Below are 57,671 nucleotides of genomic sequence, written 5' to 3' on the forward strand. Positions count from 1 at the left end.
AGATACCTGCACAGGAACAGGAAATACGGTGGGATTCTCGACGGCGCATTCGAGCACTGCGTATCCCTCGCCGCTTTGCGTAACTGTAAACGGCTGATCGTAAACCATGCCGTGCAGACCTTCTGGACCTGAGGTGGGGCGGGTATCGTATTGCGTTTCTCCTTCACGCCAGAGGGCATCACGAATACGATTGCACCACGGCGCTAGAACGGCATTGCGATAGCCGTCTAGCTCCGCAATTTCCTGTTCGCCTCGGTATCCGTCAATCACGGAATACCCGACGCCCGGATCCCAGCTCAAAATCGCTGCGCCGATTGGGGTCAGCTCAAGGCTCTGCTGGCTTCCAGCAATCTGAATACTCATAGGTTTGACCTTCATCATTGAAAGCGGAGTAATGGTTATGTCTAACGTTAACATACCCATCAGATTTGCGGGAGGGGTAAAACTTAGGTATTTTATTTCACCTTAACTTTTCCTTGATACAGCAAGGAAAAATGCCATATTTTAGAACTGAATCACCCGTACTTAACAAGAAGTAGCAGTCTTTCTGGACCCGCTCCCGAACGTTACCGCCACGCGCACGCGCCGTGCCGAGTTTACTGCTCACTCATGCTCGGTTATCAGTCGTCACTCACTGCCAACGATTCTCAGTTCACCGCTAGGAGGCATCGCCGCTGCTCACACCTGCTTGCTGCTCTTTTTTGCCGCCCTTGCCACTCCTGCCCTTCTCCTGTTTTCCCTATTTGCACGAACACCTACTCGTGCCCTATTCCCACCTATTACTCGCCTTACTCACCGCCACCAACAGGTCACTCATACTCATCACTTCCTGGCATCCAGGTCACTCCGGGGACGTTCCAGCGCTCTTTCGCCATAATCTTGCGTACTGCTTTAGCGTCGGCGCCGTGTAACCGATCGACGTAGATTCGCCCTTTGAGGTGGTCGTATTCATGTTGCAAAATTCGAGCAAACCAGCCTTCCGCTTCCAGCTCATACCACTGACCCGTCTCGTCCTGCGCAACTAACAGGGCATAGGGCGAACGGCGTAGCGCAAAAGAATACCCAGGGAATGACAAGCACCCCTCTTCATCGTCCTCATCTGGATCGCAGGTATCGATTGGCTCAATGAGCAAAGTGGGATTAATGGCCACCCCTCGCTCCGGCCCATCATGCTCATCGTAGACCCACACAAACATCGCCTTATTGAGCCCGATTTGTGGGGCAGCTAGACCAACACCAGGGGCAGCAATCGTCGTTTCATACATATCCTCAACAAGTTGAGCTAACTCGTCATCAAAGACAGTGACAGGCTCAGCATCGCGATGAAGAACCGGAGAACCATAAACGTGAATGGGGTGAATCATAACTGCTACTGTACCGCCCACATCACCAAAGAAGAACCTATAAGCACTAGGGCTGACGACGGTACATACTAGGACCGACAACGGTACACACTAGAAACAACAACAGTATGAGCGCGACGAGAGCTGCCCATAGCGCTGGTGCGCAGATAGATCCAACTGCTAGCAGTTCGTCTTATCGCAGCTATCGCGGCCAGGTTTCCCCTGCCCTCACGTCCTTCTCCTTACCCCCCCCACGCACACTCCTCCTTACCATCACCGTTCTACTATTGCCTCACAACCGCCTATGCGCCGGCATTAAATACCCGACTTCGCCCCTCGGCATATATTGCAAGCTTCGACAGTATCCCTGGTCAGCAACTCACGCCCAACCATCGGCTCGGCCTCAATCATCGGCTATTTGCAATCACCAGCTATCTACAAGCACCGGCATCCAATTCCAGCTACTGGGGCTTCTAACTCTAATTACCAGGGATTCCAATTCCGGCTACTGATCTATTCTCCCCCCCCTGCACCTGCCTCCGCCGATACTGCACGGTTCGCCGTCAGTACACACCAATAAAACGCCTGATAACACCCAACTTCGTGCCTAAGAAAACTCATAACATCCAGGTAGATTAGAACGATTCTGTTTTACTTGAAACAGATTTCGCATACAGACCGAGCAAAACTCACTTGAAAGCGGAATCACACTATGTCTGGCTTCCGCTGAGATACCCCACCCCTTAGGATCAACATTGTCATTTTTGGGCACCCCAGATGCCATCTCGGCCATCGCGCACGCAACGGGCGCCCACTACTAACTTATGCACCCAGAAAGGGCTATCCATGCTGAAAGGCTTTCGCGATTTTATCGCCCGTGGAAACGTTATTGACTTAGCCGTTGGCGTTATCATCGCTGGCGCATTTTCTAAAATTGTCGCCGCACTGAACGACAAGGTCCTTATGCCGCTGATCGGCGGCCTATTCGGCAAGCCAGATTTCGATCGCGTGTGGACGATCCACATGAACGGTGGCCAGACGGAAATCCTCCCCGGCGCAATCATGACAGCCGCGGTCAACTTCCTGATCGTCGCTGCCGCCCTCTACTTCTTCGTGGTCTACCCGATCAACAAGATGGCAGAGGCAAAGAAGCGCGGCGAAGACGAGGCCGCCCCCGTCAAGACCGACGAAACCATCCTGCTCGAAGAAATCCGCGATCTCCTCAAGGCTCGCGAGAGCTAGAAACTCGCCGGAGCACTAGCGCCATTCCTTGCAGAATTAGCGCTATTATTTGCTGAAACGCGATCGGGGCTGTGCGATAATTTTCGCCGCACAGCCCCGATTTTTTATTATTTCCGCAGGTCAGAGGCATATTTTAAGAAAAAATCTTATTTTAGTGGCCGTATCGGCACAATTGCGCACGCACCCAGCCATAACAACTTCGCTTCACCGTCTCGAAAACCCGTCCCCACTGTTTTAGGCTGGCATCAATCCGTCTGGCATATTTCATCCGCCGCCACTGCTGTCGGCTCCGGCATGAAACGTACCGACGGCTGACAATCCAACGACGAACAACGAAGTACGGAGGATCTTTTGTCACAGCAGACACATGCCGCAACTCGGCGAACACGCCGCCGTTGGCTCGCATGCCTCGGCATCTTCGCCCTAACCACCACTGCAGTGGGAACGGGCGTAACATCACGCGCGTATGGCGCTGTCGGCGCTGACGACTACACCGCCCCCGGCACCATCCAAACCGCATTAGGTTGCGCAAAAGACTGGGACCCCGCCTGCGAAGCCTCAGTCCTCAAGGCACAGCCCACCGGCATCTACTCACTACCTATCACCCTGCCGGAAGGGGACTACGAATTTAAGATCGCTCAAGGCGGATCGTGGGACAAAAACTGGGGATCTAACGGGCAAGCAAACGGATCAAATATTGCCGTCCATTCCGATGGCTCTCCAGCCCATATCTACTTTGACCCTGCCACCGGCCTAGCCGGTCTTGTTCCCGACAACCAAACCGTCGTTGTCGCCGGATCCATGCAGAAAGCCCTAGGTTGCTCAGGTGACTGGGCACCTGATTGCCGCATGCCTATCCTCTTCCCGCAAACCGACGGCACATACCTGTGGCGCACCGACCGCATTCCCGCTGGTGCTTACGAAGCAAAAGTAGCTATCGGCGGCAGTTGGGACGTCAACTACGGGCAAGGCGGAGCTGCCGGAGGAGCAAATTATGAATTCCAAATTGCCGACGGGAAACCCGTGACTTTCGTATATGACCCCAAGACCCACGTGCTCTCCATTGCCTCTTCGGCCACATCCGTCGCCGGATTCGGGCAACTGCGCGCCTACTGGGTCAATGAGCGCACTATCGCCCTACCAGCAGATCTCGTCCCCTCCAAGGACGGCGACCCGGCAGTGGCATACTCCCTGGTCAACTCCCCATACGCCAATGCCACACTCGTTGATGGTGGCATCACCGGAGATACACAAAGCCTGGATCTGACCTCGGCAGGCCCACTTGACGCCGCAACGGTAGCGCAATATCCGCATTTGACTGGCTACACCGCCTACACGCTGCCCGATAAAGTGACCACCGACGATGTGAAAAAGCTACTGATCGGCCAGAACATGATCGCTGGGCAGCGAGCCGGGCAGGTTGTGGCATTCACGGGTATCCAGCTCGCGCCAGTACTCGACGCTCTTTATGCTGGCCAGGCCCGCAACGCCGAACTTGGCGCAACGCTAAAGCCCAACGGTTCAGCCACTTTCCGACTCTGGGCACCCACCGCACAGACAGTCGGCATCCAGATGGATCTTGGCCACGGCAACATCATTATCCCGGCTTCCAAAGATGCCCAGAGCGGTATCTGGACGGTAGAGAGCCCGGAAAACGAGAATATGCTCGGTAAGACATACCTGTGGAACGTCTCGGTTTACTCCCCAGTGGAAAACAAGATGTTGAACTCCTATGTAACCGATCCATATTCCAAGGCTCTGACGGTAGATTCCAAAGAATCCATCGTCACCGATCTCAGCGCTGCGCGCCTCATCCCGCAACAGTGGGCCACGACGCCAGCCCCGCAGATTCGCAACGATTCTGCCCGCAATATCTACGAGCTACATATTCGCGACTTCTCTATCGCCGATCAAAGCGTGGCAGAGAAAGATCGTGGCACATACATGGCTTTCACTTACGCAGATTCTGCCGGAATGAAGCACCTGCGCGATCTGTCGGCTGCCGGGATGAACACCATTCATCTGCTGCCCAGCTTCGACATCGCCACCATTCCTGAACTGCGCGCCAACCAGGCCGTTCCAACAATTCCTGCAGCTGGTCCAGATTCACCTGACCAGCAGGAAGCGGTCAGCAAGGTTGCCGATACGGACGGATTCAACTGGGGATACGACCCGTACCACTACCAGACACCAGAAGGCTCCTACACCACCGACGAAAACCAAAACGGTGACGGACGCACGTACGAGTTCCGTGCTATGGTCGGCGGGCTCCATGCTGCTGGCTATCAAGTGGTCCTCGATCAGGTATATAACCACTCCTCAGCCTCCGGCGATGACGAGAAATCCGTCCTAGATAAGATCGTGCCGGACTACTACCACCGCCTGTCGAACACCGGCAAGGTAGAAAACTCCACGTGCTGTGCCAACCTCGCTACTGAGAACGTCATGATGGAAAAGCTCATGGTCGATTCCCTGGTAACCTGGGCACGCGATTACCACGTTGATGGCTTCCGTTTCGACCTTATGGGACACCATTCAGTAAAGAATATGCAGGCGGCTCGGGCGGCCTTGGATGCCTTGACCTTGGATAAAGACGGCGTGGATGGCAAGTCCATCTACATGTACGGCGAAGGCTGGAATTTCGGCGAAGTTGCGGATAACGCTCGCTTCATCCAGGCAAAGCAAGGGCAGCTAGATGGCACAGGCATCGGATCATTCAATGACCGTTTGCGCGATGCTGTTCACGGTGGCGGCCCCTTCGATTCCGATGTGCGCGAATTCCAAGGCTTCGGCAACGGGCTGTTCAGTGATCCAAACGGGATCGGCAAGCTCAGCCCAGATGAGCAAAAGGCCCGTCTGGCCCATTCCACCGATCTCATTCGTCTCGGAATGGCTGGAAATCTGAAGGATTACTCCTTCACCACTGCCGACGGCACGACGAAACGCGGTGAAGAGATTGATTACAACGGCCAGCACGCTGGCTTTGCGAGCGAACCGGCCGAGAACGTCAATTACGTCGATGCGCATGACAACGAGACGCTTTTCGATCTGAACGTCATGAAGCTACCGACGAGCACCTCAATGAACGATCGAGTGCGGATGAACATTATCTCTCTCGCTCCGGTCACTTGGGGGCAGTCGCCAGTGTTCTGGCATGCCGGCACGGATATTTTGCGTTCGAAGTCCTTAGATCGCGATTCGTACAACTCCGGTGACTACTTCAACGCTATTGACTGGACGATGCAGGATAACGGCTTCGGCCACGGCTTACCCGTTAAATCAAAGAACGGTGAAAAGTGGTCGTGGATGGCTCCGTTACTGCGCAACGCCGACCTTAAGCCGACGCACGCGGATATGGAGAAATCGACCCTGATGGCCCAAGAGCTACTCAAGGTACGTTCCTCCTCGCCGCTGTTCTCACTGGGATCTGCTGCGTTGATTCGCGAGCGCGTGACCTTCCCCGGATCAGGGCCGCAGGCCGTCCCCGGATTGCTCCTGATGCATATCGAGGATAAGCCGGGCACAGTTGCAACCGATATTGATTCTGCTCACGATGGCGCATTAATCGCGATTAATGCCACGCCACAGACGCAGACGCAAACTATCGCGCAACTTGCTGGGCGCACCTACACCGTTAATGACATTCAGGCGAACGGTGTGGACGCCTCGGTTATTGGCAAGGTTTCATGGGATGCGGCCACCGGCACGATAAGCGTACCGGGACGCACCGCTGTTGTGTTGTTTGCTAACCCCAGCCCGACGCCGCAGCCTCAGCCGCAACCGACTCCGCAACCACAGCCAGCTCCTACACCGAGCCAGCCGATCATTGCAGAGGGCGACGCCCCCAGCGCACTACCGAATACCGGCGCTGCCGTGGGTATGCCCATCCTGATCGCTGCTGGTCTGACAGCCGCTGGCGTCATCATGGTTGCCCTGCGCCAACGTCGCCGGTAATCCCCATGCTGGCGATATAAACGGTGCTTGATCCGGCATAATCGCTTACGCCGGATCAAGCACGTGGGCCGCCCCGAGAGATTCTCGGGGCGGCCCACTTTTTACCGTCGTATTTTTAGCGCTCCTGCCGTTCTTCTACAAGCTCGTTCTTCGCGCCTACGGCTAGAAGGCTCCATGCCCTTCACGGGAAAGGAAGATCCTATCCGAGGTGCCGTTGCGAGTACAGGTGACGCCTTCACGTGCTACCGAGCAGGTCACACCAGCATGGGTAAAGGTTGACCCATATTGTGATTGGTCAAGCTGAACAACTGATCCACCACTGACGTTATCCGTACCTCCCGTTCCCGGCTGGAGAACATAACTGGCTGACTGCCCATTTTGATCGGCATAGATGGTGCACTGCACCCCGATATGCGGATCATTTTGCGGGAACGTACAGGAGATATTTCCTGTCGGGGTATAAAAACCGCCAGCTAATGCCCCTGGTTGACTCGTCGAACTCGGGCTGGGCGTCGGCGTCGCCGGCTTGAAATCAGCGCTGATCTTTTCTCCGAGCTCAGCAAGATTCTTACTAGAGCTTTGAGCTTGCAGCATAGCGCTGAGATACTCCGCGCTCGCCGATCCACAACGCGCCCCTAGCTCATGCACTTCTTTCGTGATCGTCTGAGCATAGGGCGAAGCGAGGAACTCACTTTCCGGAATATCGCCAGCCTGTTTCGCATATTTCATCGTCGTTTGGGTAATTTTCTGCATATCGACGCAGGAAATCGAATGCATCTGCTGAGCGTAGTCAGCCTCCGTCAGCGTCGTTTTATCCCCATTATCAGCATCTTCTTTTGTTTTGCCATCACTTGATTGTGATGCAGACGGGCTAGGAGACGCTGGCTTCGTTTCCTTAGGTTCGGTTTTCTCCACTGATGAGGTGGCCTTAGGCTGGGACGCATTCGGATCCTCAGCATCTTTACCCTTGCCTCCGAAAATTAGCCACGCAGCTAACAGCAGACCCAGAATAATGACGATCCCGCTCAGAATCCACCACACCAGGCCCTTGCGAGAGTTATCTTTTTTCTGCTCGTTATATGCCGGAGATGGGTTAACCGTTTGCGGCACATACGCCGCCTGCTGATATGCAGGAACGCTAGCTTCTTCCGCCAACACTGCATTAGCTGGCGCATGGTTCTGTGCCGAGGATTGAGACGCCGAGTACTCATGAGCAGCAACCGGCGAGCCAGCAACCGGATAGCTGATCGGCGCAGATTCTGAATATCCGGGAGAATACCTCGGGATGTATTCCGTGGATCGGTTCGAGGCATCCGGCGTGCTCTCAGCGCCCGCCGGTTCCTCAGCTCGCATAGCGCCTGCCATATATGAGGTCTGCGGGTAATCCTGCCATTCGGTAGCGCTGGGTGCGCCTGCCTCAGCGGTATCTTCTGCCGTGTTTTCTGCAGTATCTAAAGCGTCAATATGTGCCGTATCTGTCGCAGTATCAACGCTCGTTGCCTGCACCGTATCTGCCTCGGCAGCAGCTATCTGGCTCGCCTGCGCTCCGGCAGCCTCCGCTTCCAGCATTTCCACGTCGGCGCTATCCGTTTCAGCCGTTTGTGCGTCGTATTCCAAGTATGAATCTGGCTGCGGCGCCCCCGTTTGTGCTGCCCCAGCGTCGCTTATATGCGCTTCATCGGGTGAAAACTCCTGGTGTGAAGCCTCCCCAGCATAGTGCGCCGTCAACATATCGGCTGACATATCAGCTGAGGGCACCCCTAGCGGCGGCACATCTGCCGAACCCACCGACATATCTGAGGTATCTGAAGCCATACCCGCTAATGCAGCACTCGTCGCCATCTCGGCTGGCATATCTGGAACATCAGCCACGACGGCATTCACCATCGTATGTGCCATCTCGTCAGCTCCACTAGGCTTTTCATCTTCCCACGCCACCGCGTCAACCGAATCTACAGCCTCGTTCGCCGATTGGAGATTTTCCAGCGACCGATCATCTGTGGAGTATTCACCAGCAGCAGGCATAACTGACGTCTCCGTCATGCCATCCGTATCTGCCGTTTCGCCTGCTACCTCAGCCGAATCTACAACCGTATTCTCAGATTCCCAGTAGCTACCTGCAGCGTCAACTGCTGTTTCTCTCATACCCTCATCGGCATTCAGATACGAAGCACCCTCGCTCCCTCGTTGCGCCAAGGCCGCATCTACGGTTGGATCACCCAGCTGACCCAACCACTCCAACAAGGCCGGATACGTCGATGGGTTCAATGCAATTGCCGGACGTAACTGCGGATACTGAGCTGCAATATAGTGCAATGTTTCTAATGGCGTCTGTGGATCTGCCGCTAACGCAGCAAAATCTTGAGATTCACCCACTTTTCTACCTCCACATCATTCATTCTCTACAGTGAAGATACCGCAATTGCCGATATAGTTGCGTATTTATCTAGCGATTCTCATAATTACGAGGGCATGACGAGTGAGCATCTCGGGCTAGAATATAGGCCGTTTCACCTGCGACTATCGCGTTTCATCGCTACGGTGTCTCATCCTCGTTACAGTTCGCCTCTAGGTTTACCGCCATTACGGCTTGCATCTATCACAACGTATCTCTATGGCAACTCGCATCTATTGCTACACAATCAACGGATAACATTTCGCCTCCACGGGGAGGCCAGGTGCCGTCATCACCTCACCTATAACATTTTCATCACACCAGACCGGCAGCTACCAAGCATTCGCAACAAATCGTGCTCAAGCAGTAATCCTGCCGAGCCTTTTCGTCACCCTTAATGATCGACGTATTGCTTTCTCTCTCCTCTTTTTTTCCCCCCCCCGATTCATCGGACTTCCTGCGTCAGTTCATATAAACCCACATACACTAGTGCCAGGACGTAAACTCCTATACTGGATACTGTGAAGCGTTTCCGACTTTCGCTGCGCGCACGGCAAACTCACTCCTAGACGGCGCGTTCTCTCATCAGCAGACGACGAGCACAATCAGATACGAGGTGACAGCACATGAATACACAAGACGGTCCGTTCCGAAGCAAAGAATCTGAGCCTTTTTCCACATGGAGCACCCCACAGACATCACAGACTCCACAGTTCGTCCTCAAACCAAATTTCACTCCCTATCTGACAATCCTCGTCCTGGCCGCGCTAGTCATCGGCGTACCGACCGTAGGGATTATCAAAGGCACCTGGAAAAATGTATTCCACGACTTCCTACCCATCACCATCACAATTCTTTTACTGCTGCTGGGCCTGGCGGCATTAATAGCAACGGTCATAGAGGTCCGGAATGAACGAGTATTTTTCTATGCAGACGAGTTCGTCTACGTCAGTGGCTGGCGGAAGAAAGAGGAACGAGTTCGCTACGACGAGATTGAACAATTGAGCTACGACAGCGGCTGGAGCCGAGGCGAAGTACATATAACAGTTCACACCGCTGATGGTCGCCAAGTGAAAATATCGAATCGCATTTTTAACCACCATCGCTTCGGTCGCGAGGTCAAAAAGCACATCGCTGCCGTCTTTAACGCACACCACAACCCGCAGGGTCCTCTAACTGGTACCGATCACTCCTAATCGTCACTATCTTCCAGTTATGCCAGCTCTTCGGACTCCCTCTCGTCATTCCCTTAGGCTAATTCCTTAGTATCTTTTCGAGATGGATTCGATCTTCCCCTTACTACGAACAGAAAGGTCTCGTGCAAAACTATCGCACGAAAGGGAGATATTAGAGCAGTATCGCTCGCTCTGCTCGTGCGCTAAAGGCAAATCTACATATCAAGGCACCCACAAAAAAGCGACCTCACCACGCGCAAAAGATCAACTCACCGCACGCAAGAGATCAAGTCGGATAGTTCTTCTATCCGACTACCGGCAATTTTTCGCAAAATATCGCCGGTCTTACTCCGCACTATTGCTGTGACGCCACAAGCTCAGCGCAATAACAGACCACATCCCTCTACGAACAGACCAGATCTCTCTGCGTTTAACCTCGTAGGCCGCTAATCCTGGCACGATGCAACGTATTCCCATATCGGCATCATGCACAGGATTAGCGATGATTCTTAGCGCACGCCACCACTCAGAATCCCCACAACATCGCACAACTAGACGTTGAATCGGAACTCAACGACGTCTCCGTCACGCATAACGTAATCCTTGCCCTCCATACGGACCTTGCCTGCCGCTTTTGCCGCCGCCTCTGAACCGTATTCCATGAGGTCATCGTAAGAAATCACTTGCGCTTTAATGAAGCCGCGCTCGAAATCGGTGTGGATGACCCCGGCTGCTTGTGGTGCCGTCCAGCCTTTGCGAATCGTCCACGCGCGAGCTTCTTTCGGACCAGCGGTTAAATACGTCTGCAGTCCCAGCGTTTCAAAGCCGACGCGGGCAAGCTGATCCAAACCAGCTTCCGTCTGCCCCGTCGATTCCAGCAGTTCGCGAGCCTCCTCGCCGCTGAGTTCCACCAATTCTGATTCAAATTTCGCGTCGAGGAAGATTGCCTGTGCCGGTGCAACGAGTTCGCGTAACTCTCGCTGCATTTCCTCATTAGCCAGCCCCTCGTCGTCAGTATTAAAGACATAGATGAAGGGCTTAGTGGTCATCAACTGGAAAGACGCCAAAATTGCCGGATCGAGATCACGCCCCGCTGAATATAAAGTTTTTCCTTCAGACAAAATCTCCAACGCCTGCTCAGCGACGGCGACGTACTCTGGACCAATTTTCTTGCCGGTAACTTCTTTACGTAGCCGTGGGAGTTGCTTTTCTAATGTCTGAATATCGGCAAGCACAAGTTCGGTTGTGATTGTCTCGATGTCGGCGGCTGGATTGACGCACCCATCCACATGGGTCACATCGGGATCGGCGAATGCTCGCGTCACCTGGCAGATTGCGTCAGCTTCACGAATGTTGGCGAGGAATTGATTTCCAAGTCCTTCACCTTCCGAGGCGCCACGGACGATTCCGGCAATATCAACGAATGACACTGTTGCCGGGACGACCCGCGCCGAATCATACATTTGTGCCAGCGTATCCAAGCGCGGATCAGGCAAGGGAACGACACCAACATTAGGTTCAATTGTTGCGAACGGATAGTTCGCAGCAAGGACGTCTGCTCGCGTGAGCGCATTGAAAAGAGTCGATTTGCCGACGTTGGGCAAGCCTGCAATACCAATTGTTAAAGCCACGCCCTCTAGTTTAGACCACTGAACGCCCGTTACGGGAACATCGTCGGCAGACCACTGATCAGCTCTGGCAATGAGGTAAAGAATCGTTCATCTGCGTTGAACTTCAACAATGCCGCCACCACAAGCGCAATAACCACAATGAGGACTGCTGCAAGAGCCACAGCGTATCGACGTCGCCATGCCTTTGGCTTCACTGTTGGCACGTGTTGTTGCGGGCGTTGGCGTCTCAGCGGCGTTCTGAGACGATCAACCGGAATAGACGCAGCGTTGGAGTGAGGCCGTTGAGACCGTGAGACAACCGATACGCTGGATGAATGGGCTGACGCTAACCGTGCGGTGCGGGTGCGCGAAGGTGGCGGCGCACCGGGCACGGATCGGTGGCGTACCGGGCGAAGGGTGTAGCCAGGAAACAGTATCGTCACCGCGAGTAGTAGCGCGAGCGCGATGAGGCTTGCAAGGATGATGGTTCCAGTCCCCATCAGGCTAAACGGTGGACATGGCGGGATAATAGCGTCTAATTGGTTGGCCGCTGTGGCGGGGTCGATTTCGCCTGCTGCGGTATTAGCTGTAGCATTAGCCGGATTGTTGGCGGTCACATTAGCTGGAGCTGCTGTCGATGCCGCTGGCGGTTGTGGCGTGGCAGCCGCCGCAGCTTGTGAGGAATGTGCAGCCGGGTTTTCCACGGTTTTAACCCAGTTCTGTACGCCATCTGAACGCCACCATCGCAACGCGTCAGGTAGCTGTTTTGTCCATGTCTTCCACGTGTGCCCTCCCTCGTCTTGGACGACGGTTTGTAGGTTGAGGTTATTGTTTTTCAATGCTTTCGCATTGTTGATCATAGCCATCGCATCCGGATCGGAGGCTGTGGACGCTAGGTAGAGTGCCGCGGGGTGGTTGAGTGTTGCGATCATCTGTGAGATGACGTTGTCGTGTTGCGTTGCCGCGTCGGCGTGTGAGAGCGCCCCCATCAAAGGCTGATCAAAGCCTGACATTGAGATCCCTGCGCCGTACAGTTGCGGATGACGCAGCGCCAGATTCGCCGAACAGTAAGCGCCCGACGAGATGCCGTAGATGGCCCAATCTTGACGTTCACTAGATACGTTGGGGAACGTAGATCGAATCGCTTTTGGCACATCGCGCGTCACCCACGTCTCGACTTGCGGGCGTCCAGGGAAATCGCGGCAGTCCGGTTCGCCTTCATTGCTAATCAAATCAGGCACAACAAAAATGGTGGGTTTTATCGTGCCGTCAGCGATAAGACTGCTATACGTGGTTTCCCAGTTCAATGCCCGCACTACCCCTCGCCACGATCCAGGGAATCCGTGCATGAACTCGATGACGGAATACGTCTTTCCGTCAGTTGGCGAGTATCCCGGTGGCAACCATACAGCTACCACGGACGACACTTTAGAATTCGGACCAGTCCAGTCCGCACGGTAGACGTTAGTCATATCATCACTAGGCACCATTTGCATATGCCACTGCGGATCTGGGCTTGGATCAGTATCGGCACTGATCCGCCCGTCATCGGCCACCTCGGTGGCTGGTTGAGCCACCGGCTTTAAGGCCTGGGTATCATCGTCGGCCAGAGCAAAGAGTGCTGAGGTGTTGGAGAAGAAGCCCATTTGAAGATTCGACGTCAGCCCGATGGCAGCTAGCGCACTGGCTGCGGCAAGCACGGTAACGCCCGCAGCACCACAGCGCCGCCATAGCCCTTTGCGCATGAGCAGCATAGCGGCTAGAGCTATCAAAATTACGGTGATAACTCCGGCCCCTATCGGCCACCATTTCGACATGAGTGTCACGTTCGGTCCTCTCATCAAATCGCGGCGACGCTAGTGCACTCCGCCACAACAATTCAACTGAGAGAACCATGAAAGATCATGGGAATAGAGCGGTAATTATCTGGATTATTTCCGAAAGAATTCTGATATTTGAAGACTCACCTATCAATGCGTAATCGAGTGTCGCTTGACCTGCAAAACATTGCTGGACTCCAGCGCGTCTCCTCAGAACCATGCCAGATATTATGAAATATAATCTTCCCGGCATCGCATACCGCAACGATTATCGGTGGATACCGCCACGCACCGGACTCGATGGTAATCTCGCTCACCTCTGCCGCTTCTCGTTACCATCACGCAAAATGCCCGCTATGGTATGAGAGTGCTTCGTGAGATAAAAAATATTGCGTTCTTTACTGTCGGTATCACCTTCCTATCCCTCGGCATTGCATTGTTGACCCTTGCCGGCCTAGGTACATCCCCTATTGGCTCGCCAATGTGGGCCCTGTATCTTGTGACGGGGTGGAGCTTCGGCACCTGGAATTTCATTATTTGTGCACTACTTGTGGTACTGCAGTGGGCCTTGCTGCGCAAAGATTTCCCCCAATGGTACTGGGTGCAGGTCCCCTTAGCATTACTTCAATCCGTTATTCTTGATGGCTGCATGGCAATATGCCGCTCCTGGCATTTGACTCCTACAAGCTATCCACTGCAGATCCTTCAGATGATTATCGCGGTTGCCATTATGGCACTGGGGATCGCATGCGAAGTATCGACCAAAAAGTATTTCCTCCCTACTGAAGGAATCTTGGTGGCAGTTTCGCAAGTAACGCGAATGAAGGTACCCACCATCAAAGTGTGTAATGACGTCATCTTTGTTCTGTCAGGTCTGGCTATCTCCTTTCTATTCTTATCCGGCATTGAAGGAGTGCGCGAAGGAACGCTGGTAGCAGCCATCATGACCGGCGTATTCGTTGGCTGGATGCAAGGCGCAGTAGATACGTGCTATCGGGTAACTGTTGGCTCGGAGCCTGACCCTGAAACCGTGTAGCTGTTACGACTAGCTAGTATCCGCCCTTGTGCGGCAACAACTAATCCCGCCGATGGCGAAGCTTCCTACATCTAGCGGTCACCTCCTATTCTCCTGTTCATCTTTATGACACTCACTCGTGCTCTCCAGGATAATTAGCGCCTGAATACTGTATGTCGTTGATGCACAGGAGATAGGCTTATCCACAGACTTATGCGCGAGCTGACGTAAAAATTTCTTAATGGAACACCCAGTAGACTGACGATATGACGATTTCTTTCCTCTCAATTTTCTTTATCGTCATCGCGTTTGTCTGCGGTGGCGTCATGGGATACCTCATTGGTATCTCTCGTTGCGCCACTCAGGCTCGCCAGGCCTCCGAACGTGAAAGTGAATACCGCGCTCAAGCCGCAGCAGCCGTTGCCCGAGCCGAAACGCTGAGCCGCCATAATGAGCAGCTCAGCGAACAGAGCGCTTACGACACGCAGGTTTTACAGGTCTTAGCTCCTCTCACCCAGCAACTTGAGCAAGTCACGACGCACATGCACCGCATGGAGAATACCGCCGCCAGCCAACACTCACAGATTGTGGCGCAATTACGCCGAGAAGAGCAGCTCTATATTGATCTGGCGCATACAACATCCTCACTCAATGCAGCCTTGCGCAGTGGATCTGCTCGCGGATCCTGGGGAGAAGTGCAATTGCGGCGCATTATTGAAGCTGCCGGCATGATGGAACATGTTGATTTTGATATGCAAACAAGCTCCAGCAAAGTCTCATCTAGTGCCCGTTCTGCTGGTCGCCCAGATGCCATCGTTCATCTGCCTGGAGATGCGCATATCCCGCTTGATTCCAAAGTTCCAATGGATTCCTATCTCGAAGCGATGGAGATCCCTGCCGAAGATCTCTCTGCCGCTGCCGAGCGTAACGAATTACTCACACAACACGCCAAAGCAGTACGTCGGCATATTGATTCCCTGGCAAAGCGCAACTACCCCAATGATTTTCCACATTCTCCTCAATTAACGATCCTCTTCTTACCCGCAGAATCATTGCTATCTCACGCCTTACATAACGATGCCACGTTGTTGGAATACGCAATGACTCGCAATATCGTCTTAGCTTCCCCCACCTCGCTACTGGCGTTATTACGTTCCATTGCAGCCGTCTGGGCAGCAGACGCAATCTCCCACGAAGCTCACGATATTATCGAGCTCGGTCAAACATTGCTTGATCGCCTATCCGTTGTATTACAGCACCTACACCAACTCGGAAAATCTCTAGGGCAATCAGTATCGGAATATAACAAAACCATTGGATCATTAGAATCTCGCTTACTGGCTACCGCCCGTTCGTTCCAGGCAATCAACCACGACGGTCTGCCCTGCCCGTCACACCTAGACGATACTCATATACGACCCACGCCCAATCATTAGCCGTAAACCCCTATAACATCTTGAGACGATCTACTAGGCAACTGACATAGCTAAACACTGAATCCAGAGAGATTCTCATTTTGAGCTGCGCAGTTATTTCCTCAATGCGTCACTGGCACTCCTCACAGAACGCGAATCATGCCCCGACGCCTGCCCGAATACCAATCCACAAAGCGCATAACCGGACTTCACTAAAGCAAGATGCATGCCCAAATATGAGGCGGTGGGGTGGGGCACATAATTTATTCCTGCCCACACCCCACCGGATTCCTTGTTGTTACCGCCGGAGAATCATAACCTCTGTTATCTCAACATCCAACGATCCAGCTATCCGCCTATTAAAAACGGCGACGCGCTACCGTCATACAGACGCCACCCATCAGCAAAGCAACAGCAACCAGCCCTATTACCGAAACTGCCGCTCCGGTATGACTGAGCGAAGCACCAGAATGGCTTGAGGCAATAACTGTGCCCTCTGGTTGCGGCGTCGGAGTACCCGGATGCGTCGGCGTTCCCCCTGGCTTATCCGGTTGAACCACTGGCTTATCCCCTGGATCAGCAGGCTTTGGCTCTAACACAACAGCTCGAACTGCTGCGAGCGCCGCATCCACATCCGCCTGGGTTGCATTATTCTCTGCTGCCCGCCGCAAAACATCACGAGCCGCGTCAATTGCAGCCATATACTGCTTCCACGAGCCCTCCGTGTAATCTGCGCTGTTTAGCGTCTGCGACTTATCCACCTCAGCCTGAAGTTGCGTCGTATCTACAGCGGCACCTTTAGCGAAGCGATAAGAATACAGGTCAAATAGCTCTGCTGCCTCCGGCGCCGCAGCACGCTCCGCACCACCCACAAAACTGAAGAACACATTATGCACCCCAGTTGCCGTCATTGGCGCGTGATAATCCGCCGGCGTCGAACCGTCACCGGCTGGAATATTCACCGTTGCCACCGGCGCGGAATCCAAGGAATCTAACCGGACCTCAACCTTACCGCCAGCCTTACCAGCCGCCGAAATAGTTATTTGAGCCGCTCCTGGCTGACCAAAATCAACCTGAGATAAAGCCGTCCACTCACCGTTATTGATATTCGTGAGCTTCTGCCCCTTGCTGTTATCGGGAGTAATATCAACGACGCGAACCCCGGAACTGAGCTGGTAAACGTCACGGATACCAGAATCCCAAGCAATCGTCGAAGCCGGAATACCGCCATCAACATACGGATCCATATTCTTCACCTGCGGCAAGCCGTCATACGTCATGACAATATCGGCGATCGTACCGTCAGCATTAATAGTGATTGGGTCCAGATGAGTATTGCGGTAGCCTCGCGGTTTATCAAGATTTCCCCCGTCAGTTAAGGCTTTCGCAACCGTCTGCGCATGGTAGGCCATGTACCATGAATCACCGAGCTTGACCATCGCATGATGATTATTACCACCCACCCCGAAATATTTGGCAGGGTTTTGCATAATCTCTCCCTGATAGGTGAACGGACCCATCGGGCTCTTCGAGGTCATATACCCAATCGTTCCATAACCAATATCATGAGAGTCAATCGTCTTTTCATGACTGAAATTCGTGCAATACGTGTAGTAGTAGGTATCCCCAATTTTTGCGATACCCGAATCTTCAAACATTGCCGGAGAATCAATAGGCTGGGCCTCACCCACCGTGGAAATCATGTCCTCACCCAGTTTGATGACGCGAGCCGTATTCGGATGCTCTTTCTTCCCCTCCGGCACGCCGCCACCATAATAGAGGTAACCCGTCCCGTCATCATCAACGAGAACCGCCGGATCAAAGAGCCAAACCACGCCCTCTGACGCTTGCGTTCCCCACTTAATAAGCAGCTCTCCCTTTGGATCAGACCACGGTCCAACCGGACTATCCGAAGTCAACACCCCGACACCCGAGCCGCCATTAGCAAAATACAGGAAGAACTTTTCCGCACCATTGATCGTCTTGTGTGCTACGGCAGGCGCCCAAGAATTATTTGCCCACGGCGCAACCCCTTGCGGACCCGCCACACGGATATACCCTTCATTGCGCCAATTCACCATGTCATCGGTGGATAACACATTGATGGTCTTAACATCTGCGAAAGAATTATCTTTGATATTCCCTTTAGCGTCGTACTCATAGTCATAGGTCAAGGAACCATCAGGATTAATCTTGGTGGCGTCACCCGTCGTATAAACATACACTCGCCCGTTGTATTCCATCGCCCAGGGATCGGCACCATACCAGTAGTCGACAATGGGATTAGATTTCCCAATCTGTTTGGCAGCTTGCGCCTTTCCAACGGGACGCACCACAGGCTGCGGCGGAGTACCCATAATAGAGACGTCATCAACTAGGAAATCCGCCGTCTTGCCTGAGTTGTACACCGTCTCAATAACAAGCGACGGCTTCTCATCGTTAACCTGCAAGGCAGCACTGCCGGTAATCTTCGTCCATGTGCCCGCGCTCACCGCAGCGGAGGCCAACTGGCCACATCCAGAGAAATCACCAGCACATACCGTCATGTTAAAGGTGGCGTCTTCTGTGGATTTAATCCACATCGTCGCCGTGTATTCCTCACCTTTGACAAACTTTCCAGCAAGCGACTGGACGATACCTGCGTCAGTTGCCTTCCGGTTACTCACTTTGACGGCCGCAGAGCCCGAATGTACGTCATCGCTGACAATCTCAATGGTTGACGCCGATTCTTGGAAAAACTTTCCTGATTTCCAGCCGTCAAGACCTTTTTCAAAACCACCATTCGTGACGAGATCCGTCGCATCGGCCGCCACCGCGTTGTGCCCACCGATTCCAACTAATGCGACGCCCAACAGTGCCCCGCTAGCAATCCCCGATATTATTCGACTCCATCGAGCGGCATGACCGCTCTGATTTGTTCTCATTTTTATTCTCCTCTTCCGCGCAACTTTGCACACGAGAGCAGTAATTTTCCACTATTTAGTGGTGTGCAACAGTGCGCTACGCCGCCGTGTTTTAACGTTCACATTCCCCGATGAATGCGTGCGCACATATATAAACATGCGTAAAACAGGGCGTTACCCGCAACGCTATCACATAACTGCTGGCAGCATGAGAGAAAGAAGAACGATCTTCAATGCCCGCACCAACACTAAAGGCAATTTCTGCAACAAAATAGCCAAGTAAAAATCGGCAGTTCCGCGAAAGTAATTAGATAAGGAAGATACGCAAAACGAGCATAGCCCTGCATAGTGCTCTACTCAGACGCGGTCGTCTCTGATCGGTTATGCCCTACGATATTCTCCGTCCGGCGCGCATTAGAAGTCTGTGGGCGCTGCTCTCGCGCTCGCACCTTATGTGGGCGATCTGGCTCAACACCAATCGCTTTTAAGTCTGCCCGCAGATTCTTCGGCAAAGAGAACTGGACGTCTTCCTGGACCGTCGTCACCGGAATAACCTCGGTATAACCTAAGACCTTCAACCAATCCACCACATCGCGAACCAAAATCTCCGGGACGGACGCCCCTGAAGTCACCCCTACCGTCTGCGCCTGACTGAACCACTCCTCGCGCAACTCCTCAGCCTTATCCACCCGATATGCCGCTTTCGCGCCTGCTTCCAAGGCCACCTCAACGAGCCGCATTGAATTCGAGGAATTTGCCGAACCGACGGTAATAACCACATCAGATTCCGGCGCCATCTTTTTCACGGCCCCTTGACGATTCTGCGTGGCATAACAGATGTTATCCGAAGGCGGATCAATTAATTCTGGGAATCGCTCCCGCAACAATGTGACGATCTCCAGCGTTTCATCTACCGATAAAGTCGTCTGCGAAATCCATGCCACCCGACGTGGATCGCGAACCTGGATATTCGGGACGTCTTGCGGGCCATTAACGATCTGAATATGAGCCGGAGCTTCTCCGTACGTCCCCTCCACTTCTTCGTGCCCAGCATGACCGATCAGCAGAATATCGTAATCATCGTGCGCGAAACGAATGGCCTGTTTATGCACCTTCGTCACCAATGGGCAGGTCGCATCGATTGTCAGCAAGGAACGAGCGTCAGCCCGTTCATGCACCTGCGGGGAAACCCCATGAGCGGAAAAAACGACGCGCTCACCCTCCGGCACTTCATCGGTATCATCAACAAAAATTGCCCCACGACGCGAGAGGGTTTCGACCACAAATTTGTTATGCACGATCTCTTTACGCACATAAATCGGTGCCCCATAAAGCTCTAAGGCCTTTTCCACCGCGTCAACAGCTCTATCCACTCCAGCACAGTATCCGCGTGGAGTCGCCACGAGAATACGCTTGCCATCCCTCGCAGGGGACGACGGAATATCCTGCGGAAATGCCGAAGCGCCAGCTAAGCTCATCGGAGTTACCTGCTCAGCAGTTTTATCCATCGACGTCATCTCCTCACATATTCCTAGCCACAATAACAATTCCTGCCCAACAGCACATAGCTATTTACCGACATAGCCTACGCACCCACAGCGTCAACGTCGATGATACCCCTAGCCAGGTTCCACACCGTGAGCTATCCACAGCTACACCTGTTTCATAGGAAATAGACTTCCGACGCTCATGGCCGCGCATATCCAAGCGACTCACATTTTCAGCTATCTGCACCTGACAGCCTGATTATGCGCCCGCTATTTCCTTTCTCCGCCCGCCCCCGCCTAAGCAGTACTTTCCAATGCTCACGCTCCCACTATTCCTCACGTGCTACCACTACCTTCTCACCAGTACACCTTCACTAAAAGCTAAACGGGGACGCCCACCCCTTCTATTTTTGCTCCGCTATCCAAATTGCATTTTGCTACCACACATCGCAGAAAAACTACCCGCCGCATACAGCACGCGCTCTTATCCTAAAGCGCGGATCCACTGCCATCGCAGCGCACCAATGCGCACTGCCATCTCGATAAGCCGCTATCTGTTTGGCGCACCCACAAATGGCGTATTCTTAAAGAATGACGACTCCAGTCACTATTCCGCCACATCTTCCACAGCGCACTGATCTCACCACGCCCGAACACCCCTGGCCACTAGGGCTGCTCGCTGTGAAGATGAAAGAATATATTGCGCACATTTCCCGACTCTGGGTAGAGGGGGAAATCACCCAATTCACCATGCGCCCTGGGGCGAAAGTGCAATTCTTCCGGCTACAAGATCCATCTGATAACCGCAGTATGCAGGTGAAGATCTGGACGACTGCAATCCCTGCCGGACTACACGAAGGAATGCGAGTCGTTCTCGGCGTCAAACCTGATTTTTGGGACGGAAAAGGGGAATTCACCCTCCAAGCATTCGACATCCGCCCGGTCGGCACCGGCGATCTCCTGGCTCGCATCGAAGCACTGCGCGCCCAACTCGCCGCCGAAGGGCTCTTCCATGCCTCCCGCAAACGCCCACTGCCCTTTCTTCCACGCACAATCGGCTTAATTTGCGGTCGAAACACCAAAGCAAAAGAAGATGTCGTGGAAAACGTCGTCCGTCGCTGGCCTGCCGCACGTTTCGATATTCGCGAAGTTGTCGTTCAAGGTCCCACTGCCGTTGACCAGATGCTCGGAGCATTAGACACTCTCGCCCAACAAGCCGAGGTTGACGTCATCATCTTTGCCCGTGGCGGCGGCTCCGTCGAAGATCTCTTCCCATTCTCTGACGAGCGGCTCCTGCGCGCAGTCAGTGCCGTACCGATTCCCGTCGTCTCTGCAATTGGCCATGAAGGAGATTGCCCACTGCTAGACCTGGTTGCAGATTTCCGTGCGTCAACCCCGACCGACGCGGCAAAAAACGTCGTCCCAAATATGAGCGAAGAAAAAGAACAGCTCGCTGCTGCCCTCCAGCGTGGACGTTCCGCTATTACGAACCGCCTGGCAACGGCCGCACACGACGTCCAGCTTTTGCGCTCACATCCGGCATTCTCGCAGCCAACTCGCCTGGTCGATATGCGCGGTGAAGATTTACGCTACCAGCGTCAGTGGCTCACTGAGCTTATTAACCGCTTCACCGCCGAGCAACGCACCTCACTGGCTTCAGATATTGCGCATTTGCGCGCGCTTTCTCCGCTGGCTACTTTGCAAAGAGGGTACGCTGTATTACGTACCCCGCACGGAGTTCTCTCTCGCGTGCGCGACGCTAACGTCGGCATGGTCGCCCACGCCACGTTGGCTGACGGGTCTTTCGATATCACTATCGACCGGATCACCCCTGCGGATCGAAAGGAACGCCTATGAGCACTCCACAATCTGCCATTCGCACGCCGGACGAGCTCGATGCCGAAGTAGCCGCATTGAGCTACGAGGAGGCGCGCTCGCAGCTAGCGGGTATCGTCGCCATTCTTGACCAAGGGAATTTATCGCTGGATGAGGCCATCGCCCAATGGGAACGCGGAGAAGCCCTTGCACGCCGCTGTGAAGCCTGGCTCGATAGCGCCCGCCAACGCTTACAAGCCGCCCAAGATCGCGCTCGGATAACCTCCGCTGGCGCCCTCGATACCTCGGATCATTCAGCGGAATCCTCTGGCAATGGCAATACCTCCCCAATCTCAAATGGGCACGCACCAGATTCACCATCTAAGACCCCAACGCAATCCTCGGCGTCGAATCATCCTCACAACTTCGCCACACCTGAGAGTCAGGGTGAGGGGCTGTCATGAGTTGCCTGGTCATCGGCGAATCCCTGATCGACGTCGTTAAACGAGCAGACGGAACAACGACTCGCCATCCTGGTGGATCTCCGATGAATGTTGCCGTCGGTCTGGCACGGCTCGGCCGCAACGCCCACCTGCTCACTCGAATAGGGGATGACGCTGACGGGCTAACAATTCGGCGCTACCTAGACAACGCCGGTGTACATCTGCTCCCTGATTCCATCGTCGTTGAACCAACCTCCATCGCATTAGCGACAATTGACGACTATGGCGCGCCAACATATCGTTTCGATGTCCACTGTGCTTACCGAGAGCCACCGACGAGCGCTGAAGAGATTGCCGAGCTCCTTGCAGCCCCTCCGCAGCACGTCCATATTGGATCCATCGGCGCTCACCTGCACCCTGGCGCGGATACCGTCCGGCGGTGGATTGAACTTCTCCACCCATATTCCACGATTTCCTATGATCCGAATGTGCGGCTTTCCATTCTCCGCTCAGCCCAAGCTGTGATTGATGATATTGCTCGTCTTGTGCCGTATCTCGATGTGGTTAAAGCCTCCGCTGCGGATTTAGCAGAACTCGCCGGTCATCCCATTGATCCGGACGAGGCTGCCGCCCGATTCCTTAATGCTGGCGTCAAGCTCGTCGCTATCACTACTGGCGCTGATGGAATGCGCATATACACTGGCACTCATTCCATAAGTGTTCCCGCTGCCTCGGTAACGGTTGTCGATTGCGTGGGCGCAGGTGACGCCCTTATGGCAGCTTTAATTGACGGGTTAGCACGGGTGAGTGTATTAGGGACCGACGGGCATGCTCTCAGCTCAATCTCCGCAAAGACGTTAACTTCAGTAGCGACCTATGCGGTGGCCGCTGCGGGGATCACGGTATCGCGAGCCGGAGCTAATCCCCCTACTCGCGACGAGCTAATCGAGCTGGGGCGCTACTTCACGATCTAATGTTACCTGCCAGCATTTTCTGCAGTGGGATCCTTATTTCTGCCAGTTGCCAGGCGTACCCCTGACGGCCAAGCATAGTGCGGGAGTACGTCTGCGCTGTACCGTTCAGGCTGTTCAGCTACTTTCCCATACGGCGCTCTCGCGCTGCGTAATCTCGCAAAGCCCGCAAGAGGTCAGTTCGCCGGAACTCTGGCCAGTACGCCTCACAAAAGTACAGTTCCGTATGTACCGTCTGCCATAGCATGAATCCGCTCATACGCTGCTCACCAGAGGTACGGATAATCAAATCTGGATCAGGCTGCCCTTTGGTGTACATGTGGTCAGTAATATCGGCGATCGTTACTTCGCGGGCGACGTCCTCTAGGCTGGCCCCGCGTTGTGCACATTCTGCAAGGTAGCTTCGCACGGCGTTCGTGATTTCTTGCCGCCCGCCGTATCCCACCGCGACGTTGACCGTCATGCCCTCAATCTGGGATGTTTCCTGTTGTGATGCTTGTAATCGTTGCGCCGCCTGGGAATCAACTAGCGTCAGATCGCCAATCATGCGGATTTTCCAGCGCTGGCTGGCCGCCAGATTCTCAACCGCGTCACAGATAATGCCGATGAGTTCAGTCAATTCGGCGTTACTGCGTTTGAGGTTATCTGTTGACAGCATCCATAGGGTGACGATCTGGATTCCGGCTTCTTCGCACCAGCCCAATACCTCGCTGATATGGTCTGCACCGCGACGATGACCCGTCGCAGCCGATGATCCGAGAGCTTTTGCCCAGCGGCGATTTCCGTCCAAAATGATGCCAACATGTGTTGGAATATTCGGACGGGCAATCTCCCGCGCTAGTCTGCGTTCGTATATTGAGTACAGAAACTCAGGAACTTTCATCCATGCTCCCTTGCCGGCTATCGAGCTGCTCTGCGGCTGGCAACCGTCAACAAAATCAGCCCTCCACGAAAATAGTCTACCGAGTAAGACCGCACTGTGCTCAGCAGATAAAACACACTACAGTGAAATACAACGTTCCCAGTTCAAACCGACGTGATGGATCAAGGATCATGGACAGCACACCTTCTTCGTTTTCATCCGCCGACTCTCCTCGGCATACTTCAACTCCGCCCAAGGTCATGCCCGATGCGGCTACTCCCACGCTCACAGGTAGAGCTACCCGCGTGATGGAAAAAGGCTCCACGCAAGATACTGCGCCGGCACACCCACCGGCAACCCGAGCAGAGCGGAAAGCGTTTTATGCCGCGTTGCCCAAACCGAGCGCACGTGGCTGGATTCATGCGTTAATTGCGCCGCTGGCGCTGGCCAATGGTATTACTCTCGTGGTTCTCGCGCCAACGATCCCTACTCGCCTCGGCTGCCTCGTCTTTGCTATTTCAGCAGTGCTCCTTTTTGGTAACTCGGGGGTTTATCATCGGGGGAACTGGAATGATTCCGTCAGCGCTGTATTGCAGCGAATTGACCATGCCAATATTTTCCTTCTTATCGCTGGCACATATACCCCGATGTCTATTTCTCTGCTTGAGGCCCGACGTGCAGTTTTAGTGTTGACGATCGTGTGGGCTGGGGCGATCACCGGGACGCTCATTCATGTATTCCATCTTCATGCTCCGCGTTGGTTTCTCGTTGCGCTCTATATTCTTTTAGGGTGGGTCGCTGTTTTCTTCCTTCCAGATTTTCTTCACAGCGGCGGGGTGGCCATCTTGGTTTTGCTGTTGTGTGGCGGGGTGGCATATACGGTTGGCGCGGTGTTTTATGCGATGCGGTGGCCGAATCCTTGGCCGGCTCATTTTGGGTTTCACGAGTTTTTCCATGTGGGCACCGTCGTGGGGTATATCTGCCATTCGATTGCCGTATGGCTGGCCATTTTTCATTAGGAATACGATAAGCGGTGCCGGTGGCGGTATTGCTGCGCGGGTGTTCCGTTCTCGCAATGTTCTAGCCTTTTGTAGTGGCCAGCATACGTATTTGTGCCTTTATGCCACATAAAAGCTCTCATTAGCGCAAAACGCCAGGCATATAGCTGGTGGATGCATCTGCTTTCGTTATGTGCCCTGCACATATATTCACATGTATTTTCTCGAGTTATAGGAGAACAGACGTTAAAGCCCGCACTTCGATAGCCCACTATCTACACACCCAACTATCTGATAGCCCGCCATCTGATGCCACACTGCCTGCGCTACCAGATAACGATCTTACATATTTCTCTCTCAGCACCGAACAGGGGTATCTACCGTCGGACCTCATTACCTACACGCACAAGGTATTCCACGAAAGCGCCCACTTACCTACCGTATTCACATCGGCATTTTCTGATATTGCGATCCCTCTTTCCGCTTCACATTCGAGGGAGTAGATTAAGGGGCATTAACTGACCGTCAAAGGAGATGATTATGTCATCACGTAAACGTACCGGCTCATGGAATACCCCTGCCAGTGAAGCCCTGCGCATGCCAGCAGGATTCGATCTATCGACGTTTGATCGGGCAAGCACCCCAGGTTTTTCGGGATCGAAGTCCTCCAGCAAAAAAGTGCTTGCTGCTCGGGGTCAGGTGCTTGACGCTCTCCAGGAACGTTTCTTTGCGCAGGCTCGCAGTGGGGATACGCGCAAACTTCTCGTCATCGTCCAGGGTCTGGATACCGCAGGCAAAGGCGGTCTTGCCCGGCATGTTCTTGGGCTGGTTGACCCGCAGGGCGTACATATTGCTAATTTTGGTAAACCAACCGAAGAAGAGCTGTCCCATCATTTCTTGTGGCGTATTACCCGCAAGCTGCCACCGGCTGGAAAGATTGGATACTTTGACCGCTCGCATTATGAGGACGTCCTTATCGGTCGGGTGGATAAGCTAGCGCCCGCGGAAGAGATCGAAAAGCGCTACGAGGAGATCAACGCCTGGGAGCAGTCACTTATTGATGACGGGTTTACGCTCATTAAAGTGGGGTTGATGATTTCTCATCATGAGCAAGGTCTGCGGCTTGCTGAACGTCTTGCCCGAAAAGATAAGTGGTGGAAGTACAGCTCGGGAGATATTGATACCCGTAAAAAGTGGGACGCCTATCAGGAGGCGTATCAGATCATGTTTGAGCGTACCAATACGCCATATGCTCCGTGGTTTATTATCCCTGCGGATAAGAAGTGGTATGCCCGATTGGCTGTCACCGAGCTCATTATTGAAGCCCTGGAAGCCTATCAGCAGAATTGGCCGGTGCCCCGTTGGCATTTGGATGTGCAAATTCGCCGATTGACGGAGACTCTCCCTAAGCCCTCGCGCGCGGCGAAGAAACTGTTGAAGAAAGCCCGCGCTTTGGCTGAAAAATCTAGTCGTGCTACCCCAAACGGGAATGAGGAAGAAAAAGCTGACGATCCAGATACAGAGGCGAACTAAACTGAGCTGAACTGAATGCTAGCAAAGGCGCTTCAAGCGCCGCGCATCCCAGCCACTGACGGATGGTTCCTAACGCCGGAGAATAGACCGGCTACGCCTCATTGAGTCAGGAAAATAGGCTGGCTGCGTCCCATGCGGCTGACTCACGCTTGAAGTGTGCAAGCTGGGCTGCGATAGCTCGCGGGAGGCGGCGCGATAAAATTTCTCATCGCGCCGCCTCCCGCCGCACTCGCCATACGCCCAGCATTCTCGGCTATCCGACGCTTAGTTGCGCAGCAATCTGGCTTACTCGCCGTCATTAGTTACGCAACAGCGCCGCGCCCATTTACCTGCCGCCTGCTTACATAAGAAGTTTTACACCTGGAATCCGTTCAAAGAGATCACGTTCTTGGGCCTCCGCCCGCCCAACTGTGCTCCATGCTAAGCAGAAGTCTTCCCAGGGCCACACTTGCGCTTCCAGATCGCGCGGGACGGCAAAGAAGAAGCCCTCCGGATCAATTTGTGTCGCATGCGCATGCAAGGCGGCGTCGCGCTGGGCAAAAAAGTCTGCGACATAGATCCGAGCACATGCCTCACCGTCGCTGCCCTCGCGCTGGGCGAGCCAGTCAGCGTAGGGGCTCTCGTGCCCCGAGGCACATAGCGCGTTGTGTAACGCCATATATCGAACGTAGGTGAAGGATAAATCGTAATAGACCTTTGATACGAGCCACGGATCGCCACATTCTGGATATGCATGTGGATCGTGTGCTGCCGCAATCGCCATCATTGAAGCGGTATGTACTCGAATGTGATCCGGATGTGGGTATCCGCCGTATTCGTTGTAGGTGGTTACAACCTGGGGGCGGAACGCGCGAATCTCCCGAACAAGTGCCTGCACGACCTCATGAATCGGGGTAAGGGCAAAACATCCAGCCGGAAGTTCTGGTAGCGGATCACCTTCGGGCAGCCCGGAATCGACGAAACCTAACCATACGTGCTCAATACCTAAAGCGCGTGCCGCATGTGCCATTTCCATCCGGCGGATCTGAGGTAAGTTTTCTGCAATCTGTGGATCGTCACGTAAATGCGGGTTGAGCACGTCTCCGCGTTCTCCTCCAGTACACGTCACCACACGTACTCGACCTGCAGTTGCGTATTTCGCCATCATGCCCGCGCCTTTTGATGATTCATCATCCGGATGAGCATGAATTGCCATAAGCCGACGTTCGTTAACCATAGTGAGCCTCCTTGCATAACGCACGACGAGGGCAGGGAACCTGAGATTCGTTTGCCTGCATGGTTCTTGTCCCCGATTATAGGAGGCTTAGCGTATCGTGTCTGTACGACCCAGTTAGACCGCTGTGGGCAAAACTTGGGGATCACAGTTGGCTATGTCCTCGTGTCGGTGATACCCTCACGGCACTAGGCATGCGAGCAGGATAAGATAAGCTTGCACTCACACTCACGGCCGAAATTCAAGGAGATGAGATCATGGCTGAGGCGACGTGGCTTTCGCAGGAATCATACGATCGGCTTTCCCAGGAACTACACGAGTTAAAGACGACACGCCGGCAAGAAATCACTGAGCGTATCGCTGCTGCGCGAGCGGAAGGCGACTTGCGGGAGAATGGCGGCTACCACGCTGCCCGCGAGGAGCAGTCGAAGATTGAGGGGCGGATCCAGGAACTAACTTACTTACTAGAAAATGCCGAGGTTGGTCAGGCTCCCACTGAGACGGATGTAGTTGCTCCTGGTCTGGTGATTACTGCGTCGGTTAACGGCAAGGAAAAGCGTTTCCTATTGGGATCGCGAGAATCGAACGACTGGGTTGATGTTGACGTCTATCCAGAAAATGCCCCCTTAGGTGCAGCAATCATGGGGAAGAAAGTGGGCGATACGACGTCTTATGTTGCCCCTAACGGCAAAGAGTTCACGGTGGAGATCACCAATATCGAGCCTTTGCAGTAATGGCAGGAATCCCAGATTTCTTCTCTCGGGCTGATGACGCTGATCGGCTATCTATAACCGGTCAGCCGTCGGCTCTTGCGCAAGATCAAGGGATTCATCCGCAATCTTCCCTCCCCCAGCAGCAGAGCGTTGTTTCTCGCTCCCACCCCTCTCAATTGCGGGGTGCTAATCCCAGCTCTGGCGATACTCCGATTCCCCGTCAGCCCGCTGATGACGCTCAGATGCCGCACGCAAAGGATCAGCCGTTGAGTGAGCTCCCCGATGACATGCCGAGGACGGATCATTTTATGGATCCCGTGGCAGTTGGTCGCACCTCGCCCATTGCGCGATCGCTTGGTTTGCACGCTATCTTTGCCTGCCCGTTGCTTGATCCGATCTCCGCCGATCAGGCCGAGATTTTTCTCGCTGCCGGCTGCTATTGGGGGCTTGAAGAAATCATGTGGCAGTTAGCCGGCGTGGAGAATACCTGCGTCGGTTTCATGGGCGGGGTTACATCTAATCCGACGTATTCCGAAGTATGTAGTGGCATGACCGGGCACGCAGAAACTGTGCGGGTGGTTTATCGCCACCGTGATCCTGATGTGCTTGCGCATATTCTCCGCACTTTTTGGGAGTGCCACGATCCCACCTCACTTAACCGCCAGGGCAATGACGTCGGCACCCAATACCGTTCGGCTATTTTTCCGACGACGACGCGGCAAGCAGAGATGGCACGGTGGAGTCGCGATCAGTATGACGTGGTGTTGCGTACTGCCGGGCATACGCCGATCGTCACGGATATCGTTCCGGCGGAACAAACCAGCGGCTTTTATCCGGCTGAGGATAGCCATCAACAGTATTTATTCAAAGTGCCGCATGGCTATCGCTGCCATGTTCGAACGGGATTAGCGTGCCCCATGCCGGGAACTAACCGACCATGAGCTTAGTAATTGGGGTATCTGATAGATGGTTAGCTAGCGGGAAACTTAGGCAGCAGGAAACTATCTAAGAGATCGCCGCGCCAGCGAGAAGCTCGCCAATAGCAGGCTAAACCGTAGGGCTTTCCCATGCCTCATTAATCCATGCATGTCTTTCGTTTGCCTTGATCCCTTTCTCCTCTTTTCTTTTTCTCCTCTGCGGCTGAGCAGGGTGGTGCGCGCTCGTTAGTATCCGCGTGTTACTTGCAGGGTGTGCTGTCAGAGATATGACGGCAATCATTTCGGATACCGAGTTTGATGGCAAAAATCTGCGCGATATGAGTGGCGGGTACGGATCGGCACTCGGATATGACACCACCGTATCGCTATTCGGATGTGACACCACAGCATCACCCTGCGTTAACAGTATTTTCGCTGCGTCTTTCCTCCGGTCTTACGTATCTTCTTTTCACGCCATTTACCCCACAGCACAATAATGCCCTTGCTGCCGGAGGGAACTGTAAGACAACTGAGCCATAGGTAGCTGAACTGCTGGCAAACAGACTACATAACGCAACTGGGCTATAAGGTAGCTGCGTTACTGGCGATCGCCCTGTCAGAGGCTGTTCCCGTATAAAAGACTCGTGCATATAAGACTACTTTTTTCGCGTTGGCTGATTAGATTAGCCCTCTGCTATCTTTGAGCACGACGATGTACATTTACCGCTCGCCGTACCGTATCTCCCAGCTATCCTGGCGGCTAGCCGCTGGTGATTGATCCGACGCCATACCAGCTAGTCCAATACCCCTACCTGGAACGACGCCCGCTACACTTAAAATGCCACACGTATGAAAGGGTAAATATGGACGTCAAAATGCCAAGCGTAGCCGGAAACTTTGGCGAACTGCCAGAACTGACTTTCCCACAAGATTGCGAACCACCTCGCGGCTTGCGCGTGCAGGTGCTTATTGAAGGCGATGGGCCAGTAGTTCGCGCCGGTGACGAGATTGAGGTGGACTATCACGGTCAGATTTGGAATGGCGAGATTTTCGACTCCTCCTACTACCGCGATACCCCGTCGATCTTCCCTATCGGGGTTGGCATGGTCATTGAGGGCTGGGATGAAGCAATTGTCGGCAAGCAGGTTGGTTCTCGTCTGCTGATCTCAGTTCCACCATTTAAGGGCTATGGAAAAGCAGGCAATCCGCGCGCTGGAATTACCGGCGAAGATATATTGGTCTTTGTCGTCGACATCAAGGGGCTGGCAAAATCCGCTTTCGATTTCAACTCACTTCACGATAATTAATTCCTTGCCGCCGCACGCAGTTATCCGAGAGAAATCGTCGGCTATCTAAGGCTCTTTTCTGTCTTGGATAACCGATTGCTTTCTTGGATAACCAATTGTTCTCTTGAATAACCGACGATTTCTCTCGCAGTTCATGCCAATCTCGCGCCAAAAGTCTCTCCGTGGCGCACGGCTAACGCGAGCTGAAATAGGAATTCTGATAGTACACACTAATGGTTTGGGTGGGTCAGCACGGAGCTGACCCACCCAAACCATTACATATAAGCGATCTACCTTGACTCTTCACAGCCGAAGAGCCCTAAGGCTAGTTCCGTGAATTCAGGATCGCGATGATCCGCAGAACCTCAACATAAATCCAGATAATCGTCATTACGATGGCGATACCGCACGTCCAGGAGAACTTCTTAGGCGCACCATTAGCAATCGCAATATTGACATCTTCGAAGTCAGCGATCAGCATGTAAGCGGCAACAAGAATCATTGCTGCGCCGATGACAACGCCAAGCGGCATCCCCATGATCTCGTAGCTACGAACGCCCCATGCCTGATTCTTAAAGACGCCGAAAGCCGAAAGTAGCATATTCGCAATGCAGAAGAAGAAGTATCCCATGCCGATAACGAGGACCATCTTGCGACCCTTCGTCGTCGTGCGAATCGTCCCTGAATAATGCAAGGCCAGGGTAACACCCACAATGATTGCCGTTGCGAGGATTGCTTGCAGAGCAATACCGGGGATGATTTGATTTAACGCACCAGTAATAGCGCCGAGAGCCACGCCCTCTAGCACGGCATACATCATGGCAAGAACGGGGCTAACCATACGCTGGAAGGCCAAGATCAGACCAACGACAACCGCAGCGATGACCGTCACAGACGCGGCTGGATACCATAACTGAGCGGGTAGCAAAATCACCGTCGCCACGCCACATAGCAGGGCCGTCCCCAACAGGATGGCCACCTTGTTCATTGCATCGGTGTACGTCATCCGAGACGGATCAGCCTGAGCAAACATATCTGTGCGCGGTGCCTGCTGCTCAAAATACGTTGAGGGAGCATATTGCTCGGCGTACCCAGTCTCATACTGAACACGCTGCTGCTCCCCATAGTTGTTCGGACGCTGCTGCGGCGTCGCGAAATATGGGTTACGAGTCGTAATCGGGTTGCTCACGAGCATCTCCTGTACATTCTTGGTCACGGGTTTGCGACCATCCTGCTTTCTATTCTAATGGCGGGATGGTCGCTGTCCATACTCGCGCCTCATTGTTCGATGACAGGATAATTCCCCACGTCACCATTACAGACAATATCCACCCACAGGAGGACTCTGACCAGCGGGAGTTAACCCCAGACGCGCATTTACCCGATGTTAGCGCCCGATAGACTGAATACATCCATCACTGAAGGAGGTATCAATGATTACCGTTGAACACCTGACTAAGGATTACGGCAAGACGCGGGCGGTAGACGATTTATCCTTTACCCTTCGCCCGGGCGCAGTAACTGGCTTCCTTGGTCCTAATGGTTCGGGCAAATCAACGACGATGCGGTGTATCGTCGGGCTGGATCAACCAACAAAAGGTCGCGTCTTGGTCGGCGGAGTAGAATATTGTAACTTGACGTCACCACTAACGACTGTCGGTGCCCTCTTGGATGGTAAAGCCTTCCACATGAGCCGCACACCCTACAGTCACCTGAAGATTATCGCTGCCACGCACGGTTTCCCTATGTCACGGGTCCAAGAAGTCATTGCAATGACTGGTCTTGAATCGGTAGCCCGTAAGAAGCTCCGCGGTTTCTCCCTCGGCATGTCACAACGAGTTGGGATTGCCAGCGCCTTGCTAGGCGATCCGAGAGTACTCATCTTTGATGAGCCAGTTAACGGCCTCGATCCCGACGGCGTACGCTGGATCCGTCAGCTCATGCGCAACCTAGCGGCTGAAGGGCGCACGATTCTTGTTTCTTCGCATTTGATGTCCGAGATGGCACAGACGGCAGATGATCTGGTCATTATTGGTCGTGGCCGCCTTATCGCCAATGGTCCAATTTCCCAGTTCACTGCTTCTTCTCAACATTCCACGATTCGCCTCGCCGGCCCCGATGCCGAGCTTATTCGTCGGGTATTACGAGAGGCGAACTTCGATATTCGCGAACTGCCATCCTCAAACGACTATCCCACCGGCGCTTTTGAGATTCCTGGTAATGATCGCGGAGCTATTGGCCATCTCATGTTCAGCAACAACATCGAGATTCACGAGCTAACAGCGATACATTCCTCCCTTGAGGATGTATTTATGGAGCTCACCGGCGATCAGGTGGAATATGCGTCCGGATCTGTTGGCGCCCCCTTTGCTGGTGCTCCCGGTGCAGGGGCCGGCTTAGCGGCTGGGTATCACAATCCGCCGCAGGGCAGTTATCCACCACCTGGTAGCTATCCACCTCCTGGGGGTATGCCACCGGCTACCAACACCCCCACCATGCCACAACATTTCAGCCCACCGATTCCGCGCGACGGATCCCAACAGTAAGGAGCTTCTCATGACATCAATGGTTCACAACAGCGTCTCCTTACCTGGATCGACTTATCATCCGACTTTTGCTCGGGTAGTCAAAGCAGAGCTGGAAAAAGCGAAAATCCCGGCAGTGCGTAACTCCATCATCATCGCTTTTGCGCTCTATGTTTTTGGCTCATTTATGAGCCGTCAGGGCGAATACACCAGCACCATCAGTGGGGAGCATGTCCTCGGCGGTTACTCAATCATTGCAATGGTTCTCATTGTTATCGGGAGCTTGCTCGTCACCTCAGAGTATTCGCAAAACACGATGCGGCAAACCGTTTTGAGTGATTCGCGACGCCTCAGGCTGTTTTGCAGCAAAGCTCTCGTCACAGTTGTCGTATCCCTCATAACAATTATTCCGACGTTATGCGCTGCTACCGCTATTTTCGCCGCTAAGAACGAACAGTTTGATTTTGCGATTGACGGGATTACACCGTATGCATACGCAACGATCTACCTCATTCTCCTTGCCTTATTCACTCTAGGGCTCGGGTACCTATTGCGCTCAACCGTGGGAACAACCTTCCTCATGCTTGCGGTGTTTTCTCTAAGCGATTTGATTAGCGTAATTCCGCTGAGATTTTGCCATGAGGTCCTCGCAGATCTCACGATTCCCGCCCTCGGAACGTATGCGATCACCGGGTTCTCCCGCGTAAGCACGTTTACTGGAACCCCGCTACTTTCTGAACGTTGGATGGCACTTCTCATATTCTTTGGCTACACCGTCGTCATGTGCGCTATTGGTTTCCTACGCTTTAAGAAGAGTGACGTTTAAGACCGATAGACATGTGATGAATATGGAGAGTATGCGCTCCTAGCGCATTTCCTCTCGGGGTTAACGCCAAACCTGGTAGGGTAAAGCGATATGCGCCGCTGGATAATCCGGCGGCGCATATTGTTACAAGAGAGGATGGAATATGACTCGACGCATGGCGATAATCGCAATGACCGCCCTCGTGGCAACATTTGCCGGATGCTCACAATCAACGCCATCTGGCACTACGTCACCTGCAACGTCAACTAACTCACCTGCCGCCAGCGCGAACGATACCGCAACCCACACGCCAGAAACCGATGATAGCGCTAATACGAACGGCAGCACACCAGCAGAAACCTCACCTGCAAATAGTTCCACAGCTACGGAAAACTTCGTATTGAGCATAGATGGTCAGCGCAGAGATCCAGGGCAATACACCCTCCGCTGCATAAGCGAAGGCCCACACAAGACGAAAATTCTGATCGAACGCCCAAACGCGAATCCCTATGTCGCTGTTATTGATAGCCAACTCCATGTTTTAGCACTTGATCTATCCGATCACGAGAACAACTCTTTGCATTGGAACAACGGAAATCCGAATGGCACAATAACAGCCCAACAAAACGGCAAAAGCTACACCATATCTGGCACAATGACCCAACACGATGCCAGCACACCCCAAGGGAGTAACGTCTCTGTTGAACTACAGGTCACCTGCCCATAACTCGCTAATTCGCAGGTAAACCTGGCTGCACACAATACAACATCAACTGATACAACAGGCAGCGTATGCTCGCCTATCTGGCACAATTACAGGCCGATACCTGAGCCCGATAGGCGAGCATACGCGCTAATCCTGGCAAAGAAAGATTGGTATTGCGCACAAAACCGAATGCGCTCATCGAACAGCTCCTCATAGCCAGCGAACAAATTCGATAGGAAAGCACGCACACATGACACCTGCGCGCCATACATAAGATCAATACGATGTGCCCGGCACACCCCAGATTCACGGGGATCACTTTCGGTGCCCCCACTGGGATTCGAACCCAGACTGGATCGATTTTAAGTCGACTGCCTCTGCCGTTGGGCTATGGGGGCGTGCCGCACGCGATGTTCTCGCTCAGCACACAAACGCAGTTCGTGCAGGTCCACACGACAACGTCCATGTCTAAGAGTACCCGCCAAAGCCCCAGATCAAAAACTGACTCGGCGCAGCTTGCGTAGTTCGATTAATATGGCAGGTAGAAACGATGAATCCAATCGGGCAAGCAGAAACGCGAAAGGGATTGGAACAGCATGAGAATCACTCGCCGCTATCACAAGGCACTAAAGAACGAAACATTCGCAGGTGTCGTCCTTATCCTCGGAGCTGTTCTCGCCTTGTTGTGGGCAAATTTCCCCAACTCTGAAGTGCGCGAGCTATATGCCACGATCTCTGAAGCCCATATCGGCCCGCAAGCCTTACATCTTCACCTGAGCGTCTCACACTGGGCTTCTGATTTCCTTCTGGCGTTATTCTTCTTCATCATCGGCATGGAGCTTAAACAGGAATTCGTTATTGGCTCTCTACGCGATATTCGGCAAGCCTTAGTCCCTATTCTGGCTGCCGCATGCGGTATGGCCGGTCCGATGGGGGTATACGTCATCACCCAGTTTTTCCACGGGGAAAGCGCGAATTGGCACGGATGGGCTGTTCCAGTAGCAACCGATATTGCATTCGCATTAGGCGTCCTAGGATTATTTGGCCGCGGATTGCCTATCGCTTTACGCACATTCTTGATGACGCTTGCCGTCGTGGATGACCTCCTCGGCATTCTCATCATTGCCATTTTCTTCTCATCAAACCTGAATTTTGGCTACCTTGCTCTGGCTTTCCTTACGATCGCAGTCTTTGGGCTGTGTGCCCAGAAGCGTATCTTACGCTGGTATGTGCTGTGGCCCCTAGGAATCATCGCCTGGTATTTCATGCATGCCTCAGGAATCCATGCCACTATCGCTGGCGTTGCGCTTGGAATGACGATCCCCACCATCCAGCGCACCTCAGAAAAGCTCCCCCTTACCGAGCGACTCACTGAGCATCTTGAGTTCTACTCTGCCGGTTTCATTCTGCCGATTTTCGCTTTCTTTGCGGCTGGCGTGAATGTCATTGACTCCGGCGGCGTCGGCGCAATGCTTCGCGATTCTTCCGCAATGGGTATTTACCTCGGGTTGCCAGTCGGCAAGACGCTGGGAATTTCTCTCGGAGTTGCGATCATGGTTTACGTCTTTAAGCTCCGGTTAGGAAAAGGGCTTTATCTGCGAGATATTTTGGCGGTGTCAATGATTGCCGGTATCGGCTTTACCGTCTCGCTCTTGATCGCCACATTATCCTTCGATGCGAACAATCCCGCTGGCCCGCATGCCCGAGTAGCCGTCCTGTTAGGAACAGCGATTTCCCTGTTCATTGGCGCTTTCTTGTTGCGCTGGCGAGCCCAATGGCATATGAGCCACGACGCGAAGCCTAGCGAGGAGGAGCTCGCTCATCGTCGTGATGTTCTAGAACACGGCGTCATTGCCTCGAATGACGATATTGACGAGACGTGGGGTGAAGTACCTGGTGGCAGACCAGAAGTTGGGCCAGGGCACTACGATCGCTAACGGTTCAGGATTGGCGCTACCTGCCTATATGCCGGCGGGTATAACCTGTTGCGTTCCCAATGCATAAACTGACGCCAGAAACTGAGGAGCTAGGTTTGCCGTAGCTACCTGCTGCAATCCAGGTAGCAGATCAACGTGGTTACCGCTTCCTATGTGAATCTGCCAAAGCAACACAGTATTACCGTTTTGGCACACGTTAAGCGGAAATCCTCAAAATTCTAGCTAGCCACTCAGCGCCTATTTTCGACCACTATTTCCGCATGCCAGCAGCCTGCAAAACTGCTTTTTATACGGTTGGTAGTCACTACGCGGTGCAGCTAGCGTAAATTTTCAGTGCTGTGGCGGGTTTGGCTCACGTGCCGCCCACAGCGCCAAACCGTCAAGAATATCGTGCTCCGACGTCACCGTATGAGTAATAACGTCTGCTCCCGCATCACGGCAAATCCGACGCAAAACTTCCTGCCACACCAAAGCGCCTGCCTGGATAACGTCAACTCGCCCCGGATGCATAAACCCTAGTTTCGCCCGCTGCTCAGCCGTAGAGGTAATAAACCATTCGCAGGCCGCATCCATATCTGATACCGATAACCGAGCTCCATGAATCCGAGCAGGATCATAGGCAGCCAATCCCAATACTTTCGCAGTAATCGTCGTGATTGAACCAGCTAATCCAATAACTGTGCGCGGCACCGATAAATCAATATCTGCCGCATCAAGAGCTGCCTGCACATCACGTCGAGCGGCGGCTATCTGCTGCTCACTTGCCGGATCTGACGTTAAATGCCGCTCACGCATTCGCACACATCCAACATCCATTGACACCGCAGCATATATATCGCCATTGCGGCTACCGCAGACCAATTCCGTTGATCCGCCGCCCAAATCTACCGTCAGAATCGGATCATCGGCACCCTCCGGCAAAGACGATACTGCCCCCGTAAAAGACGCTCGCGCTTCTTGCTCCCCAGATAACACCTGGGCAGCTACCCCCAGACGCTCGCGCACGCCAACGAGGAAAATATCCCGATTAGCGGCATCTCGGGTTGCCGACGTTGCCGCAAAACGGATGGACTCTACTGCGTGCTCGCGGCATTGCGCCGCATAATCCTCAACAAAGGCTAAGGCCCGTTCCAAAGCACTAGGATCGAATATTCCAGTGCGATCAACGCCCTGACCTAATCGGGCCACTTCCATCTGCCGAACAATATCTCGCAGCGGTGCGCCGCTTTCACCTGGAACGTCAGCAATCAGCAACCGAATCGAATTCGTTCCACAGTCAATACCAGCGACCCTCACGCCTCATCCTTTCCACCGTACGGCTTTTCACAACGGCACACCTTCGAATCCCATCCGACTCGTGCCAGCGTCTCATCGCCCACCGGAACGATCCCTGCTCCCACCGCTAAAGCATAGCCCGCTAGCGCATGCAGACATTTCACCCGATCTGGCATGCCCCCCGCAGAGAAATTCGCAATCTGAGGAACGTCGGCCAGGAGGGACCGTCGCTCTAAATAGCTGCGATGAGCGCGTTCATGAGCGTGCCGGTAGTCCTCATCAACAGCGAGACGTTCATTGAATTCCACCATCTGCCCAGTGCTTTCCAACCGAGAAATATCTCGAACAAGCTCCGGCAAGGTCAGGTAAAACAATGTGGGAAACGGCGATCCATCTGGCAACTGCGGATAGGTGATCGTCACTGCTGGATTACCGCATACGCAGCGCGCCCCAATCCCGACTAAACCGCGCGGGAAACGCCCTAACTGCGCACGAAGAATCGCTACATCATCCGGACGAAGCGCACTCGCATGAGCGGCCACCCTACGCAAAGTGGATTCATCAATGTCTGGGATTTCGTGCAGCGGTGTAGTCATAGCACGTAGCCTACCCGCTTCCCCGTCTTGGCTCTCACTCGGCAACTCGGCTCATGGTGTGCTTATCATCATGCACTGTTAACTATGCTCCCACCCACATACGATTGCCCAGATATACCAACGCAAATCCATCACGCATACCACTATCTACCGCGCCTATACTCGCACGCATTTCTGCACGCTTCCGCCACTTATCAGGCGTATGCGCGGCGCGCGTCAGCGGATAGTATCGCCCACTAGCGATTTACCCAGCAGAATCAGGCGATGCCGGAGCTGGAGAATTTTCTGGCTCAGCCTCTTGGGGCTGAGCAGGCGTTGGGGCCGGTTGCGGGGAATTTTGCTCAGATTTTTCACTGTCAGGTTGAATCAGTGGCACGTTCGACGGGTTCACTGCCCCAGCACTATTGCCTGCGATTTCAATAGATTCCCACATCGTCAGATAATACGGAGTTGCCTGACGCCGCCGGTCATTGACCTCTTTGGCGCGTTCTGCGATGATCTGATCGGCCGTCCCCTTTGCCGGATCAGAAACGAGATACAGGGTTTCTCCTGGCAAAACGTAGCCTAAACGCTCCCGCGCCTGGCTACGCACAAAGGCCGGATCGTTCCATCGAGCAATTTCCTTTTCCAGGCTGGCAACCCGATCCGTCGTTTTTTCTAAAGACGCCAAGGCTTCACGCTTCTGTTGCTGCTGATCGAGATATTGGCTCAACGGATGCGCAATAATGACCACTGCCAGCAAGGCAAAGAAAATGACGGATAGCGCCCGCAAGGAAAATTGCTGCGTCTTTTCCCCATCAGTAAAAGAGATAGTGAATTTGCGGGAAAAACGGGAAGAACTCGCTGGTTTTTCAGCTTTTCGTGACGTTACCGTTGCTGGTGCGCGATGACGTTTCCACGGCAGCCGACGACCTCGTAATATCTTTCGCGGCGAATCGCCCTCTTTGTCTGGGGTATGCGCCGTTCGCATCGGCTCCTCGCCTCGCTGGCGGTTGCCACCAATAGCTGAGCGGTTCATCGCCACACTGCGAGCGCTGGCGCTTTCACGTTGCGAGGTGTTCTCGCGATAATCAGCCGGATTATTGAGCGAGCTAGAGGCACGACGAACATTGCCAGGGCGGGTAGCACCAGGCTTGCGAACTGGACGTCGAGGACTCATAGCGTTAAGTCTACGGATTGTAGGCACTCTCGGCGTGAAGCCTCACGGTGAGCCGAGCTTTTATCGGTTAGCGCACATTTTGCTAAAACATCCGCGCGCACTATATAGCCATCTCGAATCTAGGGCATGATTGCGTTCATCTCTGTGTTACAAAGAGCGCAAATAACATATTTTCGTCATGACAGCCGCCTGACGAATCGGCGCTCTATATCAATATTTACTTTTAGAGCACACTGAACCCTTCGTTGACTTTCCAAGCTTCACTTTTGCTCTCGATACCCAAGGAGTCGATCCTAACCTGTGTTATTGGCTAGATCGATACCCCATCGAAAGAAGATGAACTCACATATACGATTGAGCACTATATCACCGAGGTCCATATGGCTGGGTCATCACCTTGAGCGGGATAGGCCGCGAGCTATTTGAGGTATCGGGAACATATCGAGCCGAACATTCCTTAGCCGCTCAACTCGCTCTAGAGATCTCGCATAATTCGCAGGGCACTCCCGTTTTGCACCTCATCTCAACGCTGAGTACCGACGGTGAACTGGAAAGACCACAGCACAATCTGTAACACCGCGCTAGTGCCCAAGACTCCAAACCGCGATCAGAATTGCACGTCAAAGTACCACGAGTCTCTGGAGACATCCGTATCCATACACAGTATGCGTGGTGCGGCGTTGTCTGCACCAAACAACGGGCACTGTTTGCACCACGTAGCTCGCCACGAGACTGCCAAGACGGCACAGATACCACCCAGATTTACCTATTTAGTTGAGCATATACCTGGCTGAATACCTACAACGAGCAGATCGCTCGTCATTTTTTTTTGGTTATAAAGATACGCATGTGGGCCATAGCTTCAAAGCTATGGCCCACATTGTACAATTACCTACCTAGCGGTTACGCCGCTGCAAGATTACGCCCGCAACAACGCGACATTCAGGCATGTTCGAGGTACATCGCCTCGCCGATTACTCTCGCTACTTACTTGGCGGAGAAACGCGGGAAGGCCGAGGCACCAGCGTACACTGCTGCATCTTCGAGCTCTTCTTCGATGCGCAGCAACTGGTTGTACTTATTGACGCGCTCGCCACGTGCCGGAGCACCCGTCTTGATCTGGCCGGAGTTGGTGGCAACAGCGAGATCAGCAATCGTGGTATCTTCCGTCTCACCGGAACGGTGGGAGGTCATCGTCTTGTAGCCAGAACGATGTGCCAACTCAACAGCTTCGAGGGTTTCCGTCAGCGAACCAATCTGGTTGACCTTCACGAGCAGGGCGTTAGCCGCACCCATAGCAATACCCTTCTTCAGGCGCTCCGGGTTGGTCACGAACAGATCATCACCGACGAGCTGGACGCGATCGCCAATCTCCTTGGTGAGCGCCGCCCAAGCATCCCACTCATCTTCGGAGAGCGGATCTTCGATGGAGACGAGCGGATAATCGCTGACGAGCTTCTCGTAGTACGCAACCATCTCTTCAGTGGACTTTGCGCCACCTTCGAACTGGTATGCGCCATCCTTGAAGAATTCGGTGGAGGCGACATCCAAAGCCAAAGCAACATCGGCACCTGGCTTGTAGCCAGCCTTCTCAATAGCCTCAATGATGAGATCGAGAGCTGCCGCATTGGATTCGAGGTTCGGTGCGAAACCACCCTCGTCGCCCAGGCCAGTGTTCAGACCACGGCTCTTAAGCACAGACTTCAGCGCATGGTAAACTTCCGAGCCCATACGCAGAGCTTCCTTGAAGGTCGGAGCACCGAGAGGAGCAATCATGAACTCCTGAATATCCACGTTGGAATCGGCATGCGAACCACCGTTAAGGATGTTCATCATCGGAACCGGCAGAACATGTGCGTTCGGGCCGCCGAGGTAGCTGTAGAGAGCCAAGCCAGCCGAATCTGCCGAGGCCTTCGCAATTGCCAGCGAAACACCCAGGATGCCGTTTGCGCCAAGCTTGCCCTTATTTGCCGTGCCATCAAGATCGCACAGTACCTGATCGACCAGGCGCTGATCCGAGGCATCGAGGCCAACGATTTCTTCTTCCATCTGCTCAATGACGTTAGCGACGGCTTCCGTCACGCCCTTGCCCAAGTAACGCGAGGAATCACCATCGCGCAGCTCCACAGCTTCAAAAGCGCCAGTAGATGCGCCCGACGGCACGCCAGCGCGGCCGAAGTGGCCATCGTCGAGCAAAACCTCGACTTCAACGGTCGGATTACCACGCGAATCAAGAATCTCACGTGCGTGTACGGCTTCAATATTTGCCACAAGAACTCCTTCGTTGAGGGTTATCTTCATGTGCTGCGGGGAAGCAGCCACTCGCTATCTATTGTCCTACGAATGGCCGCAAAAAACACTCTCTATCCACACCTCATGGAGGTTTTCACCTCTGGGACGAATGGCGCAGAGCACGTCTAGCATCCTCGTGTCCGTCTTTCGTCCTATCACATATCCACACAGACGAGCCGCACATAAGCACGAGCACGACGCCCGCACCCTCACGAAGCAGGGCTACGAACCCAGTGACGCCACACAGACAGAGGAGATAACCTGCTCCACAAAATCTAGCAACTCGTCATTCGTCAGCACATGATTCGCGTTAAAACTGCGCGCTGGCTGGCTGCCCGCCGGAACAAGCATCGTGCGAATCGCCGGTTTAACCGTCGCCCGTGGATACAGCCGACGCAATCGCGACTGGCGCGCGTCTGATAACTCCACTGGCGCAAATCTTAGATTTCGCCCCTGCATAGTGATCTCTTCAATGCCCACATCTCGGCACACATTCCGCAACTGAGCTAGCCGGAAAAGTCGGCGCACCTCATCTGGGATCTCCCCATAGCGATCGCGCAATTCACTACTAACATCCTTACGCTGCACTTGACTCGTACTAGCCGCAATTTTCGTGTAAATCTCCAGCCGTAGCCGTTCGGACGTCACCCAACTCTCCGGCACATAGGCATCCACCGGCAACTCGATACGCACATCCGCACTCTTTTGCGCCTCGCTCCGCTTATCTTGCCCCGTTATATGCGCAACGGCTTCCGAAACCATCCGAATATACAAATCGAATCCCACGCCGGCAATATGCCCCGACTGCTCCCCGCCGAGAAGATTTCCTGCCCCGCGAATCTCTAAATCTTTCAACGCCACCTGGAAACCTGCCCCCAGCTCGGTGTGGGAGGCAATGGTGCGCAGGCGTTCAATCGCAGTTTGCGTCATGGAATGTTCCGGCGGATACAAGAAATACGCATAAGCCCGCTCTCGCCCACGCCCGACGCGACCACGCAACTGGTGAAGCTGAGACAAACCAAGCTGATGGGCGTTTTCTACAATCAACGTATTAGCGTTGGAAATATCCAGCCCAGTTTCCACGATAGTCGTACACACGAGGACGTCAATATCTTTATTCCAAAAAGCCGCAATGACCTCTTCTAACTGGCGTTCACTCATTTTTCCATGAGCAACACCGACGCGAGCCTCAGGAATCATATCCGTGATTTCTGCCGCCACTCGATCGATAGACTGCGTGCGGTTATGCACATAAAACACTTGACCGTCACGCAAAAGTTCGCGCTTAATTGCGGCCGCGACCTGCTTATTTTCATGCACACCGACGTAAGTCAAAATAGGATGACGCTCCTCCGGCGGAGTGGCCAGAGTCGAAATCTGCCGGATCCCCGTCACCGCCATCTCTAAGGTGCGCGGAATCGGGGTTGCCGACATCGACAGCACATCAACCGTTGGATAGAGCTGCTTGAGGGTTTCCTTATGCTCCACCCCAAAACGCTGCTCCTCATCAACGATCACCAAACCCAGATTCTTAAACCGCACATCACCAGTAATAAGTCGATGCGTGCCAATCACGACGTCAATTGTTCCCCGACGTAGACCCTGACGAATACGCTCTGCCTCCGCGTCGGTGACAAAACGCGACAAAGCCGCCACTCGCACCGGAAAACCGGCATAACGCTCTTCAAAGGTTTCCAAATGTTGTTGGACGAGGAGCGTGGTCGGCGCCAAGATCGCCACCTGCATCCCGTCTTGAACCGCCTTAAAAGCAGCCCGCACAGCAATTTCCGTCTTTCCGTAGCCCACATCCCCGGAAATGAGGCGATCCATCGGTTCTGGCGATTCCATATCGCGTTTGACGTCATCAATCGTTGCCAACTGGTCAGGAGTTTCCACGAACTCAAAGGCATCTTCTAGTTCGCGTTGCCAGGGAGTATCTGGAGAAAATGCGTGACCTTTTGTTGCCCGACGTTGGGCGTAGAGCCGGACCAATTCGCGGGCAATCTGCTTGACGGCTGCCCGCGCCTTTGCCTTGGTGCGCTCCCAATCTGCCCCGCCCATTTTATTGAGCGTCGGCGATTCCCCACCGGCATATTTCGATACTTGATCGAGCTGATCGGTTGGCACCCATAACTCATCGCGAGCCTGCCCGCGCTTAGACGCCGCATACTCTAAGACGACATACTCTCGCTGCGTCCCATTCGATCCAAGTTGCCGCTTGGCCAGTTTGACGAACTGAGCCACCCCGTGACGCGCGTGGACAACATAATCACCTGGTTTAAGCTGCAGCGGATCAACCGCATTCTTGCGACGCTTAGGCATCGCGTGCTGCTCAACATTGCGCGTTCGTCGTCGGCCAATAATATCGGCACTCCCCAGTAGCGCAAAGCGTTCGCGTGGCGCAATAAAGCCCAGCTTGATCGGGGCAACAAGCACCTGAACAACGCCAGCTTTCAGCTCGTCAATATCGTCAACCAGGACTGCGGGAATCTCCGCGTCAGCAAGATTTTCCACCAGACGCCGCCCCAGACCAGCGCCTTCCACAGCCACGACGACGCGCCACTCGCCCTTAACCCACTGGGCAAGCTGGGCGATAGCCGCCTCCATATCGCCGGCATAGTTATCCGGTTCATTCAATGGCAGCGATACGCTATCGGCACCTGAGAATCCGCCAATAGCGCACCACCCCAGCCCGCGATGCTGCGCTTGGCTACGCGCATCGTCGATCTGTGCAAAAGACGCTGTTTTAGCCTCCACGGGAATCGGCCCGCCCGCAGCCGCCGCATTCCACGCAGCTTGCCGGAACTCCTCCGTTGTCTCATGCAGAGATTCAGCGCGTGCCCTTATGCGTTCTGGCTCAACAAGTGCAATCCGCGCCTGCTGTGGCAGCTCATGGAGAAATAACCGCATGGTGTCAACCAAAATCGGCTGGAGAGATTCCATTCCCTCCACTGCCACTGCGTTGGCGATTTTGTCGAGCATGTCGATCGCACCAGGTAATTCTGGGATGATCTGCGAGGCGCGCGAACGCACCGCATCGGTTAGGAGCAATTCCCGGCACGGGGAGGCATACACCTGCGTCAAGGTCTCCAAGGAACGCTGATCGGATACTGAAAACATCCGAATATCATCGACCTCATCCCCGAATAGCTCTAATCGAGTTGGATGGCTTGCCGTTGGCACAAAAATATCGACAATACCGCCACGGATGGCAAACTGCCCACGGCTTTCCACCATATCTACTCGGGTATATGCCAAAGCAGTGAGCCGACGGATGAGATCCTCAAGGTCTAACTCATCGCCCCGACGAATCCGTACCGGCTCAATATCCCCTAATCCGCTGGCAATCGGTTGTAAGAATGCTCGGATGGGAACGATGAGGATATGTAAAGGTGGGAATTCTTCCGGATGAGCCAATCGCCGCAAGGTCATCATGCGCGTACCGACCGTATCGGAACGCGGCGAGAGCCGTTCATGGGGGAGCGTCTCCCAGGATGGGAAAAGGGCGACCGCACTGTGCGGAAGGTAAGCGCGCAGCGCAGCTTGCAGTTCCTCGGCCTCACGCCCGGAAGCCGTCACTGCCACCTGTAATGTGTGTGGCTGCTCGTGAACAAAATGAGCTAGCGTCGGTGCGAATGCCCCGCGAGGCATCGCAAGATTGGCGGTCACTCCATCCGCATATCCGCTGCCTAGGCTCTCAGCAAGAACCTCCAGAACGCAATGTATCATGAGCGCGCCGCAGTAGAGTGCAGACGCAGTTGGGCACTATCCAAACCGCGCATCAGGACGTCTTCAACCGCGTCGACCGCAGCGTCAATCAGCATATCGAGTTCTCGCCGTTCAGACGTCGTGAAGTTGGACAGCACATAATCGGCAGCATCCCGCCCAGCGGGGGGACGCCCAATCCCAAAGCGCAATCGAATGTAATTTTTTGTGCCTAACGCACCGCTGAGGGAACGCAAACCGTTATGCCCACCTTCTCCCCCACCACGTTTGAGTTTGAGAACCCCAAAGGGCAGATCGAGTTCGTCATGTACCACAATGAGATTCTCGGTAGGAATCTTGAAGTAGCTCATTAACGATTTGATCGGACCGCCGGAAGTATTCATATATCCATTGGTTATCCCCAAGATCAGGCGCTGCCCGGGATTGCCGGGGGCTACCCCATAGAGTACGCTCGCGGCACGGGTCTGGGAGGGCTTATGCAGCGAGAGGGAGGTTCCCGCACGTGTAGCTAAGGCGTGAATGACGTGTTGACCGATATTGTGTCGGGTAGCTTCGTACTGTGCGCCGGTATTACCTAGCCCAACTACTGCATACATCGGGGTTCCTTTCCACAAGCACAGCTCTATCGACGACGGCGGTTATGCGTCAAAACTTCTGTGCGGATGCATATCTCCTGCAGAATCGGTGTTTCCGCTTATTCACACGCGGTTTTCGTGCGTAGGAAACATGCGAGGGTCCAGGCATTATAGCTGGACCCTCGCACGGACAGAATTATTCAGCAGCTTCTTCTGCTTCTTCTTCAGCGTCAGCTTCTTCCGTCTCCGGAAGGTCTACTTCCTGCGGAATAGCAATGACGACAACAATTTCTTCGGCGTCGATTTCCGTGGTGACGCCCTCGGGCAGGGCTAGATCGCCAACACGCACCTGGGTGCCGTCTTCCATGCCTTCAACGTCAACGACGATAGCCGTCGGCACATCCGTTGCCGGTGCTTTCACTGCGATGGTCATCATCTCAACGGTGGCGATTGCGCCGGACTGCGGTTCACCAGAAAGCTCTACTGCAACATCCACGTCAACCTTTTCGTCGGCCTTCACGCGGAGCAGATCCAGGTGCTCAATACGACGCGAGAGCGGATTGCGCTGCACATCCTTGGCCATAACGAGCTGGTTTGCGCCATCAACCTTCAGGGTGAACAGGGCGTTCGGGTTGGAACGAACGAGCATGTATGCGTCATGGTAATCGACGGCGAAATGCTCCGGATCTTGACCGTGACCGTAGACAACGACCGGCATAAGACCTTCGCGGCGCATGCGACGTGCCGCACCCTTACCAAATTCTTCTCGCCGCGTGGCTTCCAATACTGGCTTCGACGCCATTTCTTTACTCCTTGGTATCTCAAACTGTGCAGCTAGTGCTGCGCGATAGCGCCTCGCAAACCGGCGACTACACCCGAGGAGTATAGGCAACCGCGTCGATTACGGAACAAGACGTTCCCTCGCCGAGGCCTTATTACTATATCGCGCCCCTCAAATAATCAGCTAGCTTGCCGGCGAATCTCACACCCAACACTGGGTAATACACAGGTGCACGACGGCTATTGCGGGCATTATCTACGAAATCGGCATTGTCGTCTCCGCCATCGCGATGACGGTTCTCGTGAGCTACGTCGCCCCGAACTCTCCATCCTGCGCGGGCATCTCAACCGAACTTCCACATTAAAAGCTCCGCGACTGTGGAACTTCCTGGTGGTTGTACTCGCCCCTGCCGTGCTATCAACCATCTTTGTTGCCACCTTGGTTTCATTACTGCGTGACGGGTACGGCGACTACCCCACATCATTCATCTACAAGATGGGCTGGCTCATGTTATTGGGAGTCATGGTGGCAAGTTTTATTCTTGCGGTATGCCCGTGGCGCACTCCCGTCGATCATTTCGATCCGGTCGCTTTCCACGACCGCCCAGAATCCGATAGTGAATCCGCCATTGCCGGGCACTCTATGCGGCAACGTCAGCGCGATAGAACTCTGACATTAGCCAAGATGCCCAGTAACGCAGGCGCTCTATCTGGTAGCACTGAATCCCTGGCGCATAATCCCCGTCAGCATAAGATATGACGCCCTTGCCCTTCATACCCACAGCAATCGCACGACAACAACCGAAGAAGAAAGGAGCCTGTTATGACAACTCCCGCCATCATTATGCTCGTCATCTCTATTGCCTCCGTTTGGGGCGGACTGGTCGCTTCAGTGGCCTATCTCGTCACCCATCCGCTTGAGGAGAAATAACCCGTATCACGCGGGCCGGATTGCCAACTGCAACCACATTGGCCGGAATATCTCGCACCACCACTGAGCCCGCACCGATAACGGAGTTTTCCCCGATACGCACCCCTGGGCACACGATTACCCCAGCACCGAGCCACACATTATCTTCCACGACGATTGGCTGTGCTGCCTCCAGCTTCGCCGATCGCATATCGGGATCAATAGGGTGGGTCGGCGTCACTAATTGGCATTGCGGCCCGATCTGGCAATCGCATCCAATCTCGATTCGCCCGACGTCAAGTGCCGTCAAATTGCAGTTAATAAAAGTCCGAGCACCGATATGGATATTGACGCCATAATCAACCCATATTGGCGCCCGGATATATACGTCCTCGCCGCACGAACCGAGCAACTGGCGGACAACACGCTGTGCCGCCTGCGGATCAGCCGGAAATTCAGCAGCAAACCGCTCGGATAATTCCAAGGCGCGCCTGTGCATACGAGCTAACTCAGGATCATCGGCAATATACATATCGCCAGCGAGCATACGTTCGCGTTGAGAGCGCGGATCATCACGGAAAACATCGGCTATATCAACCGGATGATATGCCATGCTACTGCCTATCTCCCTTACAGCTCCCTCGTATAGCTCAGCCCTGCACCGCGCAGCGAGCCGAGGGGTTGCGGTTATCAGTGAGCGCCATCAAATAGCGACGTGACTGAACCGTCGTTGAATACCTCTTCAATCGCGCTAGCCAACACCGGCGCAATTGGCAAAATCGTCAACTGCGGGAAGCGCTTTTCCACCGGGATGGGGAGGGTATCAGTCACAACGACCTCCCGCACACCGCTTTCTGCCAGCCGTTGAACCGCCGGATCAGAGAACAGGCCATGCGTTGCGGCAACGATAACGTCTTTCGCACCGGCTTCTAGTACCACTCGGATAGCACCGGCAATCGTCCCAGCCGTATCAATCAGATCGTCAACAATGACGGCCGTTCGCCCAGCCACATCGCCAACCACCCGATTCGAGCGCGCTTCATTCGGACGATTAATGTCTCTGGTCTTGTGCACGAATGCGAGCGGCACTCCACCTAGGCGTGCGCCCCATTGCTCGGCCACCTTAATGCGCCCGGCATCTGGGGAAACAACAACCGAGCGCGAGGAATCAATGCGAGTGCGCACATACTCAACAAGCGTTGGCATCGCCCACAAATGATCGACCGGCCCATCGAAGAAGCCCTGCGTTTGAGCTGCATGGAGATCGACGGACATAATGCGATTCGCCCCTGCAGTCTTAAACAGGTTTGCCATCAGACGGGCGGAAATTGGTTCTCGACCGCGATGCTTTTTATCCTGACGAGCGTATGGATATGACGGGACAACGACCGAAATTCGCTTCGCGGAGGCGCGCTTGGCCGCATCGACCATAATGAGAGCCTCCATAATCCACTTATTTACCGGCACCGCTACCGACTGCAAGATAAAAACGTCAGACCCGCGCACGGATTCATCGAAGCGCACATAGATCTCAGAATTCGCGAAGTCATACGCCGTCACTGGCAACAAATCAATGCCAAGCTCTTCGGCGACCGCCCGAGCCAACTCAGGATGTGCTCTCCCGCTGGCCAGGACCAAATGTTTTTCTCCGCTGGTGTGGATACCCGTCATTCTCATCCCTCTCTCCTGGCCGACTGCACGGCCCAGAGCCTGCGTCTTTACCCTATCGCCCCGGATAGCGAATCGGGAGCTTTCATTGCCAGTGATGATCCGAGCACGCTAAATGGTGGAACGCACTCATCAGCACTCAGCTCGACTCCTTGCGCCACGCAATGCGGCACATGAGCACGAGCACCCACATGAACATCAGTTAACTCTGTGTATGGCCCTACCACCGCAAATGCAGCAACATGGGTACGACCTCGCAATATCGACCCTGGTTCGATAACCGCATCTGGCTCAAGCGTGACGTCAGATTCGATAATCGTTCGCTCGGGATCGACAACAAAGACTCCCTGACGCATCCACGCCGCCACGATGCGACGATTCTTTTCTGCACGTAGGTTAGCCAGTTGCACAAGATCGTTCAGACCCTCAGCTTGAACTGAATCATCCAAAACAAAAGAACCGACGCCTTGGCCAAGCTCACGAGCTCGCTGTACGACGTCGGTCAAATACATTTCCCCTTGGGCATTATCCGTGCCCAATGTTTGCAGGGAATCGCGCAAGAAAGCGATATCAAAGACGTAGGTGGACGTCGCAATCTCGGTAATATCCCGCTGATCGTCAAGTAGATCGCGATCTTCGACAATTGCAAGGATCTCACCTGTTGCTCCGGCGCGCTCATCGCGCTGATCTGGACCAGCCGCCTTACGCACAATCCGCCCGTATCCCGATGGATCAGCCACGTATGTAGAGAGCACCGTCACCGCATTATTGCCTTGGGCGTGGACGCCCGCTAATTCCTGCAAGACCTGCGGGGTAAACATCGGGGAATCGCCAGCGACCACGAGAACTGATCCGGTTAATCCCTCGGGAAGCGCCGCCAATCCGCACCATGCAGCTCGCCCAGTGCCTTTAATATCGTCTTGATCGGCAATTAGCGCCTCAGGATTCATCTGCGCAATATGAGCGGCAACCTTTTCGCGTTCATGACGGACGACGTAGACCACATACTCCGCCCCAGCACCAATAACTGCCGAGTTGACGTGCTGAAGAACGGAACGCCCGTTCATGGGAAGCAAAACTTTGGGAATCTGCGACTTGATTCGAGTGCCTTTACCTGCAGCGAGCACAATCGCGGCCGTCAGCTCTCCCACGATGCCTCCTCAGGACTCTCGCACCTCTCGCTCCGCCACTAGGATTCGAACCTAGACTAAGGGTTCCAAAGACCCGTGTGCTGCCGTTACACCATGGCGGATTCCTCTACATTGTGCCAGTGATTCCCCGTTAATTTCCAATCCAAAAACCCATCTTGTTAATTTTGCGATAATAGCCATTATGACAACCATCTCCTCTTCCGCAGATCAGCCCGCGAAGCAATCTGCCGCAAACGGCGCAACGGCGGCTATATCTCAGGATTGTTCCCGCCCTAAACGCGCGCGCATGACGCGAGTGCAACGCCGCGAGCAACTCATCACAATTGCCCGTCAGCTATTTGCTAGCCACGGATTTGATGCGGTTTCTATTGAAGAGATCGCGCAACACGCCGGCGTATCAAAACCCGTCATCTACGAACACTTTGGTGGAAAAGAGGGGCTTTATCAGGTAATTGTCGATCGCGAGACTCGCGCATTAAGCGCACTGCTCGATCAGAACCTCTGCCCGGAGGTCCATCCACGCGCCGCGCTTGAGGGAACAATTCTGGCGTTATTGGATTATATTGCCGATAATCCCTACGGTTTTGGGCTCATGCTTCACCAATCCCCGGACGGTATTGCCGGATCGCGATTCGCCACCGTCATTTCAGATATTAGCGACTATCTAACCGAACTCCTCTCGGCATACTTCACCCAATTAGGATTTGACGTCGATAGCGCCCCGCTGTACGCACACATGCTCGCTGGGACGGTTGGTATTACTGGGCAGACGTGGGCTCACAATCCGGAGGTTCCCAAAGAGAAACTTGCAGCTCACTTGGTAAACTTGATGTGGAATGGCTTGCGCGGCTTAGAGCACGAGCCGTTCCTATTGTATAATAGAGACAAGGGAGACAAGGGAGACAAGGGAGACAAGGGAGACAAGGGAGACAAATAATGACAATTGAAGTCAATCAGCTCCATAAAACATTCGGTTCAGTTCCCGCTCTCAACGGAATGACGTTCACTGTTAACCCCGGTGAACTATACGGATTCGTTGGTTCTAACGGGGCAGGAAAAACCACAACAATGCGTATCATGCTCGGTGTTCTCAATGCCGACTACGGAAGCGTTACTCGCGACGGGAAAGCCCTGAGTTTCGCTGATCGCGCTCGATTTGGATACATGCCTGAGGAGCGCGGTTTATACCCCAAAATGGCAATTAACGATCAGCTTATTTACCTCGCTCGGCTACACCGAGTGCCGGTAGAACGAGCCAAAGAACAAGTAGAGTATTGGACGAAAAAGCTCGGTATCCATCATCGAGGCAAAGAAAACGTCCAAAATCTCTCCCTCGGCAATCAACAGCGCGTGCAGTTATGCGCTGCCCTGATTCACGACCCCGAAGTTCTCGTTCTTGATGAACCCTTCTCCGGGCTTGATCCCCTCGCCGTTGAAATGATGGGTGCCGCCCTACGCGAAAAAGCCGCCCAGGGCACAACCGTCATCTTCTCCTCCCATCAACTTGATTTAGTTGAGCGTATTTGCGATCGCATCGGCATCGCCTCCATGGGGAAGATCGCCGCAGAGGGAACACCTACCGAACTGCGCACCCGAAACTCAGAAAATCTTTTTGAGATTCAATCCCCCGACGCCCGCGCCACCGCCGAGGCTATCGCAGCACTGACGGAATCGGTCGATATTATCGACGCCCATACGTTACGCGCACAGCTTCGCGGAAACGAGGATCAAGCGCTGCTTCATGCCGCATTAGCTGGTGGGCCAGTACATTCCTTTACCAGGTATTTACCGCGACTCAGTGAGCTTTTCGGCTCAATCGTCACTGTGCCATCCTCCGAAACCGAGGAAGCAACACCCAAGAAAACCGGATTGTTTGCTCGCTTGGGCGGAAGGAGGAAGAAGTAACATGCTGCGACTCATTATCCAGCGCGAAATGCGCGCTCTTGCAACCACAAAATCCTTTATTATTTCAACAGTCGTCTTTGCGCTACTCATTCTCGGTGGCGGTTTCCTCGGGCAATTCCTGCTCCATAAAGACAGCGATGACAATTCCTCACAAGCGACACAAAGCGTTACGGAACAGCCCGTCATCTTTGTTGAAAAACAAATGGAGCCATTGACCCCGTACCTCGAACAGGCCATTAACGGAGCACACATCACACTGACGCCAATTGCGGAAAATGGCTCTGAAAAGGCAATTATCGAATGGAGCAAGAAATCCGGTAGCGACGCTATTGGTCTGAGCGGCACCCTCGATCAGCCGGTTATCGTCCACGAATCATCCCTATCGAGTAACAATAAGCTCACCCCGTACGTCGAACTTGGTGCAGTCGCTCGATTAATGGCTGATAAGGGAGCGACTGTCAGCGCGCAGAACTACCAAGATCTTGCATATCAGATCAATATTCCTGAGCGTGAAGTTGTACTGCCATCAACCAACCTCATGGCCGCCAATCCCGTCGGATACTTCGTCGGCATGGCCGGAGGCATGATATTGATCTACTCCATCATCCTGGGTATGAACACGGTGGCACTGGGAATCGTCGAAGAGAAATCTTCTCGAATCGTCGAAATCCTGTTGTCAACAGTGCGCTCACGGACTCTTTTGCTTGGAAAGATCCTGGGGATTGGAATTGTCGTCCTCTCTCAGGTAACTCTTCTGGTCCTCTGTGCCGTTGCGGCACTGAATATTGCCGGAGTATGGACGCAAATTTCTATCAGCGGATACCTGATAGAAATTATCATCTGGGTGATACTCGGATTCTTCTGCTACGCCTCTATTACCGCAGCACTGGCCTCACTCGTCAGCCGTGCCGAAGAAGTCTCGTCGGCGGTCTCCCCGGTAACCCTCTTCCTGTTCGTGCCATTCTATCTTGCCTTGTACTTCGTACCGAACAGTCCAGATTCTATATGGACCAAAGGGATGTCTTTCATCCCTGGGTTTGCACCATTCATAATGGCGAACCGATCCGCATACGGAATCTCAACGACTACCGAAGTCATCATCTCTATGGCGATATCTGTGGTTGCCATTTTCCTGCTCGCAGCATTTGCCGGGCGGGTGTACTCGCACTCGGTATTGCATATGGGTAAGCGGATGTCCTTGCGCAAAGCCTTATTCTCTCCCAAGGCGGCACCGAAAGAGGTGCCTACCGTGGCAGGCACAAGCGTACTCAACGGTCAAGTCGGTCAGGTCAAAACTGAATTTCACGAACGCACATCAACAAGTTAGCTCGGTTAACCAGATCAGCATTTAACTCACCAATGCCGACCTAAAATGATCGTGGGGTTGTCTACGGAATATTCCGTAGACAACCCCACGATCTTTTATCTATATCCGTCGTGATACTAATACCGAGCGCAGGAAGTATTGCTCCTTAAGGCGCTAAAACACACTAATAGGTAGAGCTATTCATCCTCACATGGCGCATTGCGCGCAGCCAAAGCCAAGAGAATCTGACGCATCCAGTTCGCTGCCTGCACATTATCTTCCGGGGCAAACTGGCGCAGAATCTCACGTTCCGTTTCCAGTAACTGCTGCATAGCGTTATCAACCGCCGCCAGCCCTTTCTCAGTTGCAACCACGTGGACTACCCGACCATCTTGTGGGGATGACGCACGACGCAATAAATCCTTGGCCTGCATCCGATCAATCCGATTCGTAATCGTCCCAGAAGAAACAAAGGTATCCGTCATCAGTTGACCAGCCGTAAGCACATGGTCGGGCGCACGGCGCAAAGCAGCAAGCATCTCAAATTCCCAGGCTTCCAGCCCATGTTGAGCATAGACCGATCGGCGGATCTTCATAAAATGCCGGTGAATTCGCAGCAACCGGGAAAACACTGCAAGGGGCGCCACATCAAAATCAGGACGTTGCGCATGCCACGCTGCAACGACATCGTCCACCTCATCTCGCGGCGCTGGAGGGTATTCTTCTCGAGCCATATATCAAATTTTACTTAACCTCGAGATTAAACGGTAGCCTAGCCCTCAAGATCTTCCACAATCTCAAACCATTGGGTTTCCAGCTCAGCAATCTCCATCTCGATCTGCCTGGCCCGACGCCCCAGCTCAGCAATCTCCTCATATTGCCCCTGCGCCACACATTGCGCCTGAGCACTCCCATTCTGCGCAAGAAGTGCCCGCTGATTTTCCATTTTGCGTTCCAATGTCGCTAAACGTTTACGCTGCTGACGTTCATAGGCCGAGCGGGTCAGCCCCTGAGTCTTATCCGTAGTTTCCTGAGTTGCCGTGCGCGCATTAGGCGTCATCTCTGCTTGAGAGGTCGCGCTGCTGCTGAGCTCCAGATATTGCGTCACACCCCCAGGTAAATGGCGCAACTGGTGGTCAATCACCGCATACAAAGTATCCGTCACGCGCTCCAAAAAATACCGATCATGCGAAACGACGATTAACGTCCCTGCCCACGAATCCAATACGTCCTCAATCGCCGCTAAAGTATCGGTATCCAGATCATTCGTCGGCTCATCAAGAATGAGCACATTCGGTTCACCAAGCAGTAGGCGCATAAATTGCAATCGACGACGTTCCCCGCCGGATAACTCCGCCACCCGAGTCCAGGCCCGCTCGCGCGTAAAACCCATCTGCTCAACAAGTTGCGCCGCAGAAAGCGTCTTATCCCCGACCTGTATGTAACGAGCTATATCAGAAACCGCCTCGACAACCCGACGATCAGCGATCTCATCAATCGCGCTCGTATCTTGATCCAATACGGCACTGATGACCGTCTTTCCCACGGTAATCATCCCGCGAGTCGGCTGTAACTGCCCACTCAGCAGCCCTAATAACGACGATTTTCCTGCTCCATTCGCTCCCAGAATCCCTATGCGCTGCCCTGGGGCTAGCCGGATAGTGACCCCACGCAACACCATCGGATCGCGGTTCGTCCAGGAGAAATCGACATCCTCGACGTCGATCACTTTCTTACCGAGTCGCGCCGTCGCCAACTTCGCTAACTCAATGGAATCACGCGGTGGCGGCTCATTAGCAATCAGCTCATTAGCAGCCTCAATGCGGAATTTCGGTTTTGAGGTTCGCGCTGGCGCACCCCGACGCAACCATGCCAATTCCTTACGCAGTAGATTCGCTCGTTTTTCTTGTGCTTGTTGCGCCAAACGGGAACGCTCGGCACGCTGCAACACATATGCCGCATACCCACCCTCATAGGTCTGCACAGTGCCGGCTACTGGCGCTCGACCGCCAGGGCCATCGTGTCCAGGAACAACATCCCAAAGTTGCGTGCATACCATATCCAAAAACCAGCGATCATGCGTGACGACCACCAGCGCTCCGACCCCACGACCAAAGCGATCATTCAGATAACGTGCCAAGAAATCAATACCCGAGACATCGAGATGATTCGTCGGTTCATCCAATACCACCACTTGCGCGTCCTGAACCAAGGTGGCAGTGAGTGCCACCCGCCGCCGCTGCCCGCCAGAAAGCTCGTTGACCCGCCAATCGAGATCCACATCCGGCATTAATCCCTCATGAATCTGCCGAATCCGCGCATCCGAAGCCCATTCAAAGGTCGCACTATCCCCATGAATCGCCTCACGTACCGTGATCTCATCTGCGAAATCATCACGTTGGCTGAGCACCGCCATTCGGGTGCCACCGGTCACCGTCACCCGCCCGGAATCTGGCTGCCACTGCCGTGTCAGTAACCGCAATAAGGTAGATTTTCCGCTGCCATTCGGGCCGACGACACCTATCCGATTACCGTCAGCTAAGGAAAGGTTGACATCACCAAGAATGGGCCGCGATCCACGTGAAATAGCAACATCCTCGCAGTTGAGAATATGCGCCACTAGCTGTCATCCTTTCGTTAAAAATCTGCCCTATTACACTCGCCCCACGGCAAGAAACCATCTAGCGCACATGCGCACCGGCAGCCGGACCAGTTGCCCCTAAGATCGTATGCTCTGGAAATCTCATCCGCGCTATTTTCACAGCATCCGTTAGCTCATGTGGTTCAACAAGCACGGCGATAGTCGGCCCCGAACCCGAAACAATAACCCCATGACCAATATCGCTTAGGGATTGGCACATCTGCTCTAACTCCGGGCGTAAGGAGAATGCCGCCGGAGCTAGATCATTGCGCAGTAGCGCCGCGACTGCGCGCAGATCCGTGCCTGATAGAGCCTGACGAAGCTCCTGAGTGGACGCGGGCGCTGCCGCCTGCGGGTAGAGCCGATCAAACTCCCGAAATACCTGCGGAGTTGATAGCCCCTCATGAGCTAAGACGATCACCCAGCTATGCATATGACCCGGAGGAATTGCATGCAATAGTTCCCCACGACCTGTGCCATGCGCCAAGCCGCCATGTAAAGCAAAAGGCACATCCGAGCCAAGTTCACCAGCAATATCAGCGAGCTCGCGCGATGATAACTGCAACTGCCACAGCTCATTCAAAGCCAATAACGTGCCAGCCGC

The 57,671-nt window shown here is 53.9% G+C and carries 48 protein-coding genes and 2 tRNA genes (2 of these 50 cut by a window edge); 23 read left to right on the top strand and 27 right to left on the bottom strand.

Annotation, left to right across the window (positions count from 1 at the left end):
* Window positions 1-363, bottom strand: the 5' end (the start) of a protein-coding gene (locus tag ACLHIL_RS00400; protein WP_411295885.1) for an aldose 1-epimerase. Its footprint begins 531 nt before the window's first position; the window shows 363 of its 894 coding nt (coding positions 1-363); it begins with the start codon at window positions 361-363; the stop codon falls past the left edge of the window.
* Between the two features lie 446 nt (window positions 364-809).
* Window positions 810-1,364 (bottom strand): peptide deformylase, encoded by a 555-nt coding sequence (gene def / locus ACLHIL_RS00405; protein ID WP_411295886.1) that lies wholly within the window; start codon window positions 1,362-1,364, stop codon window positions 810-812.
* 825 nt (window positions 1,365-2,189) lie between these two features.
* Between def and mscL the strand changes: the two genes are divergently transcribed.
* Together mscL and pulA are read left to right on the top strand one after the other, a co-directional pair.
* Window positions 2,190-2,585: a large conductance mechanosensitive channel protein MscL gene (gene mscL, locus ACLHIL_RS00410; RefSeq protein ID WP_411295887.1), complete on the top strand. Its 396-nt coding sequence runs from the start codon at window positions 2,190-2,192 to the stop codon at window positions 2,583-2,585.
* 351 nt (window positions 2,586-2,936) lie between these two features.
* Complete coding sequence (gene pulA / locus ACLHIL_RS00415; protein ID WP_411295888.1) at window positions 2,937-6,539, top strand: pullulanase-type alpha-1,6-glucosidase; 3,603 nt, start codon at window positions 2,937-2,939, stop codon at window positions 6,537-6,539.
* A gap of 162 nt (window positions 6,540-6,701) precedes the next feature.
* On the opposite strand, the gene ACLHIL_RS00420 is transcribed toward pulA, so the two are convergent.
* The gene (locus tag ACLHIL_RS00420) at window positions 6,702-8,915 is read right to left on the bottom strand and encodes a hypothetical protein (RefSeq protein ID WP_411295889.1); all 2,214 of its coding nucleotides are present in this window, start codon (window positions 8,913-8,915) and stop codon (window positions 6,702-6,704) included.
* 645 nt (window positions 8,916-9,560) lie between these two features.
* On the opposite strand from ACLHIL_RS00420, the gene ACLHIL_RS00425 reads away from it, so the two are divergent.
* Window positions 9,561-10,130 carry a hypothetical protein gene (locus tag ACLHIL_RS00425; protein WP_411295890.1) on the top strand — a complete coding sequence of 190 codons (570 nt, stop codon included), beginning with the start codon at window positions 9,561-9,563 and terminating at the stop codon, window positions 10,128-10,130.
* Window positions 10,131-10,660: 530 nt separating this feature from the next.
* Here the strand turns inward: ACLHIL_RS00425 and ychF are convergent.
* Together ychF and ACLHIL_RS00435 are read right to left on the bottom strand one after the other, a co-directional pair.
* On the bottom strand, window positions 10,661-11,740 hold the full coding sequence (gene ychF / locus ACLHIL_RS00430; protein WP_411295891.1) for a redox-regulated ATPase YchF: 1,080 nt from the start codon (window positions 11,738-11,740) through the stop codon (window positions 10,661-10,663).
* A 29-nt stretch (window positions 11,741-11,769) separates the two neighbouring features.
* The gene (locus tag ACLHIL_RS00435; protein ID WP_411296001.1) at window positions 11,770-13,536 is read right to left on the bottom strand and encodes an alpha/beta hydrolase; all 1,767 of its coding nucleotides are present in this window, start codon (window positions 13,534-13,536) and stop codon (window positions 11,770-11,772) included.
* 370 nt (window positions 13,537-13,906) lie between these two features.
* On the opposite strand from ACLHIL_RS00435, the gene ACLHIL_RS00440 reads away from it, so the two are divergent.
* Window positions 13,907-14,575, top strand: coding sequence for a YczE/YyaS/YitT family protein (locus ACLHIL_RS00440; RefSeq protein ID WP_411295892.1), 669 nt, complete (start codon window positions 13,907-13,909; stop codon window positions 14,573-14,575).
* Between the two features lie 245 nt (window positions 14,576-14,820).
* The gene (locus tag ACLHIL_RS00445) at window positions 14,821-15,990 is read left to right on the top strand and encodes a DNA recombination protein RmuC (RefSeq protein ID WP_411295893.1); all 1,170 of its coding nucleotides are present in this window, start codon (window positions 14,821-14,823) and stop codon (window positions 15,988-15,990) included.
* A 338-nt stretch (window positions 15,991-16,328) separates the two neighbouring features.
* On the opposite strand, the gene ACLHIL_RS00450 is transcribed toward ACLHIL_RS00445, so the two are convergent.
* Both ACLHIL_RS00450 and ACLHIL_RS00455 read right to left on the bottom strand, forming a co-directional pair.
* Window positions 16,329-18,893, bottom strand: a complete 2,565-nt coding sequence (locus ACLHIL_RS00450; protein WP_411295894.1) for a family 43 glycosylhydrolase — start codon at window positions 18,891-18,893, stop codon at window positions 16,329-16,331.
* A 332-nt stretch (window positions 18,894-19,225) separates the two neighbouring features.
* On the bottom strand, window positions 19,226-20,350 hold the full coding sequence (locus tag ACLHIL_RS00455; protein WP_411296002.1) for a 4-hydroxy-3-methylbut-2-enyl diphosphate reductase: 1,125 nt from the start codon (window positions 20,348-20,350) through the stop codon (window positions 19,226-19,228).
* Between the two features lie 600 nt (window positions 20,351-20,950).
* Between ACLHIL_RS00455 and xseA the strand changes: the two genes are divergently transcribed.
* Genes xseA through ACLHIL_RS00470 form a run of 3 tightly spaced genes read left to right on the top strand, consistent with a single transcriptional unit; the run spans window position 20,951 to window position 23,591 of the window.
* Window positions 20,951-22,216 (top strand): exodeoxyribonuclease VII large subunit, encoded by a 1,266-nt coding sequence (xseA, locus tag ACLHIL_RS00460; protein ID WP_411295895.1) that lies wholly within the window; start codon window positions 20,951-20,953, stop codon window positions 22,214-22,216.
* On the top strand, window positions 22,213-22,638 hold the full coding sequence (locus ACLHIL_RS00465) for an exodeoxyribonuclease VII small subunit (protein WP_411295896.1): 426 nt from the start codon (window positions 22,213-22,215) through the stop codon (window positions 22,636-22,638). The genes xseA and ACLHIL_RS00465 overlap by 4 nt, the downstream gene beginning before the upstream one ends.
* The gene (locus ACLHIL_RS00470; protein ID WP_411295897.1) at window positions 22,635-23,591 is read left to right on the top strand and encodes a carbohydrate kinase family protein; all 957 of its coding nucleotides are present in this window, start codon (window positions 22,635-22,637) and stop codon (window positions 23,589-23,591) included. The genes ACLHIL_RS00465 and ACLHIL_RS00470 overlap by 4 nt, the downstream gene beginning before the upstream one ends.
* A gap of 118 nt (window positions 23,592-23,709) precedes the next feature.
* Here the strand turns inward: ACLHIL_RS00470 and ACLHIL_RS00475 are convergent, their stop codons facing one another.
* The gene (locus tag ACLHIL_RS00475; protein WP_411295898.1) at window positions 23,710-24,471 is read right to left on the bottom strand and encodes an isoprenyl transferase; all 762 of its coding nucleotides are present in this window, start codon (window positions 24,469-24,471) and stop codon (window positions 23,710-23,712) included.
* Window positions 24,472-24,571: 100 nt separating this feature from the next.
* Window positions 24,572-24,739 carry a hypothetical protein gene (locus ACLHIL_RS00480; RefSeq protein WP_411295899.1) on the bottom strand — a complete coding sequence of 56 codons (168 nt, stop codon included), beginning with the start codon at window positions 24,737-24,739 and terminating at the stop codon, window positions 24,572-24,574.
* A 19-nt stretch (window positions 24,740-24,758) separates the two neighbouring features.
* On the opposite strand from ACLHIL_RS00480, the gene trhA reads away from it, so the two are divergent.
* Window positions 24,759-25,469 (top strand): PAQR family membrane homeostasis protein TrhA, encoded by a 711-nt coding sequence (gene trhA / locus ACLHIL_RS00485; protein ID WP_411296003.1) that lies wholly within the window; start codon window positions 24,759-24,761, stop codon window positions 25,467-25,469.
* Window positions 25,470-25,988: 519 nt separating this feature from the next.
* Window positions 25,989-26,981, top strand: a complete 993-nt coding sequence (locus tag ACLHIL_RS00490) for a PPK2 family polyphosphate kinase (RefSeq protein WP_411295900.1) — start codon at window positions 25,989-25,991, stop codon at window positions 26,979-26,981.
* Window positions 26,982-27,321: 340 nt separating this feature from the next.
* On the opposite strand, the gene mca is transcribed toward ACLHIL_RS00490, so the two are convergent.
* A complete protein-coding gene (mca, locus tag ACLHIL_RS00495) occupies window positions 27,322-28,197 on the bottom strand; it encodes a mycothiol conjugate amidase Mca (RefSeq protein WP_411295901.1) in 876 nt (291 codons plus the stop codon).
* A gap of 254 nt (window positions 28,198-28,451) precedes the next feature.
* Between mca and greA the strand changes: the two genes are divergently transcribed.
* From greA to ACLHIL_RS00510, 3 genes are all read left to right on the top strand, one after another.
* Window positions 28,452-28,928, top strand: coding sequence for a transcription elongation factor GreA (greA, locus tag ACLHIL_RS00500; RefSeq protein WP_411295902.1), 477 nt, complete (start codon window positions 28,452-28,454; stop codon window positions 28,926-28,928).
* Window positions 28,928-29,848, top strand: a complete 921-nt coding sequence (gene msrA / locus ACLHIL_RS00505) for a peptide-methionine (S)-S-oxide reductase MsrA (RefSeq protein ID WP_411295903.1) — start codon at window positions 28,928-28,930, stop codon at window positions 29,846-29,848. Before greA ends, msrA begins: the two co-directional genes overlap by 1 nt.
* Before the next feature lie 839 nt (window positions 29,849-30,687).
* On the top strand, window positions 30,688-31,131 hold the full coding sequence (locus ACLHIL_RS00510; RefSeq protein WP_411295904.1) for an FKBP-type peptidyl-prolyl cis-trans isomerase: 444 nt from the start codon (window positions 30,688-30,690) through the stop codon (window positions 31,129-31,131).
* 304 nt (window positions 31,132-31,435) lie between these two features.
* Here the strand turns inward: ACLHIL_RS00510 and ACLHIL_RS00515 are convergent, their stop codons facing one another.
* Window positions 31,436-32,299, bottom strand: a complete 864-nt coding sequence (locus ACLHIL_RS00515; RefSeq protein WP_411295905.1) for a Bax inhibitor-1/YccA family protein — start codon at window positions 32,297-32,299, stop codon at window positions 31,436-31,438.
* 244 nt (window positions 32,300-32,543) lie between these two features.
* Here ACLHIL_RS00515 and ACLHIL_RS00520 point away from each other — a divergent pair, with 244 nt between their 5' ends.
* Together ACLHIL_RS00520 and ACLHIL_RS00525 are read left to right on the top strand one after the other, a co-directional pair.
* Window positions 32,544-33,656 carry an ABC transporter ATP-binding protein gene (locus ACLHIL_RS00520; protein WP_411295906.1) on the top strand — a complete coding sequence of 371 codons (1,113 nt, stop codon included), beginning with the start codon at window positions 32,544-32,546 and terminating at the stop codon, window positions 33,654-33,656.
* 10 nt (window positions 33,657-33,666) lie between these two features.
* The gene (locus tag ACLHIL_RS00525; protein ID WP_411295907.1) at window positions 33,667-34,461 is read left to right on the top strand and encodes an ABC transporter permease subunit; all 795 of its coding nucleotides are present in this window, start codon (window positions 33,667-33,669) and stop codon (window positions 34,459-34,461) included.
* A 123-nt stretch (window positions 34,462-34,584) separates the two neighbouring features.
* Here the strand turns inward: ACLHIL_RS00525 and ACLHIL_RS00530 are convergent, their stop codons facing one another.
* Window positions 34,585-34,821 carry a hypothetical protein gene (locus tag ACLHIL_RS00530; RefSeq protein WP_411295908.1) on the bottom strand — a complete coding sequence of 79 codons (237 nt, stop codon included), beginning with the start codon at window positions 34,819-34,821 and terminating at the stop codon, window positions 34,585-34,587.
* A gap of 19 nt (window positions 34,822-34,840) precedes the next feature.
* On the opposite strand from ACLHIL_RS00530, the gene ACLHIL_RS00535 reads away from it, so the two are divergent.
* The gene (locus ACLHIL_RS00535; protein WP_411295909.1) at window positions 34,841-35,167 is read left to right on the top strand and encodes a lipoprotein LpqH; all 327 of its coding nucleotides are present in this window, start codon (window positions 34,841-34,843) and stop codon (window positions 35,165-35,167) included.
* Between the two features lie 304 nt (window positions 35,168-35,471).
* Here the strand turns inward: ACLHIL_RS00535 and ACLHIL_RS00540 are convergent.
* Window positions 35,472-35,544, bottom strand: a tRNA-Leu gene (locus ACLHIL_RS00540).
* A gap of 198 nt (window positions 35,545-35,742) precedes the next feature.
* Between ACLHIL_RS00540 and nhaA the strand changes: the two genes are divergently transcribed.
* Window positions 35,743-37,083: a Na+/H+ antiporter NhaA gene (nhaA, locus tag ACLHIL_RS00545; protein ID WP_411295910.1), complete on the top strand. Its 1,341-nt coding sequence runs from the start codon at window positions 35,743-35,745 to the stop codon at window positions 37,081-37,083.
* A 330-nt stretch (window positions 37,084-37,413) separates the two neighbouring features.
* On the opposite strand, the gene ACLHIL_RS00550 is transcribed toward nhaA, so the two are convergent.
* From ACLHIL_RS00550 to ACLHIL_RS00560, 3 genes are all read right to left on the bottom strand, one after another.
* The gene (locus tag ACLHIL_RS00550) at window positions 37,414-38,379 is read right to left on the bottom strand and encodes an exopolyphosphatase (protein ID WP_411295911.1); all 966 of its coding nucleotides are present in this window, start codon (window positions 38,377-38,379) and stop codon (window positions 37,414-37,416) included.
* Window positions 38,376-38,954: a DUF501 domain-containing protein gene (locus ACLHIL_RS00555; RefSeq protein ID WP_411295912.1), complete on the bottom strand. Its 579-nt coding sequence runs from the start codon at window positions 38,952-38,954 to the stop codon at window positions 38,376-38,378. The genes ACLHIL_RS00550 and ACLHIL_RS00555 overlap by 4 nt, the downstream gene beginning before the upstream one ends.
* A gap of 244 nt (window positions 38,955-39,198) precedes the next feature.
* Window positions 39,199-40,113: an FtsB family cell division protein gene (locus ACLHIL_RS00560; protein WP_411295913.1), complete on the bottom strand. Its 915-nt coding sequence runs from the start codon at window positions 40,111-40,113 to the stop codon at window positions 39,199-39,201.
* A 397-nt stretch (window positions 40,114-40,510) separates the two neighbouring features.
* Here ACLHIL_RS00560 and ACLHIL_RS00565 point away from each other — a divergent pair, with 397 nt between their 5' ends.
* Window positions 40,511-40,687 (top strand): hypothetical protein, encoded by a 177-nt coding sequence (locus ACLHIL_RS00565; RefSeq protein ID WP_411295914.1) that lies wholly within the window; start codon window positions 40,511-40,513, stop codon window positions 40,685-40,687.
* Between the two features lie 413 nt (window positions 40,688-41,100).
* Here ACLHIL_RS00565 and eno read toward each other — a convergent pair whose 3' ends face one another.
* The 4 genes from eno to ACLHIL_RS00585 all read right to left on the bottom strand — a co-directional run bounded on the left by eno (window position 41,101) and on the right by ACLHIL_RS00585 (window position 47,508).
* On the bottom strand, window positions 41,101-42,384 hold the full coding sequence (eno, locus tag ACLHIL_RS00570; protein WP_411295915.1) for a phosphopyruvate hydratase: 1,284 nt from the start codon (window positions 42,382-42,384) through the stop codon (window positions 41,101-41,103).
* Between the two features lie 243 nt (window positions 42,385-42,627).
* Window positions 42,628-46,134: a transcription-repair coupling factor gene (gene mfd, locus ACLHIL_RS00575; RefSeq protein ID WP_411295916.1), complete on the bottom strand. Its 3,507-nt coding sequence runs from the start codon at window positions 46,132-46,134 to the stop codon at window positions 42,628-42,630.
* A complete protein-coding gene (gene pth / locus ACLHIL_RS00580; RefSeq protein WP_411295917.1) occupies window positions 46,131-46,727 on the bottom strand; it encodes an aminoacyl-tRNA hydrolase in 597 nt (198 codons plus the stop codon). Before pth ends, mfd begins: the two co-directional genes overlap by 4 nt.
* 175 nt (window positions 46,728-46,902) lie before the next feature.
* Entirely contained in the window at window positions 46,903-47,508 is a 606-nt protein-coding gene (locus ACLHIL_RS00585) for a 50S ribosomal protein L25/general stress protein Ctc (RefSeq protein WP_411295918.1), read from the bottom strand.
* Window positions 47,509-47,715: 207 nt separating this feature from the next.
* On the opposite strand from ACLHIL_RS00585, the gene ACLHIL_RS00590 reads away from it, so the two are divergent.
* Window positions 47,716-48,246 (top strand): hypothetical protein, encoded by a 531-nt coding sequence (locus ACLHIL_RS00590; protein ID WP_411295919.1) that lies wholly within the window; start codon window positions 47,716-47,718, stop codon window positions 48,244-48,246.
* Between the two features lie 63 nt (window positions 48,247-48,309).
* Window positions 48,310-48,417 carry a methionine/alanine import family NSS transporter small subunit gene (locus ACLHIL_RS00595; protein ID WP_411295920.1) on the top strand — a complete coding sequence of 36 codons (108 nt, stop codon included), beginning with the start codon at window positions 48,310-48,312 and terminating at the stop codon, window positions 48,415-48,417.
* Here ACLHIL_RS00595 and ACLHIL_RS00600 read toward each other — a convergent pair.
* The 4 genes from ACLHIL_RS00600 to ACLHIL_RS00615 form a co-directional block, all read right to left on the bottom strand.
* Complete coding sequence (locus tag ACLHIL_RS00600) at window positions 48,392-49,009, bottom strand: sugar O-acetyltransferase (protein WP_411295921.1); 618 nt, start codon at window positions 49,007-49,009, stop codon at window positions 48,392-48,394. The genes ACLHIL_RS00595 and ACLHIL_RS00600 overlap by 26 nt on opposite strands.
* 77 nt (window positions 49,010-49,086) lie before the next feature.
* Window positions 49,087-50,067, bottom strand: a complete 981-nt coding sequence (locus ACLHIL_RS00605; RefSeq protein ID WP_411296004.1) for a ribose-phosphate diphosphokinase — start codon at window positions 50,065-50,067, stop codon at window positions 49,087-49,089.
* A 47-nt stretch (window positions 50,068-50,114) separates the two neighbouring features.
* On the bottom strand, window positions 50,115-51,215 hold the full coding sequence (locus tag ACLHIL_RS00610; protein WP_411295922.1) for an NTP transferase domain-containing protein: 1,101 nt from the start codon (window positions 51,213-51,215) through the stop codon (window positions 50,115-50,117).
* A gap of 30 nt (window positions 51,216-51,245) precedes the next feature.
* Window positions 51,246-51,316 (bottom strand) — tRNA-Gln (locus ACLHIL_RS00615).
* 80 nt (window positions 51,317-51,396) lie between these two features.
* Here ACLHIL_RS00615 and ACLHIL_RS00620 point away from each other — a divergent pair.
* From ACLHIL_RS00620 to ACLHIL_RS00630, 3 genes are read left to right on the top strand one after another with little or no spacing between them, the layout of a single operon-like run.
* On the top strand, window positions 51,397-52,152 hold the full coding sequence (locus tag ACLHIL_RS00620; RefSeq protein ID WP_411295923.1) for a TetR/AcrR family transcriptional regulator: 756 nt from the start codon (window positions 51,397-51,399) through the stop codon (window positions 52,150-52,152).
* Complete coding sequence (locus ACLHIL_RS00625; RefSeq protein WP_411295924.1) at window positions 52,152-53,120, top strand: ABC transporter ATP-binding protein; 969 nt, start codon at window positions 52,152-52,154, stop codon at window positions 53,118-53,120. Before ACLHIL_RS00620 ends, ACLHIL_RS00625 begins: the two co-directional genes overlap by 1 nt.
* A gap of 1 nt (window position 53,121) precedes the next feature.
* On the top strand, window positions 53,122-54,447 hold the full coding sequence (locus ACLHIL_RS00630; protein WP_411295925.1) for an ABC transporter permease: 1,326 nt from the start codon (window positions 53,122-53,124) through the stop codon (window positions 54,445-54,447).
* A 176-nt stretch (window positions 54,448-54,623) separates the two neighbouring features.
* Here the strand turns inward: ACLHIL_RS00630 and ACLHIL_RS00635 are convergent, their stop codons facing one another.
* The 3 genes from ACLHIL_RS00635 to ACLHIL_RS00645 form a co-directional block, all read right to left on the bottom strand.
* Window positions 54,624-55,160 carry a MarR family winged helix-turn-helix transcriptional regulator gene (locus ACLHIL_RS00635; RefSeq protein ID WP_411295926.1) on the bottom strand — a complete coding sequence of 179 codons (537 nt, stop codon included), beginning with the start codon at window positions 55,158-55,160 and terminating at the stop codon, window positions 54,624-54,626.
* A gap of 38 nt (window positions 55,161-55,198) precedes the next feature.
* Complete coding sequence (locus ACLHIL_RS00640; protein WP_411295927.1) at window positions 55,199-57,046, bottom strand: ABC-F family ATP-binding cassette domain-containing protein; 1,848 nt, start codon at window positions 57,044-57,046, stop codon at window positions 55,199-55,201.
* 61 nt (window positions 57,047-57,107) lie between these two features.
* Window positions 57,108-57,671, bottom strand: the 3' portion of a protein-coding gene (locus ACLHIL_RS00645) for a 4-(cytidine 5'-diphospho)-2-C-methyl-D-erythritol kinase (RefSeq protein WP_411295928.1). It continues 339 nt past the right edge of the window; 564 of the gene's 903 nt are visible here — the last part of the coding sequence; the start codon falls outside the window, past its right edge — the gene reads right to left on this strand; it ends in the stop codon at window positions 57,108-57,110.

It is taken from the genome of Trueperella sp. LYQ143 (assembly GCF_046599595.1).
Classification (GTDB): domain Bacteria; phylum Actinomycetota; class Actinomycetes; order Actinomycetales; family Actinomycetaceae; genus Trueperella.

Excerpts from the sequence above, each read along its gene's own strand:
- def (WP_411295886.1), bottom strand. The coding sequence starts at position 1,364 with ATGATTCACCCCATTCACGTTTATGGTTCTCCGGTTCTTCATCGCGAT.
- mscL (WP_411295887.1), top strand. The coding sequence starts at position 2,190 with ATGCTGAAAGGCTTTCGCGATTTTATCGCCCGTGGAAACGTTATTGAC.
- ACLHIL_RS00425 (WP_411295890.1), top strand. The coding sequence starts at position 9,561 with ATGAATACACAAGACGGTCCGTTCCGAAGCAAAGAATCTGAGCCTTTT.
- ACLHIL_RS00435 (WP_411296001.1), bottom strand. The coding sequence starts at position 13,536 with ATGTCGAAATGGTGGCCGATAGGGGCCGGAGTTATCACCGTAATTTTG.
- ACLHIL_RS00445 (WP_411295893.1), top strand. The coding sequence starts at position 14,821 with ATGACGATTTCTTTCCTCTCAATTTTCTTTATCGTCATCGCGTTTGTC.
- ACLHIL_RS00450 (WP_411295894.1), bottom strand. The coding sequence starts at position 18,893 with ATGAGAACAAATCAGAGCGGTCATGCCGCTCGATGGAGTCGAATAATA.
- ACLHIL_RS00455 (WP_411296002.1), bottom strand. The coding sequence starts at position 20,350 with ATGAGCTTAGCTGGCGCTTCGGCATTTCCGCAGGATATTCCGTCGTCC.
- xseA (WP_411295895.1), top strand. The coding sequence starts at position 20,951 with ATGACGACTCCAGTCACTATTCCGCCACATCTTCCACAGCGCACTGAT.
- ACLHIL_RS00465 (WP_411295896.1), top strand. The coding sequence starts at position 22,213 with ATGAGCACTCCACAATCTGCCATTCGCACGCCGGACGAGCTCGATGCC.
- ACLHIL_RS00470 (WP_411295897.1), top strand. The coding sequence starts at position 22,635 with ATGAGTTGCCTGGTCATCGGCGAATCCCTGATCGACGTCGTTAAACGA.
- ACLHIL_RS00475 (WP_411295898.1), bottom strand. The coding sequence starts at position 24,471 with ATGAAAGTTCCTGAGTTTCTGTACTCAATATACGAACGCAGACTAGCG.
- trhA (WP_411296003.1), top strand. The coding sequence starts at position 24,759 with ATGGAAAAAGGCTCCACGCAAGATACTGCGCCGGCACACCCACCGGCA.
- ACLHIL_RS00490 (WP_411295900.1), top strand. The coding sequence starts at position 25,989 with ATGTCATCACGTAAACGTACCGGCTCATGGAATACCCCTGCCAGTGAA.
- mca (WP_411295901.1), bottom strand. The coding sequence starts at position 28,197 with ATGGTTAACGAACGTCGGCTTATGGCAATTCATGCTCATCCGGATGAT.
- greA (WP_411295902.1), top strand. The coding sequence starts at position 28,452 with ATGGCTGAGGCGACGTGGCTTTCGCAGGAATCATACGATCGGCTTTCC.
- msrA (WP_411295903.1), top strand. The coding sequence starts at position 28,928 with ATGGCAGGAATCCCAGATTTCTTCTCTCGGGCTGATGACGCTGATCGG.
- ACLHIL_RS00510 (WP_411295904.1), top strand. The coding sequence starts at position 30,688 with ATGGACGTCAAAATGCCAAGCGTAGCCGGAAACTTTGGCGAACTGCCA.
- ACLHIL_RS00520 (WP_411295906.1), top strand. The coding sequence starts at position 32,544 with ATGATTACCGTTGAACACCTGACTAAGGATTACGGCAAGACGCGGGCG.
- ACLHIL_RS00525 (WP_411295907.1), top strand. The coding sequence starts at position 33,667 with ATGACATCAATGGTTCACAACAGCGTCTCCTTACCTGGATCGACTTAT.
- nhaA (WP_411295910.1), top strand. The coding sequence starts at position 35,743 with ATGAGAATCACTCGCCGCTATCACAAGGCACTAAAGAACGAAACATTC.
- ACLHIL_RS00555 (WP_411295912.1), bottom strand. The coding sequence starts at position 38,954 with ATGACTACACCGCTGCACGAAATCCCAGACATTGATGAATCCACTTTG.
- ACLHIL_RS00560 (WP_411295913.1), bottom strand. The coding sequence starts at position 40,113 with ATGAGTCCTCGACGTCCAGTTCGCAAGCCTGGTGCTACCCGCCCTGGC.
- mfd (WP_411295916.1), bottom strand. The coding sequence starts at position 46,134 with ATGATACATTGCGTTCTGGAGGTTCTTGCTGAGAGCCTAGGCAGCGGA.
- pth (WP_411295917.1), bottom strand. The coding sequence starts at position 46,727 with ATGTATGCAGTAGTTGGGCTAGGTAATACCGGCGCACAGTACGAAGCT.
- ACLHIL_RS00585 (WP_411295918.1), bottom strand. The coding sequence starts at position 47,508 with ATGGCGTCGAAGCCAGTATTGGAAGCCACGCGGCGAGAAGAATTTGGT.
- ACLHIL_RS00595 (WP_411295920.1), top strand. The coding sequence starts at position 48,310 with ATGACAACTCCCGCCATCATTATGCTCGTCATCTCTATTGCCTCCGTT.
- ACLHIL_RS00600 (WP_411295921.1), bottom strand. The coding sequence starts at position 49,009 with ATGGCATATCATCCGGTTGATATAGCCGATGTTTTCCGTGATGATCCG.
- ACLHIL_RS00605 (WP_411296004.1), bottom strand. The coding sequence starts at position 50,067 with ATGACGGGTATCCACACCAGCGGAGAAAAACATTTGGTCCTGGCCAGC.
- ACLHIL_RS00620 (WP_411295923.1), top strand. The coding sequence starts at position 51,397 with ATGACAACCATCTCCTCTTCCGCAGATCAGCCCGCGAAGCAATCTGCC.
- ACLHIL_RS00625 (WP_411295924.1), top strand. The coding sequence starts at position 52,152 with ATGACAATTGAAGTCAATCAGCTCCATAAAACATTCGGTTCAGTTCCC.
- ACLHIL_RS00630 (WP_411295925.1), top strand. The coding sequence starts at position 53,122 with ATGCTGCGACTCATTATCCAGCGCGAAATGCGCGCTCTTGCAACCACA.
- ACLHIL_RS00635 (WP_411295926.1), bottom strand. The coding sequence starts at position 55,160 with ATGGCTCGAGAAGAATACCCTCCAGCGCCGCGAGATGAGGTGGACGAT.